This is a genomic window from Kitasatospora sp. NPDC088742, from assembly GCF_055584905.1.
Map to the genome: position 1 here is coordinate 1 of NZ_JBVJLD010000040.1, position 54,662 is coordinate 54,662.

At 74.0% G+C, this 54,662-nt stretch carries 58 protein-coding genes (1 of these 58 running past the window's edge); 41 read left to right on the plus strand and 17 right to left on the minus strand.

The window, feature by feature from the left end; translation table 11 throughout:
• Positions 1-334 precede the first annotated feature (334 nt).
• Complete coding sequence (locus ACZ6ZR_RS26990; protein ID WP_465646513.1) at positions 335-1,105, minus strand: class I SAM-dependent methyltransferase; 771 nt, start codon at positions 1,103-1,105, stop codon at positions 335-337.
• A gap of 374 nt (positions 1,106-1,479) precedes the next feature.
• Between ACZ6ZR_RS26990 and ACZ6ZR_RS26995 the strand changes: the two genes are divergently transcribed.
• The 13 genes from ACZ6ZR_RS26995 (at position 1,480) to ACZ6ZR_RS27055 (ending at position 14,432) form a co-directional block, all read left to right on the plus strand.
• Positions 1,480-2,778 carry a class I adenylate-forming enzyme family protein gene (locus ACZ6ZR_RS26995; protein WP_465646514.1) on the plus strand — a complete coding sequence of 433 codons (1,299 nt, stop codon included), beginning with the start codon at positions 1,480-1,482 and terminating at the stop codon, positions 2,776-2,778.
• Positions 2,779-2,871: 93 nt separating this feature from the next.
• Positions 2,872-3,135, plus strand: a complete 264-nt coding sequence (locus tag ACZ6ZR_RS27000) for an acyl carrier protein (protein WP_465646516.1) — start codon at positions 2,872-2,874, stop codon at positions 3,133-3,135.
• Positions 3,132-3,380, plus strand: a complete 249-nt coding sequence (locus tag ACZ6ZR_RS27005; protein WP_465646518.1) for an acyl carrier protein — start codon at positions 3,132-3,134, stop codon at positions 3,378-3,380. Before ACZ6ZR_RS27000 ends, ACZ6ZR_RS27005 begins: the two co-directional genes overlap by 4 nt.
• Positions 3,377-4,459, plus strand: coding sequence for a beta-ketoacyl-[acyl-carrier-protein] synthase family protein (locus tag ACZ6ZR_RS27010; RefSeq protein ID WP_465646520.1), 1,083 nt, complete (start codon positions 3,377-3,379; stop codon positions 4,457-4,459). Before ACZ6ZR_RS27005 ends, ACZ6ZR_RS27010 begins: the two co-directional genes overlap by 4 nt.
• Positions 4,456-4,935, plus strand: a complete 480-nt coding sequence (locus tag ACZ6ZR_RS27015) for a beta-ketoacyl synthase chain length factor (protein WP_465646522.1) — start codon at positions 4,456-4,458, stop codon at positions 4,933-4,935. The genes ACZ6ZR_RS27010 and ACZ6ZR_RS27015 overlap by 4 nt, the downstream gene beginning before the upstream one ends.
• Positions 4,936-5,047: 112 nt before the next feature.
• Positions 5,048-6,706 carry a class I adenylate-forming enzyme family protein gene (locus ACZ6ZR_RS27020; protein WP_465646524.1) on the plus strand — a complete coding sequence of 553 codons (1,659 nt, stop codon included), beginning with the start codon at positions 5,048-5,050 and terminating at the stop codon, positions 6,704-6,706.
• On the plus strand, positions 6,703-7,965 hold the full coding sequence (locus ACZ6ZR_RS27025; protein WP_465646526.1) for a beta-ketoacyl-[acyl-carrier-protein] synthase family protein: 1,263 nt from the start codon (positions 6,703-6,705) through the stop codon (positions 7,963-7,965). Before ACZ6ZR_RS27020 ends, ACZ6ZR_RS27025 begins: the two co-directional genes overlap by 4 nt.
• Positions 7,962-8,936 (plus strand): 4-hydroxyphenylpyruvate dioxygenase, encoded by a 975-nt coding sequence (hppD, locus tag ACZ6ZR_RS27030; RefSeq protein ID WP_465646528.1) that lies wholly within the window; start codon positions 7,962-7,964, stop codon positions 8,934-8,936. Before ACZ6ZR_RS27025 ends, hppD begins: the two co-directional genes overlap by 4 nt.
• Positions 8,937-8,951: 15 nt before the next feature.
• Positions 8,952-9,884, plus strand: coding sequence for a phytanoyl-CoA dioxygenase family protein (locus tag ACZ6ZR_RS27035; protein ID WP_465646530.1), 933 nt, complete (start codon positions 8,952-8,954; stop codon positions 9,882-9,884).
• Positions 9,881-10,861: a thiamine pyrophosphate-dependent dehydrogenase E1 component subunit alpha gene (locus ACZ6ZR_RS27040; RefSeq protein WP_465646532.1), complete on the plus strand. Its 981-nt coding sequence runs from the start codon at positions 9,881-9,883 to the stop codon at positions 10,859-10,861. The genes ACZ6ZR_RS27035 and ACZ6ZR_RS27040 overlap by 4 nt, the downstream gene beginning before the upstream one ends.
• A complete protein-coding gene (locus tag ACZ6ZR_RS27045; protein ID WP_465646534.1) occupies positions 10,858-11,826 on the plus strand; it encodes an alpha-ketoacid dehydrogenase subunit beta in 969 nt (322 codons plus the stop codon). The genes ACZ6ZR_RS27040 and ACZ6ZR_RS27045 overlap by 4 nt, the downstream gene beginning before the upstream one ends.
• Positions 11,827-11,885: 59 nt before the next feature.
• Positions 11,886-12,680: a DUF3050 domain-containing protein gene (locus ACZ6ZR_RS27050; RefSeq protein WP_465646536.1), complete on the plus strand. Its 795-nt coding sequence runs from the start codon at positions 11,886-11,888 to the stop codon at positions 12,678-12,680.
• 186 nt (positions 12,681-12,866) lie between these two features.
• Positions 12,867-14,432, plus strand: a complete 1,566-nt coding sequence (locus tag ACZ6ZR_RS27055) for a M4 family metallopeptidase (RefSeq protein WP_465646537.1) — start codon at positions 12,867-12,869, stop codon at positions 14,430-14,432.
• Here ACZ6ZR_RS27055 and ACZ6ZR_RS27060 read toward each other — a convergent pair.
• Both ACZ6ZR_RS27060 and ACZ6ZR_RS27065 read right to left on the minus strand, forming a co-directional pair.
• A complete protein-coding gene (locus ACZ6ZR_RS27060) occupies positions 14,366-14,539 on the minus strand; it encodes a hypothetical protein (RefSeq protein ID WP_465646539.1) in 174 nt (57 codons plus the stop codon). The genes ACZ6ZR_RS27055 and ACZ6ZR_RS27060 overlap by 67 nt on opposite strands.
• A 129-nt stretch (positions 14,540-14,668) precedes the next feature.
• The gene (locus ACZ6ZR_RS27065) at positions 14,669-15,079 is read right to left on the minus strand and encodes a pyridoxamine 5'-phosphate oxidase family protein (RefSeq protein ID WP_465646541.1); all 411 of its coding nucleotides are present in this window, start codon (positions 15,077-15,079) and stop codon (positions 14,669-14,671) included.
• A 162-nt stretch (positions 15,080-15,241) separates the two neighbouring features.
• Between ACZ6ZR_RS27065 and ACZ6ZR_RS27070 the strand changes: the two genes are divergently transcribed.
• The 4 genes from ACZ6ZR_RS27070 (at position 15,242) to ACZ6ZR_RS27085 (ending at position 18,727) form a co-directional block, all read left to right on the plus strand.
• Positions 15,242-16,627, plus strand: a complete 1,386-nt coding sequence (locus ACZ6ZR_RS27070; RefSeq protein ID WP_465646542.1) for a DUF2252 domain-containing protein — start codon at positions 15,242-15,244, stop codon at positions 16,625-16,627.
• 172 nt (positions 16,628-16,799) lie between these two features.
• Complete coding sequence (locus ACZ6ZR_RS27075; RefSeq protein WP_465646544.1) at positions 16,800-17,993, plus strand: cytochrome P450; 1,194 nt, start codon at positions 16,800-16,802, stop codon at positions 17,991-17,993.
• Positions 17,990-18,232, plus strand: coding sequence for a ferredoxin (locus tag ACZ6ZR_RS27080; protein WP_465646546.1), 243 nt, complete (start codon positions 17,990-17,992; stop codon positions 18,230-18,232). The genes ACZ6ZR_RS27075 and ACZ6ZR_RS27080 overlap by 4 nt, the downstream gene beginning before the upstream one ends.
• Before the next feature lie 57 nt (positions 18,233-18,289).
• Positions 18,290-18,727: a TIGR03618 family F420-dependent PPOX class oxidoreductase gene (locus ACZ6ZR_RS27085; protein ID WP_465646548.1), complete on the plus strand. Its 438-nt coding sequence runs from the start codon at positions 18,290-18,292 to the stop codon at positions 18,725-18,727.
• Here the strand turns inward: ACZ6ZR_RS27085 and ACZ6ZR_RS27090 are convergent.
• A complete protein-coding gene (locus ACZ6ZR_RS27090) occupies positions 18,724-19,980 on the minus strand; it encodes an FAD-binding protein (RefSeq protein WP_465646655.1) in 1,257 nt (418 codons plus the stop codon). The two genes, ACZ6ZR_RS27085 and ACZ6ZR_RS27090, sit on opposite strands and share 4 nt — an antisense overlap.
• Positions 19,981-20,022: 42 nt before the next feature.
• Positions 20,023-21,279, minus strand: a complete 1,257-nt coding sequence (locus tag ACZ6ZR_RS27095; RefSeq protein ID WP_465646550.1) for an FAD-binding oxidoreductase — start codon at positions 21,277-21,279, stop codon at positions 20,023-20,025.
• A 238-nt stretch (positions 21,280-21,517) separates the two neighbouring features.
• Here ACZ6ZR_RS27095 and ACZ6ZR_RS27100 point away from each other — a divergent pair, with 238 nt between their 5' ends.
• From ACZ6ZR_RS27100 to ACZ6ZR_RS27115, 4 genes are read left to right on the plus strand one after another with little or no spacing between them, the layout of a single operon-like run.
• Positions 21,518-22,258, plus strand: coding sequence for a methyltransferase domain-containing protein (locus tag ACZ6ZR_RS27100; RefSeq protein ID WP_465646657.1), 741 nt, complete (start codon positions 21,518-21,520; stop codon positions 22,256-22,258).
• On the plus strand, positions 22,255-23,145 hold the full coding sequence (locus ACZ6ZR_RS27105) for a 1,4-dihydroxy-2-naphthoate polyprenyltransferase (protein WP_465646552.1): 891 nt from the start codon (positions 22,255-22,257) through the stop codon (positions 23,143-23,145). The genes ACZ6ZR_RS27100 and ACZ6ZR_RS27105 overlap by 4 nt, the downstream gene beginning before the upstream one ends.
• Positions 23,142-24,647: a flavin-containing monooxygenase gene (locus ACZ6ZR_RS27110; protein ID WP_465646554.1), complete on the plus strand. Its 1,506-nt coding sequence runs from the start codon at positions 23,142-23,144 to the stop codon at positions 24,645-24,647. The genes ACZ6ZR_RS27105 and ACZ6ZR_RS27110 overlap by 4 nt, the downstream gene beginning before the upstream one ends.
• Positions 24,648-24,700: 53 nt before the next feature.
• Positions 24,701-25,129 carry a DUF2834 domain-containing protein gene (locus ACZ6ZR_RS27115; RefSeq protein WP_465646556.1) on the plus strand — a complete coding sequence of 143 codons (429 nt, stop codon included), beginning with the start codon at positions 24,701-24,703 and terminating at the stop codon, positions 25,127-25,129.
• Between the two features lie 5 nt (positions 25,130-25,134).
• Here the strand turns inward: ACZ6ZR_RS27115 and ACZ6ZR_RS27120 are convergent, their stop codons facing one another.
• Both ACZ6ZR_RS27120 and ACZ6ZR_RS27125 read right to left on the minus strand, forming a co-directional pair.
• Positions 25,135-25,866 carry an ATP-grasp domain-containing protein gene (locus ACZ6ZR_RS27120; protein ID WP_465646558.1) on the minus strand — a complete coding sequence of 244 codons (732 nt, stop codon included), beginning with the start codon at positions 25,864-25,866 and terminating at the stop codon, positions 25,135-25,137.
• On the minus strand, positions 25,863-26,723 hold the full coding sequence (locus ACZ6ZR_RS27125; RefSeq protein WP_465646560.1) for an ATP-grasp domain-containing protein: 861 nt from the start codon (positions 26,721-26,723) through the stop codon (positions 25,863-25,865). The genes ACZ6ZR_RS27120 and ACZ6ZR_RS27125 overlap by 4 nt, the downstream gene beginning before the upstream one ends.
• Before the next feature lie 273 nt (positions 26,724-26,996).
• Between ACZ6ZR_RS27125 and ACZ6ZR_RS27130 the strand changes: the two genes are divergently transcribed.
• The 4 genes from ACZ6ZR_RS27130 (at position 26,997) to ACZ6ZR_RS27145 (ending at position 29,333) form a co-directional block, all read left to right on the plus strand.
• The gene (locus tag ACZ6ZR_RS27130) at positions 26,997-27,668 is read left to right on the plus strand and encodes an AAA family ATPase (protein WP_465646562.1); all 672 of its coding nucleotides are present in this window, start codon (positions 26,997-26,999) and stop codon (positions 27,666-27,668) included.
• A 128-nt stretch (positions 27,669-27,796) separates the two neighbouring features.
• Positions 27,797-28,576: a hypothetical protein gene (locus ACZ6ZR_RS27135; protein ID WP_465646564.1), complete on the plus strand. Its 780-nt coding sequence runs from the start codon at positions 27,797-27,799 to the stop codon at positions 28,574-28,576.
• 84 nt (positions 28,577-28,660) lie between these two features.
• Complete coding sequence (locus ACZ6ZR_RS27140; protein ID WP_465646566.1) at positions 28,661-28,786, plus strand: hypothetical protein; 126 nt, start codon at positions 28,661-28,663, stop codon at positions 28,784-28,786.
• A gap of 334 nt (positions 28,787-29,120) precedes the next feature.
• A complete protein-coding gene (locus ACZ6ZR_RS27145; RefSeq protein ID WP_465646568.1) occupies positions 29,121-29,333 on the plus strand; it encodes a hypothetical protein in 213 nt (70 codons plus the stop codon).
• 23 nt (positions 29,334-29,356) lie between these two features.
• Here ACZ6ZR_RS27145 and ACZ6ZR_RS27150 read toward each other — a convergent pair whose 3' ends face one another.
• Positions 29,357-30,556 (minus strand): hypothetical protein, encoded by a 1,200-nt coding sequence (locus tag ACZ6ZR_RS27150; RefSeq protein ID WP_465646570.1) that lies wholly within the window; start codon positions 30,554-30,556, stop codon positions 29,357-29,359.
• A 256-nt stretch (positions 30,557-30,812) separates the two neighbouring features.
• Positions 30,813-31,739 carry a polysaccharide deacetylase family protein gene (locus ACZ6ZR_RS27155; RefSeq protein WP_465646572.1) on the minus strand — a complete coding sequence of 309 codons (927 nt, stop codon included), beginning with the start codon at positions 31,737-31,739 and terminating at the stop codon, positions 30,813-30,815.
• A 187-nt stretch (positions 31,740-31,926) separates the two neighbouring features.
• Between ACZ6ZR_RS27155 and ACZ6ZR_RS27160 the strand changes: the two genes are divergently transcribed.
• Together ACZ6ZR_RS27160 and ACZ6ZR_RS27165 are read left to right on the plus strand one after the other, a co-directional pair.
• The gene (locus ACZ6ZR_RS27160; RefSeq protein ID WP_465646574.1) at positions 31,927-33,600 is read left to right on the plus strand and encodes a sensor histidine kinase; all 1,674 of its coding nucleotides are present in this window, start codon (positions 31,927-31,929) and stop codon (positions 33,598-33,600) included.
• A gap of 42 nt (positions 33,601-33,642) precedes the next feature.
• Entirely contained in the window at positions 33,643-34,293 is a 651-nt protein-coding gene (locus ACZ6ZR_RS27165) for a response regulator transcription factor (protein ID WP_465646576.1), read from the plus strand.
• A 36-nt stretch (positions 34,294-34,329) separates the two neighbouring features.
• Here the strand turns inward: ACZ6ZR_RS27165 and ACZ6ZR_RS27170 are convergent, their stop codons facing one another.
• Together ACZ6ZR_RS27170 and ACZ6ZR_RS27175 are read right to left on the minus strand one after the other, a co-directional pair.
• Entirely contained in the window at positions 34,330-34,623 is a 294-nt protein-coding gene (locus tag ACZ6ZR_RS27170) for a hypothetical protein (RefSeq protein WP_465646578.1), read from the minus strand.
• Positions 34,623-34,784, minus strand: coding sequence for a hypothetical protein (locus tag ACZ6ZR_RS27175; protein ID WP_465646580.1), 162 nt, complete (start codon positions 34,782-34,784; stop codon positions 34,623-34,625). Before ACZ6ZR_RS27175 ends, ACZ6ZR_RS27170 begins: the two co-directional genes overlap by 1 nt.
• Before the next feature lie 299 nt (positions 34,785-35,083).
• On the opposite strand from ACZ6ZR_RS27175, the gene ACZ6ZR_RS27180 reads away from it, so the two are divergent.
• Together ACZ6ZR_RS27180 and ACZ6ZR_RS27185 are read left to right on the plus strand one after the other, a co-directional pair.
• Entirely contained in the window at positions 35,084-37,231 is a 2,148-nt protein-coding gene (locus ACZ6ZR_RS27180) for a xanthine dehydrogenase family protein molybdopterin-binding subunit (protein ID WP_465646582.1), read from the plus strand.
• A gap of 29 nt (positions 37,232-37,260) precedes the next feature.
• Positions 37,261-37,719, plus strand: coding sequence for a (2Fe-2S)-binding protein (locus ACZ6ZR_RS27185; RefSeq protein WP_465646584.1), 459 nt, complete (start codon positions 37,261-37,263; stop codon positions 37,717-37,719).
• 32 nt (positions 37,720-37,751) lie between these two features.
• Here ACZ6ZR_RS27185 and ACZ6ZR_RS27190 read toward each other — a convergent pair whose 3' ends face one another.
• Both ACZ6ZR_RS27190 and ACZ6ZR_RS27195 read right to left on the minus strand, forming a co-directional pair.
• Entirely contained in the window at positions 37,752-38,192 is a 441-nt protein-coding gene (locus ACZ6ZR_RS27190) for a DUF2690 domain-containing protein (protein WP_465646586.1), read from the minus strand.
• Positions 38,193-38,295: 103 nt separating this feature from the next.
• Positions 38,296-39,516, minus strand: coding sequence for an outer membrane protein assembly factor BamB family protein (locus tag ACZ6ZR_RS27195; RefSeq protein ID WP_465646588.1), 1,221 nt, complete (start codon positions 39,514-39,516; stop codon positions 38,296-38,298).
• 134 nt (positions 39,517-39,650) lie between these two features.
• Here ACZ6ZR_RS27195 and ACZ6ZR_RS27200 point away from each other — a divergent pair, with 134 nt between their 5' ends.
• A complete protein-coding gene (locus ACZ6ZR_RS27200; protein WP_465646589.1) occupies positions 39,651-40,187 on the plus strand; it encodes an RBBP9/YdeN family alpha/beta hydrolase in 537 nt (178 codons plus the stop codon).
• A gap of 7 nt (positions 40,188-40,194) precedes the next feature.
• Here ACZ6ZR_RS27200 and ACZ6ZR_RS27205 read toward each other — a convergent pair whose 3' ends face one another.
• Positions 40,195-40,440, minus strand: coding sequence for a LysM peptidoglycan-binding domain-containing protein (locus tag ACZ6ZR_RS27205; RefSeq protein ID WP_465646591.1), 246 nt, complete (start codon positions 40,438-40,440; stop codon positions 40,195-40,197).
• A gap of 532 nt (positions 40,441-40,972) precedes the next feature.
• On the opposite strand from ACZ6ZR_RS27205, the gene ACZ6ZR_RS27210 reads away from it, so the two are divergent.
• Both ACZ6ZR_RS27210 and ACZ6ZR_RS27215 read left to right on the plus strand, forming a co-directional pair.
• On the plus strand, positions 40,973-42,622 hold the full coding sequence (locus tag ACZ6ZR_RS27210; protein WP_465646593.1) for a sigma-70 family RNA polymerase sigma factor: 1,650 nt from the start codon (positions 40,973-40,975) through the stop codon (positions 42,620-42,622).
• Between the two features lie 120 nt (positions 42,623-42,742).
• Positions 42,743-43,231, plus strand: coding sequence for a glutathione peroxidase (locus tag ACZ6ZR_RS27215; RefSeq protein WP_465646595.1), 489 nt, complete (start codon positions 42,743-42,745; stop codon positions 43,229-43,231).
• A 66-nt stretch (positions 43,232-43,297) separates the two neighbouring features.
• On the opposite strand, the gene ACZ6ZR_RS27220 is transcribed toward ACZ6ZR_RS27215, so the two are convergent.
• Positions 43,298-44,200: an MBL fold metallo-hydrolase gene (locus ACZ6ZR_RS27220; protein WP_465646597.1), complete on the minus strand. Its 903-nt coding sequence runs from the start codon at positions 44,198-44,200 to the stop codon at positions 43,298-43,300.
• Between the two features lie 81 nt (positions 44,201-44,281).
• Between ACZ6ZR_RS27220 and ACZ6ZR_RS27225 the strand changes: the two genes are divergently transcribed.
• Complete coding sequence (locus tag ACZ6ZR_RS27225) at positions 44,282-45,157, plus strand: LysR family transcriptional regulator (RefSeq protein ID WP_465646599.1); 876 nt, start codon at positions 44,282-44,284, stop codon at positions 45,155-45,157.
• A gap of 77 nt (positions 45,158-45,234) precedes the next feature.
• Positions 45,235-47,205, plus strand: coding sequence for a hypothetical protein (locus ACZ6ZR_RS27230; RefSeq protein WP_465646601.1), 1,971 nt, complete (start codon positions 45,235-45,237; stop codon positions 47,203-47,205).
• Between the two features lie 8 nt (positions 47,206-47,213).
• Here ACZ6ZR_RS27230 and ACZ6ZR_RS27235 read toward each other — a convergent pair whose 3' ends face one another.
• Positions 47,214-47,444, minus strand: coding sequence for a hypothetical protein (locus tag ACZ6ZR_RS27235; protein WP_465646603.1), 231 nt, complete (start codon positions 47,442-47,444; stop codon positions 47,214-47,216).
• Positions 47,445-47,603: 159 nt separating this feature from the next.
• On the opposite strand from ACZ6ZR_RS27235, the gene ACZ6ZR_RS27240 reads away from it, so the two are divergent.
• Complete coding sequence (locus ACZ6ZR_RS27240) at positions 47,604-48,170, plus strand: hypothetical protein (protein ID WP_465646605.1); 567 nt, start codon at positions 47,604-47,606, stop codon at positions 48,168-48,170.
• Between the two features lie 223 nt (positions 48,171-48,393).
• Here ACZ6ZR_RS27240 and ACZ6ZR_RS27245 read toward each other — a convergent pair whose 3' ends face one another.
• On the minus strand, positions 48,394-49,176 hold the full coding sequence (locus tag ACZ6ZR_RS27245) for an IclR family transcriptional regulator (RefSeq protein ID WP_465646607.1): 783 nt from the start codon (positions 49,174-49,176) through the stop codon (positions 48,394-48,396).
• A gap of 319 nt (positions 49,177-49,495) precedes the next feature.
• On the opposite strand from ACZ6ZR_RS27245, the gene ACZ6ZR_RS27250 reads away from it, so the two are divergent.
• The 6 genes in view from ACZ6ZR_RS27250 to ACZ6ZR_RS27275 are tightly spaced (at most 24 nt apart) and all read left to right on the plus strand, a layout consistent with a single transcriptional unit that may run on beyond the window.
• Positions 49,496-50,497, plus strand: a complete 1,002-nt coding sequence (locus tag ACZ6ZR_RS27250; protein WP_465646609.1) for an ABC transporter substrate-binding protein — start codon at positions 49,496-49,498, stop codon at positions 50,495-50,497.
• 24 nt (positions 50,498-50,521) lie between these two features.
• Complete coding sequence (locus ACZ6ZR_RS27255) at positions 50,522-51,538, plus strand: NrtA/SsuA/CpmA family ABC transporter substrate-binding protein (protein ID WP_465646611.1); 1,017 nt, start codon at positions 50,522-50,524, stop codon at positions 51,536-51,538.
• Positions 51,535-52,350, plus strand: coding sequence for an ABC transporter permease (locus ACZ6ZR_RS27260; RefSeq protein WP_465646613.1), 816 nt, complete (start codon positions 51,535-51,537; stop codon positions 52,348-52,350). Before ACZ6ZR_RS27255 ends, ACZ6ZR_RS27260 begins: the two co-directional genes overlap by 4 nt.
• Positions 52,347-53,117: an ABC transporter ATP-binding protein gene (locus ACZ6ZR_RS27265; RefSeq protein WP_465646615.1), complete on the plus strand. Its 771-nt coding sequence runs from the start codon at positions 52,347-52,349 to the stop codon at positions 53,115-53,117. Before ACZ6ZR_RS27260 ends, ACZ6ZR_RS27265 begins: the two co-directional genes overlap by 4 nt.
• Positions 53,118-53,978: an ABC transporter substrate-binding protein gene (locus ACZ6ZR_RS27270; protein WP_465646617.1), complete on the plus strand. Its 861-nt coding sequence runs from the start codon at positions 53,118-53,120 to the stop codon at positions 53,976-53,978. It abuts the gene before it with no gap.
• Positions 53,978-54,662 carry the 5' portion of an LLM class flavin-dependent oxidoreductase gene (locus ACZ6ZR_RS27275; RefSeq protein WP_465646619.1) on the plus strand. Its footprint extends 389 nt past the window's final position, so the window shows 685 of its 1,074 coding nt (coding positions 1-685); its start codon is at positions 53,978-53,980; the stop codon falls past the right edge of the window. Before ACZ6ZR_RS27270 ends, ACZ6ZR_RS27275 begins: the two co-directional genes overlap by 1 nt.

Sequence of the window (54,662 nt, forward strand, 5' to 3'; positions counted from 1 at the left end):
GGGTCGGCCCCCGGGCCGCTGGGCCGGGTGGGGGTCGGCCCGTCGTTTCCGCGGCGGGGGGGCGGGGCGCGGCGCGCCCGCCCCGCCGGGGGGGGGGGCGGGGGGGGGGGCCCCCGGGCCCCCCCCCCCCTCTTCCGTGTGCCTCGGGCCGCCGTCTCCGCCCGGACGAAGGCCGCCAGGTGCCCCGGCCCCGCCCGCGATCCGATCGGCCGTCAGGCCGTCGCCGGCGAGTCTCGGAGGGGGGCACCGGCTTCCCTTTGGCCAACCCCCCTCCGGCAGAAGGAAACTGATGAGGAGTTAGCGGGGATTCGTCAACGAGCCCGCCACTTCTCCGTCAACTCCGGCGCCGCGCCTCGACATAGATCGTCTCGTCACTGCGGAACGCGGTGTCGAGATCCGCGATTTCGGTGTGCAGCCCGACACGGTACGAACACAACCGGATCTCGTCCGGGTCGAATCCCGCCTCGGTGAGCACGTAGGTCAGCTCGGCCTGGTCGTAGATCCACCGGTGGCCGTAGTAGGCGAAGATCTGGTTCACCAGAAAGGCCTTGCGGTCGGGCATCGGCGGGCCGAAGCCGAGCTTGCCCAGCCGGCGCCGGTGCCGGGCCAGGAATCCGTCCTCCTGGACGTAGCCGTTGAGGTACTTGGCCAGGTCAGGGGTGGTGATCCGGATCAGCCCGCCCGGGGCGAGCACCCGGTGGCACTCCTTCAGCCAGCCCATCGCGACGTTCAGCGGGACGTGCTCGACGAGGTGTTCGGCGTAGATCCAGTCGACCGCGCCGTCCTCGAAGGGCAGCGGGCGGGAGACGTCGAGCTGGGTGAAGCAGCGGTCGCCGTCGACCCGGTAGAGGGTGCCGGGCTCGGTCACCGCGACGGCGCTGCGCAGCGGGGTGAGATCGCTGCCGAGGCCGTTCGGGTGGTCGGTGCGGAATGCGGCGAACTCTATTCCGGTGAGGCCGAGCGCCTGGAATTCCGCGCGGGTCCGCGGGATTCCCTCCTCCATCGCCTCGAGTTTCTCGCAGACCGCGACCCCGGCACTGAATTCGTCCATGGTGACGGCGAGGGTCTCGGGGTTTTCCCAGTCCCAGCCGGAGAATCTGTTCACGGTGGTTCGCGCCTTTCCTGTTCTCGACGGCGCCTCGCCGTGCACAAGACAAGCCGTACACGTCTGATCAGAGGCGGTGCGGATGCGGTCGCGCCCGCCTGCGGGGCCCGCTCCAGACTGGGCAGCGTAGGGGCCCCAAGCCACATTGGTATAGACCTTGACCCGGTCAATCGTCCTGTGCCAGGGTCTGGGAACGCGGAATTCGATCCGCCGAAAGTGAACCGCTGCCAATCTCTGTCGCCCCGATTCATGGAGTGGCGTTGCCCGGTTTCCCCACCGATCCCTCCCCGCATTCCGAAGCCCCGGAAGGCTGGGTCGATCGCCTCCTTTTGGCCGGCCCCGGTCAAGAAGTCTGTCTCCGGTTCGAAAGGCCGGTGACCCGCTCCGCCCTGCGTTCCCTGGTGGACGCGCGGCGGGCAAGCCTCGCCGCCGCCGGGCTCTCGGCCGGCGGCACGGTGGCCCTGCGGCTGCCGCCCTCGCTCGGGTACGTCACCGCCCTGCTCGCCGCCTGGCAGCTGGGCGCCCAAGTGGCCCTGCTGGACCACCGGCTGACGGACCACGAGACGGCGGCGGCGCTGGAGCGCCTGGCTCCCCAGGTGCTGGTCGAGGCGGACCGGCCACCGTCCGCGGGACTGCGCGGGTTCAGCGAGGCCGGGCCGGTCGTCACCACGCGACCGGACGGCCGGCCCGCGCGGTCACCGCACGCGCTGGTCCAGTTGAGCTCCGGCTCGACCGGGCCCTCGAAGGTGATCGCCCGCACCGCCGGTGACCTGCTGCGCGAACTCGCCTGCTACCGCTCGCTGCCGGGCTTCCCGGCCACGGGCAGCCGCACCGTGCTGCTCTCCTCCGTGGTCCACGTGCTGGGCCTGGTCGGAGGGCTGCTGCACTCCCTGCACGCCCGGGTCCAACTCACCGTCCCCGAGCGGATGACGGCGGCCGGCATCCTGGCCGCCGTCGCCGAGGAGGACCTGCCGACCACCGTGATCGGCGTCCCCTTCCACGCCGAACTGCTCGCCGGGGTGCGCGCACCCCGACCGCTGCCGCACCTGACCGGGATCGTGGTCGCGGGCGAGCTGACCAGGCCGGGAGTGGCCGAGGCGGTGCGCGAACGGTACGGTGTGCCGCTCGGCACCATGTACGGGATGACCGAACTCGGCGTCATCGCCACCGATCTGACGGGCGCTCTGGCGCCCGCCGTCCGCCCGGTCCCCGGGCTGGAACTGCGGGTCGAGGGCGGCGAGCTGCACATCCGCCGTCCCGACTCCCCCTATCTCGGGCTCACCGATCCGAGCCGCTGGTCCGACGGCTGGCTGCACACCCGGGACGCCGCGGCGTACGACGCGGAGGGCGACCTGCTCACCGTGCACGGCCGCCGCGACTCCCAGGTCTCGATCGGCGGGCTCAAGGTCGACCTCACCGAGGTCGAGCACACGCTGGCCGCACTGCCCGAAGTCCGGGAGGCGGTCGTGGTGTTCGAACGCGGCGCGGTCGAGGCCTACCTGGTCCCCTCCGAGGGAGCCGGGGCCGAACAGATCCGCGCGGGCCTGGAGCAGAGGCTCGCCGGATACAAGCGCCCGCGCAGGCTGGCGCTGCTGCCGGCCCTTCCCCGCACCGCCACCGGCAAGCTGCTGCGCGACCCCGCCGGGCTGCGCGCCGCCGCCGCGGCACTCTGAGACCCCGTCACCGCCCTTCCAGCCGAGGCTGGGCAGTGGCTGGGCATTACCTGTGAACTCCCCCTGTCCCTCCGACCGTTACGGAGCCCCCCGATGCAGGACACCATCCGCGAGTTCGTGCTCGCCACGCTCACCGCGATGAACTACGACGTCTCCGAGGTCACCGGCGACACCGACCTCGGCCCGGCCGGTCTGGACCTGGAGTCCCTCGCGCTGGCCGACCTGGCCGTCCAGGTCGAGGAGGAGTACGGCGTCCGGTTCGAGCTGGACGACATGGAGGGCACCGCGCTGATGACCCTCGACCAGTTCACCGCCGACGTGGCCAAGCGCCTCGCCTCCGCCGGCACCCCGGCGTGAGCGCCGCGCCGCCGCCCGGCCGGGCGGAGGTGCTGGCCGTGCTCGCCGAGTTCGGCGGCCGCGCCCCCGAGGCGGTGGACGAGGAGCTCGGATCGCTCGAACTCACCTGGCTGATCGCCGAGTTCGAGCAGCGCCACGGCGAGCTCCGGTACTCGGACGAGGCCCTGGACCAGGTGCGCACGGTGGCCGACGCGGTGGAACTGCTGCGGACGGCCCTCGCCCCGGCGACGGGCGTGCGGCCGTGACCACCGTCGAGGTGGCGGTCACCGGGCTCGGCGTCCGCTCCGCCTTCGGGCCCGGACTCGACCCGCTGGTCGCCGCCGCCACCCGGGGCCTGCCGGCCTTCGGGCCGGTCGGCCGCTTCGACGTGACGCACCGCCAGGCCCGCCGGGCCGCGCTGGCGCCGGGCACCCCTGTCCTCGGCGAAGCGCTCTCGGCCGTCCTGGAGGAGGCAGTCGCCCAGGCGGGCCTGCGGCCCGACGCGGCCGGACCGCTGCTGCTGGCCCGCCACGGCGACCCCGTGACGGCCGAGGCCTGCCTCCCGGTGCACGAGCGCTGGGGCAGCCGCGGAGGCGGGGGCCGGGTCTACACCGGCGCCTGCACGGCCGCGGGAACGGCGGTGGCCGACGCCGCCGCGCTGATCTCCGCCGGCCGGGCCGAACGGGTCCTGGTCGCGGCCGGGTACCTGGTCGAGCCGGACACCTTCGCGGTCTTCGACGCCGGCCGGGCCCTGGCCCGGGACGGCGTGGCACGGCCGTTCAGCGCCGGGCGCAGCGGGCTGCTGCTCGGCGACGGCGTGGTGGCGATGGTGCTGGAGCCGGCCGGGTCGGCGGTACGCCGCGGCGCCGAGGTGCTGGCCCGGATCGCCGGCTGGGGCCGGGCCGGTGACGGGTACCACGTCTGCCGTCCGGCGCCGGACGGTTCGGGTCTGGCCCGGGCCGTGCGGTCCGCGCTCGACCGGGCCCGGCTGACGCCGGGTCAGGTCGGCTACGTCAACGCCAACGCCACCGGCTCGCCGCTGGCGGACCAGGCCGAGGCCCGGGCCCTGGAGAGCGTCTTCGGCGCCGACGGGCCGCCCGTCAGCTCCAGCAAGTCCGTGCACGGCCACGCCCTGGAGGCCTCCGCCCTGCTCGAACTCGCCGTCACCATCGGCGCGTTGCGGGCCGGGACGCTCCCGGTCAACGCGGGCCTGCTCGGGCCGGACCCGGAGTGCGCGCTGGACCTGGTCACCGAGGGGGCGCCCCGGGCCGCACCGGCCCACGCGCTCACCCTCAACTCCGCCTTCGGCGGCGCGAACACCGCACTCCTGGTGGCCGCCGCGTGAAGCAGCTCGCCGAGGGGCGCTGGCCCGGGCCGGGGGACGAGACCCTCCCACGCCTGCCGGGCTTCGCCGACTCCCCGTTCAACCCCCTGGTGGTCGCCGCCGCCGACCGCTGCCTCCGGCAGCACCAGGCGGCGCCCCGCACCGCCCTGCTCCTCGCCAGCCACAGCGGGGACCTGGGCACCGCCGAGGCCATCGCCCGTGCGGCGGCGGGAGGGCGCCGGGTACCCCCGCTGCTCTTCTTCCAGTCCAACCCCAACGCGGTGCTCGGCCACCTGGCCGCCCGCTGGGGCCTCACCGGCCCGGTGCTCGCGATCAGCCCCACGGGCGCCACCCCGGGCGAAGTACCGCAGGACGCCTACGAGTTGGCGGATCTCCTGCTGCTCGACGGGGACGCCGACGAGGTGCTGCTGATCGCCGCCGAGCAGGCCCACCCGAGCGATCCCGGCCGAGCGGTGGCCGTCCTGCTCGCCCCCTGATCCACCCGATCCATCTCCCGACCCCCCATCAGACGCCGCCCGAGCGGGCGGCGCCGCACCCCGTGCTCTCCCCGTGCGCCCCGGTGCGGCCTCCAGAAGGGAACCCCTACCCGTGAGCATTCGCAGCATCCGCGCCCGGTTGGCCGCCGATCCGGCCCTCGGCGCCGGGAACGTGCTGACCACCCGGATCGCCCTCGGCGAGGGTCTCGACGAGCCGCTGCTCACCTTCGACACCCCGGTGGACGACCACGCCGCCTGGCAGCCCTTCACCCTGCGCGAGCTGGACCTGGCCGTGCGCTCCCGGGCCGCCGCCCTGCACGGGCTCGGGATCGGCCGCCGCGACCCGGTGGTGGTCTGGTCGACCGCCGCCGCCGACCACGTGCTGACCTTCCTGGCCGCCGCCCGCCTCGGCGCGATCCCGGCCCTGCTCAACCCCAACCTGGACGGCGAGAAGGCCGCGCTCTACATCCACCGGCTGCGCGCCACCGGCATCCTGACCGACGCCGAGCACCGCGAGCGCCTGGCCGGCTTCGACCCGGGCGCCCCGCTGCTGCCGGACGTGGCCGCCCTCGGGCTCGGCGACCCGGCCAAGGCGCCGGAGCCGTACCGGCACTGGGGCGGCGACCCGGTGGCCATCACCCACTCCTCCGGCACCACCGGCCTGCCCAAGGCCGTGGTCCACTCGCACGACAGCCTCTACGCGGCGATCCGCTACCGGCTCGCGCTGCCCCGCCCGCAGGGCTCCGAGCGGATGCTCTCCGCCCTGCCCGCCCCGCACGCCGCCACCCTGATCATCTCCAACCTGGTGATGAGCCAGCACGCCCAGCTCGCGGTGCTCTCCAGCCAGACCGGCGCCGGAGTACTGGACGCCGTCGAGCGCTGGCAGCCCGGCGGGGTGATCGGCTTCGCCGCCACCTGGGCCGACCTGGCCCGGCACGACCTGAGCACGCGTCAGCTCGACTCGGTGGCGCTGTGGTGGAACACCGGGGACTGCGCGCACGAGGCGCACATCCGCCGGCTGATCGCGGTCGGCTCCCGGGAGTCGGTCTCCCGCGAGGGCCGGACCCGCACCCCCGGCTCGGTCTTCGTGGACGGCCTGGGCTCCACCGAGATGGGCCACTCGCACTTCTTCATCAGCCACAGCCAGGGCAGCGACCGCTACGGCCGCTGCGTCGGCCGCCCGCACGCCTTCGTGGACTGCGCGGTGCTGGCCCCCGACGGCTCGGAGCTCGGCCCGCACGAGATCGGCGAGCTGGGCACCAAGTCCCCCACCCTGGCGCTCGGTTACTGGAACGACTCGGTCACCACCTACCGGACCCGGGTCCGCGGCTACTTCCTCACCGGCGACCTGATGTACCGGGACGAGGAGGGCTACTACTACCACGTGGACCGCGCGGTGGACTCGGTCGACCTCGGCAACGGGCACCGGCTGCTCACCGCGATGTCCGAGGAGCGGGTGCTCTCCGCCTGCCCGGACGTGCTGGACTGCACCGTGGTCGCGGTCCGCGAGGACGGCGCAGTGGTCACCGACGTGCTGATCCAGCTCGCCCCCGGGGCCGACCACCTGGCCGACCGCACCAAGGAGGTGACGGCCGCGCTGGACGAGTGGACCGCCGCCACCGTGCGCCGGGTCCTGGTGGTGCCGGACGAGCGCATCCCGCTCGGCCCGACCGGCAAGGTCCGAAAGATCCTGCTGCGCGAGCAGCACCTGGCCGAGTCCGCGGCTGCCGCAGCCGCCGCGGCCGCCGCCCTCGCGGGGAGCGCGGAGTGAGCGCCGCGGTCACCGGGATCGGCCTGGTCACCCCGCTCGGCCGCAAGGCGGAGGAGGTCTTCGAGGCGCTCAACTCCGGCCGCTCGGGCATCACTTCCGTCCCGGAGGGCCACCCCGCGCACGGCTGGCTGCCGTTCGCCGGGATCGCCCCGCACATCGACGGCACCGAGGTGCTACCACCCACCGAGACCCGCTGCGTGGACCGCTTCGTCCTGCTGGCCCTGGCCGCCGCCGACGACGCACTGGCCGACGCCGGCCTGGTGGTCGGCCGGGACGTGGCGCCCGAGCGGATCGCGGTGGTGATCGGCACCGGCGGCGGCGGTCTGGAGACCTTCGAGCAGCAGTCGCACCGCCGTCTGGAGCGCGGCCGGCCGGCCGTCAGCCCGTACCTGCTGCCCGGGATGCTCTCCAACATGGCGGCCGCCCGGATCGCCATCAAGTACGGAATGCGGGGCTACAGTTCGGCCCCCGTCACGGCCTGCGCGGCCGGCGCCCAGGCGATCGCCGAAGGGCTGCGGCTGATCCGGGCCGGCGAGGCCGACGTGGTGGTCTGCGGCGGCAGCGAGTCCTCGCTGCACCCGACGATCGCCGCCGCCTTCACCAACGCCCGCGCGCTGGCCCAGGGTTGGGACGACCCGGCACAGGCCAGCCGGCCCTTCGACCTGCGCCGCAACGGCTTCGTGCTGGGCGAGGGCGCCGGGGTGCTGGTGCTGGAGCGGGCCGAGCACGCTGCTGCCCGGGGCGCCACCGTCCGGGCCGAGCTGCTGGGCTGGGGCGGCACCACCGACGCCCACCATCCGACCATGCCCCGCCCGGACGGCGCCGGGGCGGCCGATTCGATGCGCGCCGCCCTGCGCAGCGCCGGCCTGGCCCCGTCCGACATCGGCTACGTGAACGCCCACGGCACCGGCACCAAGCTCGGCGACACGGCCGAATCGGCCGCCCTCAACGCGGTGTTCGGCCCGGACGGACCCGCCGTCAGCTCGACCAAGGGCGCCACCGGGCACCTGCTCGGCGCGGCCGGGGCGGTGGAGGCGATCGTCTCGGTGCTCGCCGTGCAGCGGGGCCAACTGCCGCCCACCGTCAACCTGGAGGAGCCGGACCCGGCCTGTGCGCTGGACCACGTCCGGCAGCTGCGCGGGACCCAGGTGCGGGCCGCGCTCTCCAACTCCTTCGCCTTCGGCGGGCACAACCTGAGCCTGATCTTCGGCCTGCCGTCCACCACCGGCAGACCTCACCAGCCTGGAGAGATCCGTTGACCGTCCAGAGCATCGCCCACGTCGAGTTCCACTGCGCGGACGCGGACCGTCTCGCCGCCGACCTGGCCACCGCCTTCGACTTCACCGTCACCCCGGCCCCGGCCGAGCCGGGGGTGCGCCGGGTCTGGCTGAGCCAGGGCACCATCCGCTTCCTGCTGGCCTCGGCCGAGCAGCTGGACCACCCGATCGCCCGCTACGTGGAGCGGCACGGCGACGGGGTCGCGGTCTTCGCGCTGGCCTGCGCCGACCCCGCCGCCGCGCTGGACCGCGCGCTGCGCGGCGGGGCCCGCCCGCTGGCCCCCGGGCTGGTCGCGGGCTTCGGCGACGTGGCGCTGCGCTTCGTCCCGGAGAGCGAGCAACCCGCCGACGAGCACGGACTGTTGGGCTTCCTGGACCACGCGGCGCTGTGCGTGCCGGCCGGGGAGCTGGACGCGGCGGTGCGGTTCTGCGAGGAGGCGCTGGGCTTCCGCCGGATCTACGAGGAGTACATCGAGGTCGGCCGGCAGGCGATGGACTCCAGCGTGGTGCAGAGCCCCTCGGGCCGGGTGACCTTCACCCTGATCGAGCCGGACGCCGCCCGTGAGCCCGGCCAGATCGACACCTTCCTGCGCAGCCACGAGGGCGCCGGCGTCCAGCACCTGGCCTTCCACACGGCCGACATCGCCACCGCCGTACGGGAGTTCACCGCGCGCGGGGTCACCTTCCTGTCCACCCCGGACGCCTACTACGAGCTGCTCCCCTCCCGGATCGGCCCCACGAGCGTGCCGGTGGAGACGCTGCGCGAGCTGGGGGTGCTGGTGGACCAGGACCACGGCGGCCAGCTGTTCCAGATCTTCACCCGCTCGGTGCACGAGCGGCGGACCTTCTTCCTGGAGCTGATCGAGCGTCAGGGTGCGCAGACCTTCGGCTCCGCCAACATCAAGGCCCTGTACGAGGCCGTCGAACGCCAGCACGCCACCTCGGCCAACTGAGAGGAGCCCCCGACCATGAACGAGGCCATGAACGACATCGTCGCGGACGAGTTCACCCTGACCGAGGCGGAGCGCGCCCTGCTCCCCACCCAGGAGGAGCTGGACCACTACGCCGAGCACGGCTGGTACCTGTCGAAGAAGCTGTTCACCGACGAGGAGTTGGACCTCCTCCAGGACGCCACCGACAAGTACTACGAGGGCCACCGGGACCGTACCCTGCCGGTCCGCCCGCCCAGGCTCGCCTCCTGGCAGCCCTCGGACGGCCCGGTGCAGCGGCACAACGACTACATCCACTACGAGAGCGCGGCGGCCGGGCGGATCCTGCGCAAGCCGCTGCTCGGCGCGGTGGCGGCGCTGCTGGCCCGCACCGAGGAGATCCGGATCTTCCAGGGCACCCTGATCTACAAGCCCCCGGTGGCGGGCGAGCCGAGCAACCTGGTGCCCTGGCACTTCGACAAGCACTACTGGCAGACCAGCACCTCGGACCGGATGCTGACCGCCTTCATCCCCTTCCACGACTGCGGGGTGGAGAACGGCACCATCACCATGGTCGACGGCAGCCACCGCTGGCGGGAGCTGCCGGCCGGCGAGGACTCCAGCCGGCACTTCGCCGAGCGGGACAACTCCGAACTGGACCGACTGCTGGCCGAGAACGCCGCGTTCAACGGCGTCGAGGTGGTCAAGGTCCCGGTCGGGATCCCGCGCGGCCACGTCTCCTTCCACCACTGCCGCACCTACCACGGCAGCGGCCCGAACCTGGCCTCCTCCCCGCGCCGGGCCGTCTCCCTCCACCTCCAGGACGGCGCCAACGAGTACCGCCCCTGGGCGAAGGCCGACGGCACGCCGGTGGTCTACAACCACGACGTGCTGGTCCGCCGCACCCCGGACGGGCGCCCCGACTACGCCGACCCGGAGTTCTGCCCGGCCATCTGGCGGGGGCAGGCGTGACGACCGCTCAGGGGCTCGGCACCCTCCGGGACCGCTACCGGATGGTCCGGCTGATCCGGGGCTTCGAGGAGCTGGCGCTGGAGCTGGTCCGCAGCGGCGACATCGTCGGCGGCACCCACCCGTACATCGGCCAGGAGGCGGTCGCGGTCGGGGTCTGCTCGGCGCTGGAGGCGGGCGACCAGCTCACCTCCACCCACCGCGGTCACGGCCACGTGCTCGCCAAGGGGGCCGACCCGGCCCGCCTGCTGGCCGAACTCCTGGGCCGCACCGGCGGGTTGAACCAGGGGCGGGGCGGCTCGATGCACGCGGCCGACCTCTCCCTGGGCATCCTGGGGGCGAACGGCATCGTCGGCGCGGGCGCCCCGATCGCCGTCGGCGCGGCCTGGGCGGCCCGGCTGGCCGGGCGGCCCCGGGTGGTGGCCAGCTTCTTCGGCGACGGCGCGCTCAACCAGGGCGTGGTGCTGGAGGCCTTCAACCTGGCCGCGATGTGGCAGGTGCCGGTGGTCTTCGTCTGCGAGAACAACGGCTACGCCACCACCCTGCCCGCCTCGGTGGCGGTGGCCGGCAGCGCGCTCGGCCGAGCCGAGGCCTTCGGCATCAAGGCGGTGTCGGTGGACGGCATGGACACCGAGGCGGTCCGGGAGGCCGCACTGGCGGCGGTCGCGCACGCCCGCTCCGGCGAAGGGCCCGTCTTCCTGGAGTGCGTGACCTACCGCTTCGAGGGCCACCACACCATGGAGCGGCGGCTGAAGCCGGTCTACCGCACCGAGGAGGAGGTCGGCGGCTGGCGACTGCGGGATCCCCTGCGCGCCGCCGCAGCGCTGATCGAGGACCCGGCCGAGGTGGACCGCGAGGTGGCCGAACTCCTGGCAGCTGCAAGGGAGTTCGCCATGAGCTCCCCCGCCCCGGAGGTCTCCGGCGCGACCGACCACCTCTACGCGAGCGGCCTGCGGCCGAGGGCGGGGGCGCTGGGATGAGCTGGCTCTCCTACACCAAGGCGCTCAACCGGGCGCTCACCGACGCGATGGCCGAGGACCCGACGGTGGTGGTGCTCGGCGAGGACATCGGCGCCGGGCTGGCCGGGCCGACGCTCGGGCTGCAGAAGCGCTTCGGTGCCGAGCGCGTGGTGGACACCCCGCTCTCCGAGCAGGGCTTCACCGGGATGGCGGTGGGCGCGGCGCTGGCCGGCCTGCGGCCGGTGGTGGAGTTCCAGATCCCCGCGCTGCTCTTCCTGGTCTTCGAGCAACTGACCAACCAGGCCCACAAGTTCTCGCTGATGACGGGCGGTCAGGCGTCCGTCCCGCTGACCTGCCTGGTGCCGGGCTCCGGCTCCCGGGACGGCTGGGCCGGGCAGCACTCGGACCACCCCTACAGCCTGTTCGCCCACATGGGCGTGAAGACGGTGGTGCCCGCCACCCCGACCGACGCCTACGGCCTGCTCCGCTCGGCCGTCGCCGATCCGGACCCGGTGGTGGTCTTCGCCCCGGCCGCCGCGCTGGCCGTCCGGGACGACGTGACGGCCCCGCTGCCGGCGATCCCGCTCGGCCGGGCCCGGATCCACCGCGAGGGCACCGACGTCACGGTGGTGGCCGTCGGCCACCTCGTCCACGAAGCCCTGGCGGTGGCCGAGGAGTTGGCGGAGGAGGGGATCTCGGTGGAGGTCTTCGACCCGCGCACCCTGTACCCCTTCGACTGGGACGCGCTCGGCGCCTCGCTGGAGCGCACCGGCCGGCTGGTGGTGGTCGACGACTCCAACCGCAGCTGCGGCATCGGCGGCGAGGTGCTCGCCACCGCCGCCGAGCAGTTCCGCCTGGTGGCCCCGCCCCGCCGCGTCACCCGCCCGGACGGCACCGTGCTGCCGTTCGCCCGAGATCTGGACCGCGCCCTGCAACCGGGCCGCGACCAGCTGCGCCACGCCGTACGGACCGTGGCCAAGCACTGACCCCAAGCACCGGCCCGAAGCACTGACCCCCTCCCGTTTCCACTTCCTGAGGAGCAGTCATGTCCAACCGTTACCACTGGGACCGTTCGCACCCCGGCCTGACCAGCCTGCAGGCGGCGATCGACCCGCTGCGCCGCGAGGTGGTCGGCCACACCGTCTACGGTGAGCTGAACAGCCACCAGCGGGTCACCACCTTCCTGGAGCGCCACGTCTTCGCGGTCTGGGACTTCATGTCGCTGCTCAAGAGCCTGCAGCGCGAGCTGACCGGCGTGGACGTGCCGTGGGTGCCCTCCGGGCCGACCGCCAGCCGCCGCCTGATCAACGAGATCGTGCTGGTGGAGGAGAGCGACGAGCTCGGCGAGGGCTTCATCAGCCACTTCGAGCTCTACCTCGGCGGCATGGCCCAGGCCGGCGCGGACACCACCGCCGTGGAGGCCTTCCTGGCCGAGCTCGGCCGGGGCACCGCCGTCCCGGAGGCGCTGAAGCTGGCCGGGGTGCCGGCGGCCGCGGTGGACTTCACCTCCACCACCTGGGAGATCATCGAGAACGCGCCGGTGCACTGCCGGGCCGCCGCCTTCGCCTTCGGCCGGGAGGACCTGATCCCGGAGATGTTCGAGCAGGTGGTCCGGATCGAGGACCCGGACGGCAGGCTGACCACCTTCAAGGACTACCTGGCCCGCCACATCGAGGTGGACGGCGAGCAGCACACCCCGATGGCGATGCAGATGCTGATCGACCTCAACGGCGACGACCAGGCCAAGTGGGACGCCTGCGCCGAGACGGTGCGTCAGGCGCTGGCGGCCCGGGTCCGGCTCTGGACGGGAATTCAGGAGGCGTTCCCGGTGACGGTCTGACAGTTGTGGGGGCGGATGTATCCGCACTCTGGACAGCACCTGACCGGTACATGTACAAAAGCTGTCCCGGCAGCGTCCGCCCCCGCATCCCCCACGATCAGCGCGTCCGCTCCGCCGTGTCCTCGCACCGCACCACCGCCGGTCGCCGCCGAAGCCGCATCTGCCCCCGCCCCTCCGAGGAGCATCATGCACTTCCGCACCCGCACCGCCGCCGTCGCCACCGTGGTCGCCCTGGCCGCCGGGACGGTGGCCGCCGCCGCCCCCGCGCCCTCCGCCGCCGCCCCGGACCGCAACGGTACCCGGACCGTCCGCGACGTGGTCACCGACCAGGACGGCAGCCGACACGTCCGCTACGACCGCAGCTACGTCGGACTCCCGGTGCTGGGCGGCGACCTGATCGAGCACCTGACGCCGGGTGGCGCCCTGCGCGCCACCGACCGGGCGGCCGAGGGGCCGGTCTCGGTCGCCTCCACCACGCCGAAGGTCTCCGGCGAGAGCGCCGGCGCGCAGGCCGTCCAGGAGCTCTCCCGGGCGGCGGGCGCCGAGGGCAAGGCCGTCCAACGGGCCCAGGCCAAGCCGCAGTTGGTGATCGACGCGCTGCACGGCGCGCCCCGACTCGCCTGGCAGACCACCGCCACCGGCCAGGACTCGCTGGGCAACCCGGTCTCCCGCACGGTACTGCTGGACGCCCGCACCGGTGCGCAGATCGACGCCTGGGACGCGATCGAGACCGCCACCGGCGACGGCCAGTCGCTCTACGGCGGCACCGTCCCGCTGGAGACCACCGTCTCCGGCTCCACCAACCAGCTCAAGGACCCGACCCGGGGCAACACCTACACCGGTGACGCGGCCAACAAGACCGACCTGTGCTTCGGTTCGATCTGCTTCAGCCGGGCGCCCGCGACGCTGTTCACCGACGCGGACAACCACTGGGGCAACGGCGCCACCACCGACCGGGCCTCGGCCGCGGTGGACGCCCAGTACGGCACCAACGTCACCTGGGACTACTACAAGAACGTCCACGGCCGCAACGGCATCGCCGGCGACGGCAAGGGCGCCTACAACCGGGTGCACTACGGCAGCAACTACAACAACGCCTTCTGGGACGACAGTTGCTTCTGCATGACCTACGGCGACGGGGACGGCAACGTCTTCGGCCCGCTGGTCGCGCTGGACGTGGCCGGGCACGAGATGTCCCACGGCGTCACCTCGCGCACCGCCAAGCTGGTGTACTCCGGCGAGTCCGGCGGCCTCAACGAGGCCACCTCCGACATCATGGGCACCCTGGTGGAGTTCTACGCCGGCAACGCCAACGACCCGGGCGACTACCTGATCGGCGAGGAGATCGTGAAGCCCGGCTTCGGCAAGGCCGCGCTGCGCTTCATGGACAAGCCCTCCAAGGACACCAAGTCGGCCGACTGCTGGAGCTCCTCGGTCGGCAACCTGGACGTGCACTACTCCTCGGGCGTCGCCAACCACTTCGCCTTCCTGCTGGCCGAGGGCAGCGGCGCGCGTGTGGTCAACGGCGTCTCCTACGACAGCCCGACCTGCAACGGCTCGACCGTCACCGGCATCGGCCGGGACAAGCTCGGCAAGATCTGGTACCGCGCGCTGTCGGTCTACATGACCTCCAGCACCAACTACGCGGGCGCCCGCACCGCGGCCCTGAAGGCCGCCACTGACCTCTACGGGGCCGGCAGCACCGAGTACGCGGCGGTGGCCGCCGCCTGGTCTGCGGTCTCGGTCAACTGACCCTGCCTCGGCACCCGATCGGCCCGGACCGGCTCGCGGTCCGGGCCGAAGTGCTGGGACAGGCGGTCCAGCAGACGGTGGAAGTTGGCGGTGTCCTGCTCGTTCAAGGTATCGGTCCGCATTCCTGAGGGTTCGTTCGTTCGACCCTCCGATGCTCTCCCGAACGGCTCAACAGCCGATAAACGACACGCCGTTCGAACCGGAGCCGTTCGAACTGGTGCCGACCCGACGGATCATCAGAACCGTCCGAGCACCCGGTCGACCGCGATCTCGATCGCCACCCGGGCCGGGTTCTCCCGGGGCGCCCGGTACCGCGCGGTGTAGCGGGCCACCGCCTCGGCCACCGCCTCGGGTTCGTCCCGCACCACGGCCCGGCCCTCCAGCGTGCACCAGCGCGCGCCGTCCACCTGGCAGACCGCCACCCGCAGGCCCTCGGGCCCGGCGGCCAGCACGTTGCGCACCTTGCGGCTGGAGCCGCTGCTGATCACCCGGGCAGTGCGGGTCAGCGGGTCGTAGGTGACGCCCACCGGGGCGACGTGCGGGGTGCCGTCGGGGCGCAGCGTGGTGAAGGTGGCGAGGTGCCGCTCGGTCATGAAGGCGTGGAAGGAGTCGCCGAGCGCGGCGAGATCATGAGACATGCTCCGCATGCTACGGGTCCCCGCCCGGCACGGCCGTGACACCCCTGTGGCAGCTCCGTAGCAGCTCAGGGCTGCTCCCCGGGCCCGAAGCGCGGTAGCGTCTGCTCGTCGCCCGCGCGAGGCGGTCGTCACGGGGAGCCGGGTGCGCAAGCGCCACGGGGAGGAGTCACGGTGCGGGAGTTCGCGGTCGAGGGGTTCGCGGCCTGGCCGCCGCAGGGCGGGGCGAAGCGGCGGGGCAGGGAGTTGCGGGAGAAGACGCCGCGCGAGGCGCACGCCTGGTTCGAGCCGCCGGCGGACCGGCCCTCGGTGGTGGAGTCGGTGGAGTCGGCCAACGCCGGGCGGCTGCAGTCCCTGGTGCCGATCCGGGTCGGCCGGATGGCCGCCTCGCCGTTCGCCTTCCTGCGCGGCTCGGCCGGTCTGATGGCGGCGGACCTGGTCACCACCCCGACCAGCGGGCTGACCGCCCAGCTCTGCGGTGACGCGCACGCGGCCAACTTCGGCCTGTACGGCGACGCCAGGGGCCGGCTGGTGATGGACATCAACGACTTCGACGAGACGGTGCCCGGCCCCTGGGAGTGGGACCTCAAGCGCCTGGCCGCCAGCCTGGTGCTGGCGGGCCGTCAGGCCGGGGCCGACGAGGACGCCTGCCGCCGGGCCGCCTTCGACGCGGCCGGCTCCTACCGGCGCACCATGCGCCTGCTGGCGGGGCTGCCGGCCATAGACGCCTGGAACGCGGTGGCCGACGAGCACCTGGTGACCTTCGCCGAGGCGCAGGACCTGCGGGTGGTGATCGAGGGGGTGGCGGAGAAGGCGCTGCGCAACACCAGCGCGCGGTTCGCCTCCAAGTCCACCGTCCAGGAACCGGACGGGCGTTCGCGCTTCGTCCCGGCCCCGCCGGTGCTCCGCGCGGTCCAGGACCGGACCGCCGAGGCGGTAGCCGCCTCGCTCGCCGGCTACCGGGAGACCGTGCCGGTGGAGCTGCACCCGCTGCTCTCCCGCTACAGCGTGCAGGACGTGGCCTTCCGGGTGGTGGGCACCGGCAGTGTCGGCACCCGCTCGTACGTGGTGCTGCTGCTGGACCAGCGCTCGGAGCCGCTGGTGCTCCAGGTGAAGGAGGCCCGCCCCTCCGTGCTGCTGCCCCAACTGGCCCGTGCCGGGTACCCGGTGCGCACCCCCGTGGCGCACGAGGGCCAGCGGGTGGTGCTCGGGCAGAAGCGCATGCAGGTGGTCAGCGACGTGCTGATCGGCTGGACCACGGTGGACGGACTCCCGTACCAGGTGCGGCAGTTCCGCAACCGCAAGGGCAGCGTGGATCCGGCGGCGCTGCAGCCCGCCCAGCTGGACGACTACGGGCGGCTGACCGGCGCGCTGCTGGCCCGGGCGCACGCGCACACCCTGGACGCGGCGGTGGCGGCGGGCTACTGCGGCAAGAACGAGGCGCTGGACGAGGCGGTGGCCGCCTTCGCGGTGGCCTACGCGGACCGGACCGAGGCCGACCACGAGGAGCTGGTGGCCGCCGTCCGCTCCGGCCGTCTCCCGGCCGAGACCGGGGTCTGACGGCCCGTCTCCTCCCCTGCCGCGGACCACCGGGGCGCACCTGTTCGAGGGTGCGCCCCGGTGGCTTGAACCCGGCGCGCGCTTGGCCGGTTCGCCCCCTACCTGACAAGGTCTGCGGGGCCTACGGTCAGTGGTGGCCCGGACCCGCTCCGTATCAGGGAGTACACCCCCCATGACCACTGCCCCCCTCATCCCGCTGCACTGCCTGCGTCAGCTCGAACCGGGGCCGCCCCGCCAGGCCGCCCTGCCGACCGGCACCCCGGTCTGGCTCTGCACCCGGCACGCGGACGTCCGCCAGGCGCTCACCGACCCCCGTCTCGGCCGCGCCACCCTCTACGCCGAGGACGCCCCGCCGGTCACCGTGACGCCCAACATCCTCGACGTGCCGGACACCCTGATCAACCTCGACGGCCCCGAGCACCAGCGGCTGCGCCGCACCGTGCAGCGCGCCTTCACGCCCCGCGCGATCGAGCGCTGGCGGCCGTGGGTGTCCTCGGTCATCGAGGAGCTGCTCGACGAACTCGCCGCCCAGGAAGGCCCGGTGGACGTCATCGGCGCCTTCACCCGCCCGCTCCCGGTCGCGGTGATCAGCCGGCTGATGGGCCTGGACGGCCTGGACATGAGCCGCCTCGGGCACTGGAGCGACCACGCGCTCTCCACCTCGGCCCACTCGGCCCAGGAAGTCCAGACGGCCATGATGGAGTTCGCCGGCTTCTGCCACCAGCTGGTGGTCGACCGGCGGAAGAACCCGGGCGAGGACTTGGTCAGCAGCCTGGTGCAGGCCGCCGACGAGACCGAGGGCGTCACCGACGAGCAGGTCATCATGCTGGTGCTCGGCCTGGTGGTGGCCGGCCACGAGACCACCATGACCACGCTGGGCAACGCGCTGGTCTACCTGCTCGGCGAGGACCGCGCCGCCTGGGCCCGGATAGCCGAGAGCAAGGAGGCGGCGGGCACGGCGGCCGAGCAGGTGCTGCGCACCATCCCGCTGGGCGACCGGGACGCCTTCCCGGGCCTGCTCCGCCGGGCCACCGAGGAGCTCGAGATCGGCGGCGTCACCATCCCGGCCGGGGCCATCGTGGCCGCCGACACCGGCGCGGCCAACAACGACCCGGCGGTCTACCCGGCCCTGGGCGAGGGCGAGTTGCGCGACCTCTTCGCCCCCGTCGGCACCCCGAGTCTCACCTTCGGCGCCGGCCCGCACCACTGCCTCGGCGCCTGGCTGGCCCGGATGGAGCTGGAGGACGGCCTCAACCGCCTGGCCGCCCGCTTCCCCGGGCTCTCGCTGGCCGTCGCCGCCGAGGACATCGACTGGCGCACCGGCCTGCTCACGCGCAGCCCCAACACCCTCCCGGTCACCTGGTGACCGCCGCCACCACCGGCCCCCTGGAGACCCGGGTCGACCGCACCCGCTGCGTCGGCACCGGCGCCTGCGCCGCCACCGCCCCCGACGACCTCACCCTCACCCCCGACGGCCGCGCCCAACCCCTGCGCACCACCCCGAGCTCGCTCGAACTCCTCACCGAGGCAGCCGAGTTGTGCCCCGTCGAGGCCCTCACCATCCACCGCACCGACACCGGCGAACAGATCGCCCCGTCGTACTGAGCACCCGGGCCGCCCGCCCCACCTCGGTGGAGCGGGCGGCCCGCGCCGGAGATCACCATGACTTTCGAAGACGCGGTCCGCGCCCGGCTGCTGGCCCCGAACTTCTGGTACGTCGGCACCGTGAACGCCGACGGCTCCCCCCAGGTCAGCCCGATGTGGGTGGACCTGGAGGGCGACAGCGAACTGACCTTCAACTCCTCGGCGGGGCGCGTCAAGGAGGAGAACCTCCGCCGCGACCCGCGCGTCTACCTCTCCCACGCGGACCCGGCCGACCCCTACGACCGGGTCCAGATCAGCGGCGTGGTCAGCCGCTTCGTCGAGGGCCCGGAGGCCGTCGAGCGGATGGACCGGCTGGCCCGCAAGTACCTCGGCACCGAGCGCTACGAATGGTTGGTCCCCGGCGAGCACCGGGTCGCCGTCGTCGTCCGCCCCGTGAAGGTCCGTCACATCGTCGGCGTGGAGCCCTTCCGCGGGGGACCCCAGGGCCTGGCCTAGGGGCGGGCCCCGCCGAAGCCGCGGCGGCCGAAGTTGCCCAGGGCCAGCTCGGTGCGCAGTTCCTCCAGCCGCGCCAGGGCCGGCCTGCCGTAGAAGGTGTGCAGGAGCTCCCGGTCGAGGGAGTGCGCGCCGTAGAGGTAGGGGCGGCCGCCGGCCTCGGCGCAGGCCTCCAGCAGGCGGCGCTGCGCGTGCCGCGTTCCCGAGACGAGCTCCGCCGCGTCGACGGGGGCCGAGGCGAAGACCCCGATGCCGTACTGGACGGGTGCGTCCAGGACCGGCGCGAGGACGAACGGGGTTGCGGGGGCCGGTCGTTGGATGACCAGGAAGTAGAGGCTGATCAGGCTCTCGGTCAGCGGGGACCCGGCGATCAGCTTCTCCAGCACGGCGGTGAAGCCGGGCAGACCCGCCTCGTCGAGGACGTAGTCGGCCCAGAGGTTCGCGTGGGTGGGCGCCTCGATCAGCGGCGCGAGGTGCCCGGCGACCTCCTGGTGGAGCAGGCCGGTGTAGTCGGGCACGGGCATCACCGGCGTCGCGAGCCCGGTCTCGTCCGCCCCGGGGGCCAGCGAGATCTGCGAGTACCAGGCCTGACGGTCGTACATGCCGAAGTAGCCCCCGGCCCGCGGGTCGGCGGCCACCCGCGGCAAGTGGGCGACCAGGTCGGCCAGACCGGTGTGCTCGACCCGGGTGACCCGGGTGACGGCGGGTCGGGCGACGGTGCGCAGGACCGCCGTGGTGAGGTGGCCGACCTGGCCGACGCCGCCGAGGGCGTACCGGAAGAGTTCGGAGTTCTCCTCGGGCGAGCAGCGCCGGGTACGGCCGCCGCCGTCGACCAGCTCGATCCGCACGACCTGGTCGATCTGGAGTCCGTGGCGCAGCGAGCCGAGGCCGAAGCCGCCGATGGAGAGGGTGCCGCCGACGGTGAGGTCGAGGTAGCTGGGCAGTACCGCGACGGCCCGGCCGTGTCCGGCCAGCCACTCCTCCAGTTCCAACCAGGTGATGCCGGTGGGGACTTCGACGAGGTGTTCCTCGCCGGGCAGGTCCACGAACCGCGGCGCGGTGCCGGGCCGCCGGTTGTCCAGGAGGGTTCCGTCGGTGAGCGTCTGGGTGTTGCAGGAGCGGCCGTTGCCGCGCACGGCGACGTCCTGGCCGGTGGCCGTCGCCTGCCGCATGAGCTCCTCGGCGGTGCCGTCCTCGCCCACCCGCCGGACGGTGTGCGGGACGAGGCGGAGGGAGCGGCCGAAGTCGGTGTCCATGGTCTGCACGGGGTGCCCTTCTAATGGTCGTCGCGGTCGGGACTACAGCCGGAAGTCCCCAAAGGCGCGCCGGCTGAAGTGGGTCAGGGAGAGCTCGGCCCGCAGTTCGCGCAGTCGCTCCAACTCTGCTGCTCCATAGATCTGTTGGAGCAGCTCGGCGTCGAAGTCGTGGGTGCCGTAGAGGTAGGGGCGGCCCCCGGCCTCGGCGCAGGCTTCGAGCAGGTCCCGCAGCACGCGCCTGGTCCCGGCGATGCCCTCGGAGTCGGCCGTCGGTGTGGCGGCGAAGATGCCCACCAGGTACTGCACGGGGGCGTCCACCACGGGGGCCAGCACGAACCGGGTGGCCGCTTCGGGGCGGCGGACGACCAGGAAGTACAGGGCGACCAGGGTGTCGGCGAGCGGCGGGGCGGCCATCGCCTCCTGCACCCTGCGGACGAACGCGGGGAAGTGCTCCTCGTCCAGGACGTGGTCGACCCACAGGTTGGCGTGGGTGTCCTCCTCCAGCAGGTGGTGCAGGACCTTCGCGGTCTCCTGGTGGCTGTAGAGGATGTAGTCGGGCACCGGCATGACCTGGGTGGCCTCGGCCGGGCCAGGGGCGTCCTCGTCCAGGGTCACGAAGGAGTACCACGCCTCGCGCTCGAACATCCCGAAGTAGCTCGAGACGCCCGGGTCCTGGGCTCCGCCGCGCATGAAGGCGACGAGCTCGTCCGCGCCGGTGTGCTCGATCCTGGCGGCGCGGGAGACGGGGCTGTGGGCGACGGTGCGCAGGACGACGGTCTTGATGAAGCCCACCTGCCCGAGGCCGCCGAGGGCGTAGCGGAACAGTTCGCCGTTCTCCCGGCTCGAGCAGCGGCGGGTGCGTCCCGCTCCGTCGACGAGTTCGATCTCCACGACCTGGTCGCTCTGAATTCCGGAGCGCACCGAGGCCAGCCCGAACCCGCCGACGGAGAGGTTCCCGCCGATGGTGATGTCGAGATAGCTGGGCAGGACCGGATTGGCCCGGCCGTGCCGGTTGAGCCATTTCTCCAGTTCGAGCCAGGTGATGCCGCTGTCCACCTCGACGTGATGATCCCCCCCGACGAAGCGGGGCGTCACGTCGGGACGGTAGTTGTCGAGCACCAGGTCGGGGGAGAGCGTCTGGGTGTTGGTGGACCGCCCGGCGCCGCGCACCACCATGTCGCGGCCGTTGGCGGCGGCCTCGCGCATGAGTTCCTCGACGGGCCCGTCCGCGTCCGCCCGGACCACTTTCCGGGGGACGACGACGGAGGTGCGTCCGAAATCCTGACCGAATTCTTTCACTTGCTTCGCCCTTTCCGTGCGGTCGGCCGGTCGATTGCGGGCGCTACGTTAGACCACGATCGGCACCCGGCGCATCAGATCTCGTGAACCTGACAAGGTCCCCCCGCGCCGGGCCGTGGGCCGGGTCCGGGCGCCTAACGTGGTGTCAGGTTCACGTGATCCTTGACCGTAATCGTGCAGGAACGCGAAATTCCGATTACCCCCACCGCCGAATTCCGGAGGAGAAGTCGAATTGGCCGTGCACCAGCAGCCCGAGCCCCGGCCGGCGGCCCCCGGCATCAGGAAGGACTTCATCGCCGACTACGACGGCCTGGCCGGCGAGTGGTGGGACCCGCGCGGGGCGCTCGCACCGCTGGGCTGGATCGCCCGCGCCCGGGCCGAGTTCGTCCCGCCGGCCCGCGACGGGGACGCCCGGCTGCTCGACATCGCCTGCGGTGGCGGCCTGTTCGGCCCGCACGCCGTGGCGAAGGGGTACCGGGCCGTCGGCGTCGACCTGTCGGAGCTGTCGCTGCGCGAGGCGCTGCGGCACGGCTTCGCCGAGGTCTTCCGCGCCGATGTGGCCCAACTGCCGTTCGAGGACGAGCACTTCGACGTGGTCACGGCCGGCCAGTGCCTGGAGCACGTCCCCGACCCCTACGCGGTGGTCGCGGAGGCCTGCCGGGTGCTGCGCCCCGGGGGCACGCTCGTCGTCGACACCATCGCCGACACCGCGCTCGCCCGCTTCGTCTCCATCACCGTGGCCGAGAACATCCCCGTCGCCGGGCATCCGCCGCGCGGCACCCACGACCACCGGCTCTTCGTCAACCGCGAACGGCTGACCCGGGCCGCCCGCGAGCACGGGGTCGAGCTCCGGCTGCTGGGCCTGCGACCGCGGATGGGCCAGCTGCTCCGCTACTCGGCCGGCCTGATCGACGAGGTGCGCATGGTGCGCACCCGGTCCACCTCGATCCTCTACCTGGGCGTGGGAACCAAGAAATGACGCTGCACCTGGATCCGCCCCGCGGTGCCGTGCGCACCTGGGTGCTCGGGGCGCGCCTGAAGACCCTGCCGGTCAGCTACGCGCCCCTGGCGGTGGGCTTCGCCCTCTCCGCCGCCCACGGCCCCTTCGACTGGTCCCGCGCCGTGCTCACCTCGGTCCTGGTCCTCGGCTTCGTGCTGGGCACCAACTTCTTCAACGACTACAGCGACGGCGTCCGCGGCACCGACGCCGGCCGCCTCGGGCCGGGCCGGATGGTCGGATCGGGGCGGGCCACCCCGCGGGAGGTCTTCCGGCACGGCGCGGTCCTGTACGCCGTCGGCGCCGCGGCCGGCCTCGCGCTGGCGGCGACGGTCTCCTGGTGGCTGCTCGCCGTGACGGTGGTGATCGCCCTGGGGGGCTGGTTCTACACCGGGGGTTCGCGCCCCTACGGCTACCACGGGCTGGGCGAGATCAGCATCTTCCTCTACCACGGCCTCGTCTTCGTCTGCCTCCCCGTCTACGTTCAGACCGGCGAGGTCCCCTGGCTCGCCGTGGCCGCCGCCGTCCCCCTGGGCCTGCTCGCCTGCGCCCTGCTGACGACCAACAACCTGCGCGACATCCCCACCGACTCCGCCGCCGGGAAGATCACCCTCCCGGTCCGGTTCGGCGCCCCCTGGGCCCGCGGGCTCTACACCTGGTGCGTGGCCGGCGCCTTCGCCGTCACCGTGCCGCTCGCCCTGGTCCGCCCCTGGGCGCTGCTGGCCCTGCTCGCCGTCCCGGCCGCGCTCCCTCCCCTGCGGCGGGTCCGCGGCGGCGCCGACGGCCGGGACCTGATACCCGCCCTGGAGCACACCTGCCTGCTCCTGCTCGTGTTCGGCACCTTCGAGGCGATCGGACTGGCCCTGTGACCCCACCGCCCGCACCCGAATCCCCCGACCACCTGGTGCTGGTGATCGGAGCCGGCTTCTCCGGCATCGGCACCGCCATCGGACTGCGCCGCGCGGGCATCGACGACTTCCTGATCCTCGACGAGCAGGACGACATCGGCGGCAGCTGGCACGTCAACCGCTACCCCGGCATCGCCGTCGACATCTCCGCCTTCTCCTACTCCTTCGCCTCCGAGCCCTCGCCCTCCTGGTCCCGGCTCTTCCCGCCGGGGCAGGAGCTCAAGGACTACGCCGACCAGGTCGCCGAGACCTACCGGCTGCGCTCCCGACTGCGCCTCAACTCCCGGGTGGTGAGCGCCACTTACCAGGAGGACAGCCACCTCTGGCGGGTCGGGCTCGCCGACGGCGCCGAGCTGTCGGCCCGCTTCGTGGTGTGCGCGACCGGCTGGCTCACCAAGCCCAAGACACCCACCATCCCCGGCCTCGACCGCTTCAAGGGCGACGTGCTGCACACCGCGCGCTGGGACCCCACCGTCGAGCTGGACGGACGGGCGGTGGCCGTCATCGGCACCGGGGCCTCGGGCGTGCAGATCGTCCCGGAGCTGGCCCCCCGGGCGGCGAGCCTCCACGTCTACCAGCGCACCCCCATCTGGCTGCTGCCCAAGCCCGACCTCCCGCTGCCCCCGTCGGTGCGCCGCTTCTTCCGCCGGGCGCCGTGGGCCCCGCGCGCCGTGCGGCGGATGACGGACGCGGTCACCGAGCTCAGCTTCGTCATCAGCATGGTCCACTACCGCCGCTTCCCCTTCCTGGTGCGGGCCGGCGAGGCCGCCTCGAAGTACTACCTGCGCCGCCAGGTGGGCGGCGACCCCGAGTTGATCCGCAAGCTCACCCCCGCCTACCGGGTCGGCTGCAAGCGCCCCTCGCTGGCCAAGGGCTACTGGCGCACCTTCACGCGGGAGGACGTCGAGCTCGTCACCGAGCCCATCGAGGAGATCACCGAGACGGGCATCCGCACCGCCGACGGCCGGGAGGAGCCCTTCGACGCCATCGTCCTCGCCACCGGCTTCCACGTGCTGGACAACCTGCCGCCCTTCCCGCTCCGCGGCAGCGGGGGGCGCGACCTCCAGGAGTTCTGGCGCACCGAGCGGTTCCAGTCCTACGAGGGGACCTCCGTCAAGGGCTACCCCAACCTGTGGTTCATCGTCGGCCCGTACTCCTTCACCGGGGGATCGTGGTTCGGGATGATCGACTATCAGGTGACCCACCTGGTGCGCGTCATCACCGAGGCCCGTCGCCGGGGCGCCACCGAGGCCGTGATCCGCCCCGAGAAGCACGACGCGTCCTTCCGCGAGACCCTGCGCCGGCAGCGCGGCACGGTCTTCCTCGACCCCAGCTGCCGCACCTCCAACACCTACTACCTGGACGAGCACGGCGACGCCCCGGCGGTCCGCCCCGCCTCGACCTTCGAGGCCGCCCGCCGGGCCCGCGGCTTCGACCTGGACGACTACCGCTACATGCCCTGACGGGCCGTCACGGCCCGCCACCGACCGCTCCCAGCACCAGGAGGAACCCCACCATGCGCCTGCGCGATGTCCGGGGCCGCGACCGCGCCCTGTGCGTTCTGTACGGCACCTCCGCCCTGATCGGCGCCGCGGTGATGGGCGCCATGGCCGTCACCTTCGTCGTCCGCAACGCGGACGCCGGCCCCGGCGGCGTCGTCTCCGCCTTCATGCGGGACGCCACCTCCACCTTCGCCTCCCAGTTCATCTACGCCGACCTGGCCCTGACCTGGGCGGCGCTGGGCGCCTACATGATCGTCGAGGGGCGGCGGCTGGGCATCCGCCACGTGTGGGCGTACATCGTCGGCGCGCCCGCCCTCGCCCTGATCGCCAGCTACGGGCTGTTCATGCTGGTGCGCCAGTGGAAGATCGCCGCCGGCGTCGGTCCGGACGACGCGGCCGCCGCCGTCCGGACGGGCGACACGCTGGTCCCGCAGCGGGGGTGAGCCGCTCACGCACTGGTGGGGCCGCCCGTCACCAGCTCCACCAGTGCCCGCGGGGCGCCCGCCTGGCCGCGGATGCCGGGGAAGGCGTTGACGTCCACGATGACCGGCTCGCCCGCCACCTCCAGGACGTCGACGCCGTAGACGGTCAGGCCGAAGGCCTCGCCGCAGCGCAGCGCCAGCTCGGCCCAGCGCGGCGCGTGCGGGACGGACTCCCTCGCCCCGTCCGCCAGTTCGGAGCGGCGGAGCTCGCCGAAGACCTGCTCGCCGACCACCCAGAGCTTGTGGTCCCAGCCGTCCCCGGGCAGGAAGGGCTGGTGCACCAGCGGCTCCCCGGGCCAACGGGCCGTCAGCCCGGCCAGCTCCTCGGCGCTGTGGGCCGCCGCGACCAGGTCCTGCTTCCGGCTGTACCGGCTCTTCACCACCAGCGGGAAGCGCCCCGGCCGCGCCGAGGTCTCCACGAACGGCAGCCCGGCCGCCAGGGCGGTGGCGGCCATCCACTCCCGGTCCTGGCAATTCCCGGTCGCGGCGCCCGAGTTGACCACCACCGCGCCGCGCCGCTCCAGCTCGGCGGCCAGCCCGAGCGCCGCCGGGCTGCGGGCCTTGAGCAGGTAGACCTCGGCCGGGTCGGCCAGGTCGGGCGCGCCCCACTCCACCCGGTGCCCGGCCGCCGTCAGCAGCGCCGCCGCACCGACCAGCAGCGGGTGGCCCTGGTCGCGGCAGATCACCCCGACCCTCACCAGACCGCCCCCGCCACCGGGACGACCGCCCGCGGCGCGGGCACCGAGGAGCCGCGCCGGGCCAGGTTGAGCACCGCCCGGGCCACCCGGGGCACCGCGTCCGGCACCTGACGGAAGCTCGGGAAGTCATTGACGTCCACCACCACCGGACCGTCCGGGCCGAAGACCACGTCCACGCCGAACAGGTCGAGCCCGTACAGCTCGCCGATCCGGTGCACGATGTCGGCGACCTCACCGCTCAGCGGCACCGCCCGCTCCCGCCGCTCCCCCGCCACCAGCGGGGAGGTCCGCTCGGTGGCGAACAGCTCGCCGTCCGCGCTGTAGACCTTGAGGTCCATCCCGGAGTTGCGCACCCAGGGCTGCGCGATCAGCATCCCCTCATCGGCGAACTCCGCCTCCAGCTGGCCGAGTTGGTCGATCGAATCGACCCGGCGGACGGCCCGGCCCCGGCTGCCCTCGGCCGGCTTGACCACCAGCGGGTAGTAGTCGCCGGGGATGCCGGCCAGGTCGGACGCCCGGGCCGCCGCCCAGGTCGGCGGGACCGGCAGGCCCTGTCCGGCGGCCCGGATCGCGGCCGACACCTTGTCCCGCACCACCCGGATCGCCCGGGCGTCGTTCACCGTGGTCAGACCGGCCGCCGAGGCCGCCTCCAGCAGGCCGAGGCCCGGCCCGCCGGAGACCGTCTTGAGCACCCAGACGTCGTGGCTGCCCGCGCGCACCAGCCCGTCCAGGGCCAGCAGCGAGCCGCTGGGCCGCAGCACGTCCACCCGGTGCCCCCAGTCCGCCAGCTGCCGGACCACGTCCCGGGGGATGCCGTCGTTCCGGTACAGCTCCTCCACCAGGAAGCAGATCCTCATCCGCCTTCGCCCCCTACCCGCCAGCCGTCTCGTCGTCAGAGACCGCCCAGCTTGCCATGAATCGGGCACCCCAAGATCATTCGCCTCGTAAGGAATCGGCCACAGACCTGCCACAGTCCGGCCGCCGATGTCACGGCTTCGTCCCGAGCCCGCCGTGGAACCGGCAGGTCAGTGCCCGCTGTCCGCCGGTCCCATTACCCTTTCTTGGTAAAAGGCCCACCCCGGCACCGGCCCGCCGGCCGGGGCGAGGGGGAGGGCCGCGAAGGAGGGGCAGTGCGCGAGACCGTCAGCCCGGGCCCGGTCCGGCCCGAGGAGCACCGCCGCGCGGGCGAGCCCCGGGCCGCCTGCCGCCACACCGGGGCCGGCCCCACCCTGCGCCCGCGTGACCTGCACGACCTGCGCGGCCTGCCCACCCCCGGCACCCTGGCCTACCCGGCCGGAGACCTGCTGGTCGTCTCCGGCCTGCCCGGCAGCGGCAAGTCCACCCTGATGGGCCGCTGTTCGACCGCCCCCGTGATCGACTCCCAGCACAGCCGCGAGCACTGGGCCGCCCGGCTCCCCGCCGCCCTCCCCTACGCGCTCTACCGTCCGCTGGTCCGCGCGCACCACTACCTACGGCTGCGCCGCGCCCTGCTGGCCGGCGGCCCGCTGGTGGTGCACGACTGCGGCACCCTCCCCTGGGTCCGAGCCTGGCTCTCCCGCACCGCAGCCGCCCAGGACCGCCGGCTGCACCTGCTGGTGCTGGACTCCACGCCCCAGCAGGCCCGCCACGGCCAGCTCGCCCGGGGCCGCCGGGTCTCCGCCTACGCCTTCGCCCGCCACCGCCGGGCCACCACCCGCCTGCACGCCGCGCTCTCCGGCGGCCCGCTGCCCGGCTGCGCCAGCACCGTGGTCCTGTCCCGCCCCGGCGCGCTCGACCTGGAGCGGATAGCCTTCACCGGCTGAGCGGCCGCCTCACCGTCCGTCAACTCCCGGCCCGCACACCCGGGGGTGCGGCAGGACGGGTGAGCCCGGCGGCGGGTCGCCCGGCCGGTGCGGCGCCGCCGGCCAGGGCACGGCTTTAGGGTGCGGTCATGACGGACACTGCCATGAGTGACACCGCGCGCGAGGCACGTCTGCGCAGGCTCGCCGAGCGGCTCGGCGCCGAACACCGGACGACGGTCGAGCCGCTCCACGACCCGGAGCGGCGCGTCTGGACGCTCCGCTGGTACGACGGGCCCTCGGTGGCCGAGGTCCGCGCCGCGCTGCGCCGCGAGGACGCCGAACACCAGCAGGTGCTGGCCCGGCGGGACCTGACGGCCCGTGCGGTGGTGCTGGCCGCGATCCGCGGGACCCGCTCCGGCACGCTGCGCCGCTGGGTGGGCAGTTGGGGCCAGCGCTACCACCTGGAGCAGATGATCGGCGACCTCCCCTACCCGGAGCGCACCGCCGGCCCCCGCGAGGAGGCCATGCTCACCCGCCTGCTCACCGCCGCCACCACCGGCGCCACCGGCACCGGCCGCTGGGCCGTCCCCGACGAGCACCGCGCCTTCGAGCTGATCGCCCGCGACGGCATCGCCTGGCTGCTCCCCTCCCACGAACCGGCCCGCCCCGGCGAGAGCGACGGCCTGGCCCTCGACCCGCTGGAGTACCTCACCTCCCGCTACGCCACCGGCGAGCACCGCACCGCCTGGGAGACCACCCTCACCCCGATGCCGCTGCGCGCCGCCGTCACAGCCGTGCACACCGACCCCTCCCCCACCCCCGACGCCGCCCGGGCCGCCCTCGCCCTCCTCCCCACCCTGCGCGCGGACCTCACCGCCCACCTCGACCAGGCCGAGGCCACCCTCCGCCGCGCGGCCGCCCCCCACTGATCCCGGCGTCCGACTTCGGAGTTCCCGCCCCAACTCCACCTGGGCTCTTGACTGTTCGTTGACCACCCCGCTGGGATGGGGCCCGTGAGCGAGAAGCGGAATCCCCGACTTGGCGGCCTCTCCGGCTGCCTGGCCCTCCTGGTGGTGTCGGCCGGCCTGGTCGCCCTCCTGGTCTGGGCCCTCGGCAGCACCAGCGGCACCATGCACTGACCCCTCCGGCGGGAGAACCACCGGGCGGCGCCGTTCGCCGTCCCCGGCAGATCCCACCGCGCCGGAGGGCAGTACCTGCCCGCGGATCGGGTAGGACCGGCTGGGGAGGGGTGGCGGTGGACGACAACCAACTCGTCGGCGCCGCGGTGATGGCGGCCGGCGGCCTCGCGGCGCTCCTGGGCGGCGGGCCCGGCGGCGGGAACATCGGCGACGCCGGCTACGGCCCCGGGGGGCTCCGACCGCCCCGACCTGACGATCCGTCAACTTCTGCTCCGCCGAGGCCTCCAGGCGGATAGCGTGTCCGGACGGGGTAGTTCCACGGCGGGAGGTGCGGATGAACAACGACCGTGCGGTGGGCGCCGCGATGATCGTGCCGGGTGCCCTGGTCTTCTTCGCCGTGCTGGTGTTCGGCGATCCGCTGCCGCCCTTGCAGCGCGCCCTCACCGGGGCGGTCGGGCTCCTCTCGGTGCTCTTCGGCTTCGTGATGTTCCTGGGGAAGAAGGTCGGCGGCAACGACGGGAAGGGTCCCGGGGGCGGAGACCTCTGACCTCCGCCCCCGGGACCGACGGGTCAGCGGCCGCTGGAGACCGCGGTCACCTGCTGCGCCGCCGGGGCGGCGGTCTCGGAGACCGTCCGCTCGACGGGGGCGGTGACGAAGGACTTGCCGCCCTTGCAGTACTTGCTCTTCTCCGCGCTGGTCAGCTTGCGCGAGCCCCAGGTGACCACGCCGGCCTCCTGCGGGACGGGGCCGGTGCCCTTGAAGTTGTTGACGTACCAGACGTAGTGGCCCCAGTGCGGCGAGCTGTAGTGCAGCTCGTACTGGCCGCCCGCGCTCTGCAGGTGGGTGGAGCGGGTCACCCAACCCACCTGGCCCGCCGGGACGGTGAGGTCGGTCTCGTCGGCGAACGCGTCGGTCCACGCCCACTTGTGGCCGTAGCTGGCCTTGAAGCTGACCTCGAACTTCTCCAGGAAGTCGAACCCGGCCGTGACACTGATCTCGGTGGAAACCGAGTTCTCGCCGGTGGTGGAGTCGGTCCAGGTCATCTTCTTCACCTGCGGCACGGTGGAGCAGTTGTAGCCACGCGCCACCTCGTGGGCCCCGGTGTAGGTGTGGTCGGCGTTGCCGCTCGGGTGGAAGTCGCAGCTGCTGGTCGCCTTGCCGCAGTCCTTGAGCAGCTGCTCGATGGTGGGCGTCTCGCCGTAGGTGTACTCGATCGAGCTGGCCCGGTCGTTCAGGTCGCCGATCCAGTCCTGCGCGCCCACCTGGTAGCCGGTGTTGGCGCCCTGCAGGTTGGCGTGCTCCCAGTGCCGGACCTGGCAGTTGTTGAAGGTCTTGTAGGAGCTGATCGAGTCGTTCCAGCTGCCGGTCAGCACGTTGAGGGAGAAGTGGCTGCTCTTGCCGCAGGCCGACTCGGCGGTCACCGAGAGGCTGGCGCCGCCGAAGTTCCCGTGCTCGTACTCGGTGGAGACCACCACGCTCGCGGCGGTCGCCGAGGCGGACTGCGCGCCGGCCCGGTCGATCTCCGCGGCGAAGGCGGGGTCGGCCAGGGCGGCGCGGACGTCCAGCGGGGCGTCGGTGACGAGGCCGTTGGTGGCGGCCGCGATGGCCTGGCGGTAGGTGTCGAAGCAGCGCATGTCACCGCCGCCGACGCTCACCGTGCAGTGCCGGGCGGGCTGTTGGGGGGTGGCGGCCTGGGCGAGCGGGCCGAAGGTGAGCAGGGAACCGGCCGCGGCGAAGATGCCGACGGACTTCAGGTGGCGCGTGCGCATGGAGCTGACCCTCTTCTCGTAGGGACGGCGACGGCATGGCGATGCCGGGGGAATGGCCGGCGCGGTGCGCGGCCAGCTCCAGAACGTAGGACCGCCCGGTGGCCGGCAGGCGGTTCTTGAGCGAAACCTGAGCCTGCCGCGGAGCACTGTGCCCGAAAGGGAAACCGGGTCGTGTGCGGGCAGGAAATCAGCACTGCCGCCTACCGGTAACTCGCCTCCCCGCCACCCAGGTTGGGTGAAATCCGGTCGGCCCGGATCAGCCCAGGTAGTCGTCCAGCCGGGCCAGCGCGAAGCCCTGCTCGGTGGCGCTGCGGATCACCAGGCGGGCCAGGTCGGTCATCGAGCCGCCCCACTCCCCGGGGCCGCGGAAGTGGGTGAGGATGATGTCCCCGGGGTGCAGCCGCTGGTCGAGGTGGCGGTACTCCATCCGGTCGGGGAAGGCCTCCTCGTTCCAGAGCGGCATCGCCGTCACGCCGCACTCCTTGGCCACCCGCACGGTGTCCGCGGTGAACTCCCCGTACGGGGGCCGGAACAGCACCGGCCGCGGGCCCACCTCCCGTACCAGCTCGTCCTGTTGGCCGCAGATCTCCTCGCGCTGGCGCTGGTACCCGAGCCGGCGCAGGTCCTTGTGGTTGAGGGTGTGGTTGTTGACCCGCACCCCCTGCTCGTTCAGCTCCCGGAAGTACCCGTAGTCCTCCCTGGCCAGGTAGCCGGAGACGAACGCGCTGAACGGGACGCCGAGTTCACGCATCATCCGGTTGAACCGGCGGTCCTTCTCCTGCCCGTCGTCGATGGTCAGGAAGACCACCTTGTCGGTGGTCGGCACCCGCCGCACCAGGGGCGGCATCCCCTCCCCCTGCATCCGGACGTGCGGGCCGTCCTCGCGCAGCAGCGGCTTGACGGCGGGCGGCGCGGGCGCGGGCAGCGGCGGCGCGGCCAGGCCCCACTCCCGGGCCACCTCGGCCAGTTCGGGCCCGCGCAGCGGTGCGGCCCGGGGGACGGCCACCTCGTGCTGCTCCTGCTGCTCGGCCCGGCCGGGCAGCACGGCGGGACGGGCGGCGGCCGGGGGCGGGGCCGTGTCGCGGCCGGGCGCGGTGGACGGGGAGCCGCAGCCGGCCGCGGTGACGGCCAGACAGAGACCCACCAGGAGCCGGGCCCGGGGGCGTACTGATCCGAAAGCCATACCAGTACATCTTCCGCACGGAAGGCCCGCCGCCACCTCGCCACGCCACCAGGTCCACCGAATGCCTCGCCGCGCCCCCTCCTTCCGTCCCCGCTCCCCCTCTCTCCGTCCCGCGACTTTCGTCGCGCCCGGGCCGCGACCATCGGCGACTGCCGCCGCACCCGCCGCGTCGTCTAGCCTCGCGTGGGTGAGCGAGCGCAGCACGGAACAGACCGGTGGCACCCCGGAGGACGGCGGCGGCCGAGCGGCGGCCTGGTGGGCCCGGCTGGTGCGGGTGGTCCTGCCCGGCCCCTGGACCCGACGCACCGTCACCCGCGAGAGCGTGGGAGCGGTGCTCTCCGGCCTGCTGGCCGGCCTGCTCGACCTGGTGGCCTCCGGCCCGCCGCTGCGCACCGCGCTGGCCGTCTCCGGCGCGGCCCTGCTCTTCCTGCTGCGGCGCGGCCTGCCCCGCACCGTGCTGGTGCTGGCCGCGGTCGGCTGCGGCCCGGTCGGCGCCTGGCTGCCGACCCTGATCGCGGCCGGGTGGTCGCTCGGCCGGCGGGTCACCCGGGCCCGGGACGCGGTGGTCGCCTCGGTGGTGGCCTTCCTGGCGATGCTCGGCTACGACCTGGTCACCGAGCGGGACAGCCTGCCGCTGCCCGCCCTGCTCGGTGTCACCACCGGCGCCTTCCTGGTGCTCGCCGTGCTGCCCGCGGTCTTCGGCCGCTACCGGGCGCAGCGCCGGGCGCTGCTCACCGCGCTGGAGGAGCGCAACGCCCAGCTGCTCCGCGAGCGGGTGATGATCGCCCGTCAGGCCCGGCTGCGCGAGCGGCACCGGATCGCCCAGGACATGCACGACAGCCTCGGCCACCAGCTGGCGCTGATCTCGGTGCACACCGGCGCGCTGGAGGTGGACCGCACCCTGACCGACCGTCAGCGCGAGGCGGTCGGCGTGCTGCGCCAGGCGGCCGTCGACGCGATGCGGGAGCTGCGCGGCGTGATCGGCCTGCTGCGCGAGGACGAGCGGGCCGAGGAGGAGCAGACCGGCGGCCTGGCGGAGATCCCCCGCCTGGTGGAGACCTCCCGGGCCGCCGGGGCCGAGGTGACGCTCTCCCACCACGAGGGCGCGCGCAGCGCCACCACCGCCACCGGCCACGCCGCCTACCGGATCGTCCAGGAGGGGCTGACCAACGCGCACAAGCACGCGCCGGGCGCCCCGATCACCGTCGCCCTGCGCTTCGAGCCGGACGCCCTGCTGGTCGAGGTGGTCAACACCCCCTGCCCGCCCGCCGCTCCCGGCGCCCCGGCCCACGCCCCGGTCAGCGGCGGCCAGGGCCTGACCGGTCTGCGCGAGCGGGCCCGGCTGCTCGGCGGCATGCTGCACACCGGCGCGACCCCGGACGGCGGCTTCCGGCTGGCCGGGGTGCTCCCGTACGACGGCACCGGCCGCCCGGCCGGGGAGGACCTGGAGGCCGACCTCGGTCTGACCCTGCCCGCCGGGGCCGCCCCGCTCAGGCGCCGCCGCCCGGCGTTCGGCTGCGCGACGGCGGTCGGCGCGGTGCTGCTGGTGCTGGTGGGGCTGCTGGTCTGGGGCGGCGTCAAGTTCGTGGACTCGCTGAACGGCACCACCCTCGGCCAGGACCGCTACGACTCCCTCCAGGTCGGCCAGGCGGAGGACGAGGTCCGCCGTCAACTGCCGCGCGGCAGCGGCTTCCTGACCGAGGGCTTCCGGCACCAGGGCCCGCCGCTGCCGGCCGGGGCCGACTGCTCCTGGTTCCTCTCCGAGAAGCAGCCCGACGGGCTCTCCAAGAGCGAGGTGTCCCGGCTCTGCTTCCGCGAGGGCGTGCTGGTGGAGAAGGTGCAGTACCGTGCGGACGGTTGAGCAGGGTGACCGTCGCCGCGCTCCTGGAGGGAAGACAGCACCGTGATCCGAGTCCTCGTCGCCGACGACGAACCGCTCATCCGCGCCGGGATCAGGATGATCCTGGCCAGCGAGGACGACATCGAGGTGGTGGCGGAGGCCGGGGACGGCCGCGCCGCGCTGGAGCTGGCCCGTGAGCACGCGGTGGACGTGCTGCTGCTGGACATCCGGATGCCGGTGCTGGACGGGCTCGGCGCGCTGGCCGAGCTGCCCCGGTACGCGCCCGCCGCCCGGGCGCTGATCCTGACCACCTTCGGCGAGCGGGAGAACGTCCTACGGGCCGTCACCTCCGGCGGGGCCGGCTTCCTCCTCAAGGACACCGCCCCGGCCGAGCTGATCCAGGCCGTCCGGGCCGCCGCCGTCGGCCACGCCTTCCTCTCCCCGGCCGCCACCCGTCACATCGTCGACAGTCTCGCCGCCACCCCGGCGGCCGACGCCCGGGCCACCACCGCCCGGGCCCGGCTGGCCGCCCTCAGCCCGCGCGAACGCCAGGTCCTCGACCTGCTGGGCGAAGGGCTCTCCAACGCGGACGCCGGCAGCCGCCTCCACATGAGCGAGGCCACGGTGAAGACCTACGTCAGCCGCATCCTGGCCAAGCTCGACTGCGACAACCGCGTCCAGGCCGCCCTGCTGGCCCGCGACGCCCAGGGCTGACGCCCCGTCGGCTCGGGACCAACCGGCGCAGGCGGGTCAGCGCAGGCGGGTCCGCGTGCCCGGGCCGGAGCCCGCACGGGCCGGGCGGCGCGCACGGGTTCGTCGCGCGCCCTCCTCCTCTGCCGACGCGCCCGCCGCGACGGCCGCCGCCCGGGCGGCCCGCAGCGCGAACGCCACCATCAGCGCGGGCTCCCGGATGCCGAGCCCGGCCATCCGCCGCTGGCACGGGGCGCACCAGAGCGGGCTCGCCGCACTGCCGTCCCCGTACCGCAGATCCTCCGGCGGCAGGTAGTGCACCCCGCACTCCTGGCAGACGAAGACCAGCCGCATCAGCCCCACACCTCCCCGGTACCACCGCACCGGCCACAGGGCGAGAGGTACCGGTGCTCGCGCGCGACCTGGTCGCCCCGGCCATCGGTCTCCACCGTGTGCTCGATCTTCTCGGTCACCCGGCCACCGCCGCAGGCGGGGCAGAGCTGCGGCTCGGCCACCTTACCGTCACCTCCCGTGCACGGAACGTACCGACCGTACCGTGCCCCGGACTTGATCGCTGCCGATCCGCCGGAGCGGCGGACTGATCCGCTGTCATATTCCAGTCCACCACCACCTTCCCCGCCCGGCCCCTCGCCATGCGCATGTTGACCGGTTCCCGCCGGCGTCCCTATGCTTCGGCCCTTCCGAGAACACGTTCCACCCCCCGGGAAAGGCACCTCCGATCACCAGCGCAGCGCAGGAGCGGGACACCACCGCTCCCCGGCCGGCCAGCCGCCGCCGTTTCCTCACCTACCTGGTGGCCGCCCCCGCCCTCGCGGTCGGCGCCCAACTGGCGCTGGAGGCCGAGCCGGCCGAGGCGGCGGTCCAGATCGGCGGCATCCCCGGCCTGCCCGCGCTGGCGGACCTCGGGGACGTGCTGATCCTGGCCGGGCTGCCGACCGCGCACCTGCTGGTGCTGGAGGTGACCGAGGCGGGCAAGGCGGTGCTCCAACTCCCGCGCCTGGAGGTCGGCCAGGGCCTCACCACCGCGATGGCGATGCTGGTCGCCGAGGAGCTGGACGCCCGGCTCGCCGACGTCGAGGTGCCACTCTCCCCCGCCCGCCCCGAACTGCTCTTCGCCCAACTCACCGGCGCCTCCAACTCGGTGCGCTCGCTCTACGAGCCGGTGCGGGCCGCCGCCGCGGCCGCCCGGGCCCGGCTGGTCACCGCCGCCGCGCTCCGCTGGCAGCTGCCCGCCGGCACCCTGCGCACCGCCGACGGCCGGGTCACCGCCCCGGACGGCCGCTCGGCCGGTTACGGCGAACTCGCCCTCGCCGCCGCCAAGGTGGTCGTCCCGGCCGTCTCCACCGCGCCCAAGGCGGAGTCGGCCCAGCACCTGGTCGGCACCCCGACCGGCCGGATCGACGCCCGGGACATCGTCACCGGCCGGGCCAGGTACGCCGGCGACCTGGACGTGCCGGGCGCGGTGCCCACCGTGGTGCAGCGCCCGCCGACCATAGGCGGCACCGTCCGCTCGCTGGACGACACCGCCGCCCGGGCGATGCCCGGGGTGCTCGACGTGGTGCGGATCCCCACCGGCGTGGCGGTCCTCGCCGAGACCTTCGACCAGGCCCTCAAGGCCAAGGCCGCGCTGCGGGTGGACTGGCGTCCCGGTCCGCTCGCGGGCGTCTCCGACGCCCAGGTGCGGGCCGGGCTACGGGCGGTCAACAAGCCGTTCCTGGTACCGCCGTTGCTCACCCTCAGCCTGGATGCCGAGTTCGACTTCGGCTTCGTCAGCCACGCCCCGATGGAGGTGCTGACGGCCGTCGCGGACGTCCGCGCCGACCGGGCCGAGATCTGGTTCGCCGCGCAGGCCCCGATCGCCGCCCAGGAGCAGATCGCGCTCGAACTCGGGCTGCCGGTAACGGCGGTGACGGTGCACGTGGTGCGGGCCGGCGGCTCCTTCGGACGGCGGCTGTTCCACGACGCCGCACTGGAGGCGGCCAAGGTCTCCAAGGCGGCCGGACGGCCCGTCAAGCTGATGTGGACCCGCAACGACGACATCCGGCACGGCCGGGTCCGCCCCGCCAGCCACCACCGCATCCGGGCCACCCACGCCCTCGGCCAGGTGCTCACCTACGAACACCGGGTGGCCACCGTGCGGACCGACTTCGGGCACGGCCTGGGCGAGCTGCTCACCGCCGCCGGGGCCAGCCTGCCGGTCGGCGACGCGCTCTTCTCGCAGACCTTCTTCGACCTCACCCAGGAGGTCCCGTACGACCTCGGGATCTCCACCCAGCTGCTCTCCGAACTGCCGCTGGAGATCCCCACCGGCAGCTGGCGCTCCGTCTACTCCGGCATGGTCCGGGTCGCCGACGAGGTGATGCTGGACGAGCTGGCCCGCGCCCTGGGCCGCGACCCGGTGGCCTTCCGCCGCTCCCGGCTGACCGGCGGCACCGGCCGCGCGGTGCTCGACAAGGTGGCCCAGGCCGGGAGTTGGGGCCGCCCGATGCCGCCCGGCTGCGCCCAGGGCGTCGCCTACCACGCCGAGCACCGCTCCGCGGTCGCCTGCCTGATCGAGCTGGACGCCTCCGATCGGGCCAACCCCCGGGTCACCAAGGCCGTGATGGCCGCCGACGTCGGCCGGGTGGTCAACCCGCGCGGCCTGGAGGCCCAGCTGCTGGGCTCCGTGACCGACGGCATCTCGGTCACCCTGCGGGCCGGTGTCCACCTGGACAACGGGGCGATCCGCGAAGGCAGTTACGCCGACTTCAAGTACGCCAGGCAGCGCCACAGCCCGCTCGCCTTCGAGGCGCACTTCCTGCCCCCGAGCGGCCCGCCCGGCGGCGCCGGCGAACTGGGCTTCCCGGCGGCGGCCGCCGCCGTGGCCAACGCCTACGCGCGCGCTACGGGCACCAGCCCGCGCAGCTTCCCGATCGGCTTCTCCTCCCCGCTCACCTTCTGAGCCCCCGAACTCCCCTGAAGGACCTTCACGTGCCCAGCTACCAGTTCGTCCTCAACGGCAGTCCGGTGACGGTCGAGGCCCCCGCCGACATGCCGCTGCTCTGGGTGCTCCGCGACAAGCTCGGCGTCACCGGCCCCAAGTACGGCTGCGGGGTGGGCGTCTGCCGCGCCTGCACCAGCCACCTGGACGGCGCCGAGGTGCAGCCCTGCGTGGTGCCGGTGGCCGACTGCGCCGGACGCACCGTCACCACCATCGAGGGCCTGGCCGACGGCGACCGGCTGCACCCGGTGCAGGAGGCCTGGCTGGAGTGCGACGTGGCCCAGTGCGGCTTCTGCCAGCCCGGCCAGATCATGACCGCCGCCGCCCTGCTGAAGACCAACAGGTGCCCGAGCGACGCCGACATCGACCGGATCGAGAACGTCTGCCGCTGCGGCACCTACGCCCGGATCCGCGAGGCGCTCAAGAAGGCCGCCGCCAACATGCCCTGACGGCGGCCCTCACCTCCCCCCTCGCCGACCCCTCAGTGCAGGCCGGTACAGGTGAGCGCGTCGCTGTTCTGCGGGCCGATGCAGGCCCGGGCGGCTGCCCCGCCGTTGACCATCGCGGTCCAGACGTACCGGCGGGCGCCGTCGGTCTTGCTGATGTGCTTCACCGTGTAGTCACGGTTGGCCACCAGCACCGCGCCGCCGTTCGGCGCGTCCACGCTGCGGGCCCACTTGGCCTTGCAGGCGGCGCTGCCGAACAGCTGCACCTTCACGGACCCGTCGAGGGCCTTGGACTCCAGCAGCTTGCCGTCCTTGGCGCAGCCGGTGGCCTCCGGATCCTTGCCGTTGCAGCCCGCGCCGGTGCAGGCGGCCGCGGCGGCCGGCTGGGCGGGGGCGACGGCGAGACCGCCGGCGGCCAGGGCCAGCGAGGCCGTCAGGACGGCGAGCAGGCGCGAAGGGGTGGTGGCCTTGAACACGGGGGGCTCCGTTCGTGGGGGAAAGTCCGTATCCCGACTACCCCTTGGCCCTGCGCCCCCATGCCCCGCCACGCGCCGTTTCAGCACTTCGGGTGACGGTCGGTCAGGCCAGGGCCAGTCCGTACATCACCTTGTCGTGCCCGAGGAAGAGGAACCGGCCGTCGGTGGCCGCCCGCCAGTACTGGACGCCCGGCTCGCCGTCCCGGAAGGTCCACCGGACCTCGCCGGTGAGCGCGTCCAGCGCGCACACACCCCCGCCCACCGGCCCCGGTACGAAGAGCCAACCCTCCACCGCGACCGGGCGGCAGCGCGCGTCCAGGCGGAACGGCAGCCGGCGGGACCAGAGTTCGCGGCCGTCCGCCGGCTCGTTGCGGCTCACCAGGCCGTTGTCGCGCAGCAGGTAGACGGCATCGGCGGTGGCGCACGGCCGGAGCGGGCGGGTGTCGCCCTGCTCCTCCACGATCCAGTCGACCTTGCCGTCCCACAGCGACAGCGACCGTATCCCGGTGGCGCGGTGGGCCACGTAGAGGTGGTCGTTGCCGACCTCCTGCCAGCTCAGCCCCTGGTCGGCCGGGGCCGACCAGCGTCGGACCCCGGTGAAGGCGTCCAGGGCCACCACCTCGTCCCGGGTGCTGCGCGCCAGCAGGAACAGCCCGCCACCGGTCGTCTGGAAGTCCGTCAGGTAGCCGCCGTCCTGGTCCGTGCCCGGACGGCTCCACAGCAGCGCCCCGGAGACCGTCGAGAGGGCGAACAGCTTCTCGTCCGCGACGTCCCTGGTCCGCCCGTACAGCACCTCCCCCTCGACCGCCAGGAGCTGCCAACTCGGGTTCAGCGAAGCGGGGTTGGCGAACTCGAGGGCGATGCCGTAGCCGTGTGCGGAGAACCGGCCGATCCTGGTCTGGTAGAGCAGGTCGCCGGCCGCCAGCAGGGTGTCCTCCGGGCCGCCGGGCAGCGCCGTCCGCTTGGCCACCGCACCGGTCTCCGGGTTCAGCAGGAAGAGCTCCTCGCCGGTGACCACCATCGGGACCACCGTCCGCCCGCTCACCCGGGCCGGGGCCTGGGCCTCCGGGGCGCGGAAGCGCCAGAGCGGCTCGGGCCCGGTGGCCTCCGCCTGCTGCGGCGGCACCGGCCCTCCGTCGGAGGCGCTCCACCACCAGCCCGCCGTCCCGGCACCGGCCAGTCCGGCCGCCCCGAGCAGCAGTTGACGGCGCGACGGGCCCCGGCGCGCGGGCTCCACCGCCAGCTCCTCGGCCCCGGCCGCGAGCCCCTCGCCCTCCGGCTCGTCGAAGACGATCGACCCGATCCGCTGCTCCCCCTCGGCCACCGACGCCCCCTCGTTCTCCGCCGACCGGTCCAGACCTGGAGGATAGCCTCCACCCGATAGGGTCCCGGCGAGGGGACGGCCGACGACGCTCGTCTCGCGTCCAACACCGTTCCGCAGAGAGGCCGACCGCCACCGTGAGCACCGAACCCACCTACCTCGTCCTGCCCGGCTTCCAGAACTCCGACCACGACCACTGGCAGAGCGTCTGGGAGCGCACCGACCCGGCTCGCTTCCGGCGCGTCCAGCAGGCCGACTGGGACGAGCCGAAGCTCGGCGACTGGGTCGCCACCCTCGACCGCGCGGTACGGGAGGCCGAGGGCCCGGTGGTCCTGGTCGCCCACAGCCTCGGCTGCACCACGGTGGCCCACTGGGCCGCCAACCCGGACGGCAAGGTGATCGGCGCCCTGCTGGTCGCCCCGCCGGACATCGACACCGCCGAGGTCCCCGAACTGGTCAACTTCCGGCCCGTCCCGCTGCGCCCGCTCCCCTTCCCGAGCACCCTGGTCGCCAGCGGGGACGACCCGTGGTGCACCCCCGAGCGCGCCCGCCGGTACGCCGAGGCCTGGGGCTCCCAGCTGGTCGAGGCCGGCGACCACGGCCACCTCAACGCCTCCTCGGGCCTCGGCGACTGGCCCGTCGGCCGCACCCTGCTCGACGGGCTCACGGCCTGACGTCCCCTCAGACGGCGAGGACCTGGCCCGGGTGGATCAGGTCCGGGTCCCCGCCGATCACCTGGGCGTTCGCGGCGCAGAGCGACGCGGTGTCGGTGCCGTTGGCGGCGGCGATCCCGCCCAGGGTGTCGCCGGCGCGCACGGTGCAGCTGCCGCCGTCCGCCGCCGAGGTGCTGGTGTTGCCGGTGCTGGAAGTGGTGCTGGAACGGGCGCACGGAACCAGACTCCTCGGCGGGGGCCAGTTCGACGTCACGCGAATCTCCTGGCAGTGCGGTACGCGTCCGGCGTACCGCCCCCGCCTCGGGATGAACCCGGGAAGTGCTCGTTGCACTGCCTTCGAAGCTAGGAGCGGCCCTCGCCGTTCTCCAAGCACTCCGGAGAGTCCGCAGGTCAGCGCCCCGTTACCGCCGGTTCTGATCACGTCGGCGGCCGTCTCGCGCCCGCTTCCCGGTCGCCGGACGCCCCCGGAGGTGACCCGCGCCACATTTCTCCCCCTGTGAGCCGTGACACACGATCAGCACAGCGCTGCCCCCCGGCCACCCTGCGCCCACAACCGGCACCAGGTCCTCATCTTCCTTTCACAGCCGGGGTGTTCACGGCCACAGCCGTGAGCTGCGCGTTAGCGAGGACCCCCGCCGGGGCCCCGCCGGGCATCCACTACGCTCCCCGACAGCACAGGGGTCCCCCAGGTCCCCGGGCGATTTCCGTTATCGGAGGGCGGCCCCCCGATCTCCCATCACGACAGGGCAGTACGGACGGGTCGACGGAGAAGGTGAACCAGGCGGATGGACAGGCAGCACGCCGAACAGACCGGTCAGACGGTGATTCAGGCACAGGCGGGTGACCAGCGGGCCACGGACGAGCTCATCGGCACCCACCTCCCGCTGGTCTACAACATCGTCGGCCGGGCCCTCGGGGGCCACTCCGACACCGACGACGTGGTGCAGGAGACCATGCTCCGCGCCGTCGACCAGCTCCCCGCCCTCCGGGAGCCGACCAGCTTCCGGTCCTGGCTGGTGGCCATCGCCATGAACCAGATCCGCCGCCGCCACCAGGTGCTCCAGCAGGGGCAGCTCCCCATCGACCCCTCCTGGGACTCGGCCGACCCCGGGGCCGACTTCGTCGACCTCACCATCGTCCGGCTCGGCCTCTCCGGCCAGCGCCGCGAGGTGGCCGACGCCACCCGCTGGCTCGACGAGGGCGACCGCGAGCTGCTCTCGCTCTGGTGGCTGGAGGCCGCCGGCGAGCTCAGCCGCACCGAGCTGGCCGCCGCGATGGAGCTGCCGGCCGCGCACGCGGCGGTCCGGGTGCAGCGGATGAAGGGTCAGCTGGAGACCGCCCGGGTCGTGGTCCGCGCGCTGGCCGCCCAGCCCGGCTGCCCGCCCCTGGCCGAGCTGACCGCCTCCTGGGACGGCGACCCGTCCGCGCTCTGGCGCAAGCGGATAGCCCGGCACGCCCGCGAGTGCGGGTACTGCTCCCAGCAGTGGGAAGGCCTCTTCCCCGCCGAGGGACTGCTCGCCGGCCTCGCCCTGGTGCCCGTGCCGCCCTCGGTCGACCCCTCCGGCCTGTTCGCTGCACACTCCGCCCTCCCCGCTGACGGCACGTCAGCCGGCTCCGGGCTCTCCGGTGCCCCGCGCCCGGGCCGGGCCGAGCTCCGCCGGGCCGCCCCCGGCCATAACGGCAACAGCGCCCCGGCCGGACGCCACGGCCGCCGGGCCAAACCCCGGACCAGGCGGCGGGTGATCACCACCGTGATCGGCACCGCCGTGGTGACGGTCGCCGCCGTCGGGGTGGTCGGTGCCGACCAGGAGCCGCCGGTCACCACCCAGGCCTCCTCCCCCCTCATCGACGCCACCTCCGGGCCCTTCCTCCCCGCCCCCGCCGCCTCCCCCACCGAGCCCCCTTCGCCCTCGCCGAGCCCAGCCGCCCCCACCTCCGCGAGCCCCAGCCCGTCCCCCTCGCCCTCGCCCTCGCGCCCGGCGAGCCCGACCCCCTCCCCCTCCCCTTCGCCGACCCGCACCACGGCCGCCCCCTCGACCACCACCCGCGCCGCCTCCTCCGAGCAGCGGGTGCTCGACCTGGTCAACACCGAGCGCGCGAAGAACAACTGCGGCCCCCTCAAGGCCAACAGCAAGCTCCAGGCCGCGGCCCAGGGCCACTCCGACGACATGGCCGCGCGGAACTTCTTCAGCCACACCAACCCCGACGGCAAGGGCCCGCAGCCCCGCATCGAGGCGGCCGGCTACGAGTGGAGCACCTGGGGCGAGAACATCGCCAAGGGCCAGAAGGACGCCGACTCCGTGATGACCGCCTGGATGAACAGCTCCGGCCACCGCGCCAACATCCTCAACTGCGCCTTCACCGAGATCGGCGTGGGCATCCACACCGGCTCCGGCGGCCCCTGGTGGACCCAGAACTTCGGCGCCCCCGCCTGACGCGCCCCTGCTTGACGCGCCCGCGCCGCCACGGAATACCGTGTGCCGACGACCGGTTCACCGGCTGGGCCCGTTCCCGGCCACCACCCCCGCCGCTCCCGACCCGAAGGACCGACCACCGTGAGCCTCTACGACATCCCGCTGCGCTCCCTCGACGGCACCCCGACCTCCCTCGCCGACCACAAGGGCAAGGCCCTGCTGCTGGTGAACGTCGCCTCCAAGTGCGGCCTCACCCCGCAGTACGCCGGCCTGGAGCGCCTCCAGCAGCGGTACGCCGACCGGGGCTTCACCGTCCTCGGCTTCCCGTGCAACCAGTTCCTCGGCCAGGAGCCCGGCACCTCCGAGGAGATCCAGACCTTCTGCTCCACCACCTACGGCGTCACCTTCCCGCTCCTCGAGAAGATCGACGTCAACGGCGAGGACCAGCACCCCCTCTACGCCGAGCTCACCAAGACCCCGGACGCCGAGGGCATCGCCGGCGAGATCCAGTGGAACTTCGAGAAGTTCGTGATCTCCCCCGACGGCGTCGTCACCGCCCGCCTGCGCCCCCGCACCGAGCCCGAGTCCGCCGAGGTCATCAGCGCCATCGAGGCGCAGCTCCCCGCCTGACCCACCCTCACCACACCCGACGGCCTCCCCGCACCCCCGCCCGGGAGGCCGTCGGCGTACCACCGGTCAGCCGGGCAGCTCCGCGCAGAGGCAGCCCACGCCCCGGTCGATCCACTCCCGGCCGGTCCACTCCGGGTGACGCTCGATCAGCAGTGCCCGCACCTCCGCCGCCGTCTCGGCCTCGCCCAGTCCGGCCCCGCGCCGCCGCCAGGTCTCGTCCCGCAGCTCCCGGAGGTAGTCGCGGACCTCAGCCAGCAGCTGCGGGCCGCCGACCGCGCCGTGGCCCGGGACGACCGTGCGGTGTCCGGCGGCGGCCAGCCGCTCCAGCACCGCCAGCCAGCCCACCCCGGAGACCTCCACGTCGTGCGGCGGGAACCACGGGAAGATCGCGAACTGCCCGTTCTCGGCCAGGTCCCCGGTGAACAGCACACCGGCGTCCGGCACTTCCACCACCTGGTCGCCCCGGGTGTGGCCCCGGCCGGTGGAGCGCAGCCGTACGGTGCGCCCGCCGAGGTCGAGCTCGTACCCGTCCTCGTCCTCGTGCACCTGGTCCGGGGTCGGCAGTACGACGCCCTCCAGCCGGCGGGCGACCGTCTCGCCCAGACCCCGGAACATCTCCAGGTAGCCCGGCCCCCGGGTGCGCAGCTCCTCGGCCTGTGCCCGGTTCACCAGGTAGCCGGCGCCCTGCTCCGCGAACACCTGGGCGCCGAAGGCGTGTTCGGGGTGGAAGTGCGTGGTGGTCAGGTACAGGCGGCGGCCCCGGGCGAACTCGGTGGCCAGGGCCAGCACCTCTTCGGCGTTGGCGGGGCCGAGGCCGGTGTCGACCACCAGGACGGCCCGGGTGCCGCCGATGACGCCGATGTTGGGGACCAGGGGCACGCCGCCGTCCGGGACCAGCAGCAGGTCCGGGGCGATCTCACGGGCGTCGGCCACCCGCACGGCCGGGTCGGGAAGCGGTTCGTGGTTCATGCCCCGATTCCACCGCCGCACCGGTGCGGCCGTCCAAGACCCGTTCCGGAACGGCCGATACCCCACGGGTATCGTCACAGCATGGAGCTGCGCACCCTGCGGTACTTCGTCGCGGTCGCCGAGGAGGGTCACTTCGGCCGGGCCGCCGCCCGCCTGCACCTCAGCCAGCCCCCGCTCAGCCGGGCGATCCGGCAGTTGGAGGCCGAGCTCGGCGCCGTGCTGCTGCAGCGTTCCCCACGGGGCGTCAGCCCGACACCGGCCGGTGCGGTGCTGCTGGTGGAGGCGCGCGGACTGCTGGAGCGGGCGGAGCTGGCCCGCGTCCGGGTGGCGGCCGCGGCCGGCCCGGCCGTCGTCACCGTCGGGCTGCTCGGCGACGGCACCGACCCGGGCGCCGTCCGGCTGGCCGAGACCTTCCGTGCCCGGCATCCGGGGGTCGAGATCCGCGTCCGCGAGGCCGACCTGACCGACCCCACCTGCGGCCTGCGCACCGGCCGGGTCGACTTCGCCCTGACCCGAGGCCCGTTCGACGAGACCGGTCTGACCGTCCGTCGGCTGCGGGCCGACCCGGTCGGGGCGGTGCTCCGTGCCGACGACCCGCTGGCCCACCGCGACCACCTCACCCTCGCCGACCTCGCCGGGCGCCGCTGGTTCCGCTTCCCGGAGGACACCGACGCGCGGTGGGCGGCGTACTGGAGCGGCGGCCGGCCCCGGGAGGGGCCGGTGGTGCGGGCGGTGCAGGAGTGCCGGCAGGCCGTCCTCTGGAACGGCACGGTGGGCCTGACCCCGCTCGGCCACCCGCTGCCGCCCGGCCTGACGGCCGTGCCCCTTCCCGAGGTCGAGCCCAGCCCGGTGGTGGCCGCGTGGAACGCGGACGACCCGAACCCGCTCCTGCGCACCCTGATCCGGATCGCGGCAGCCGCCTACGGGGACGAGGACGCCCCCACGGTCACCGGGTAGTCGTACGGCCTCCCTCCGACACCGCCACGGGTGAAATCAGCTGGTCAGGACGGCCACGCCTCCGGCAGCATGACGGCATGTCCGAACCCGCCGCCCTCGCCCGGTTCCGCCACGTCCTGCCCTCCGCCACCACCCCGGCCGGTGGGCCCGACCTGCTCGCCGCGCTGCGCGAACTGGCGGCGGCCTCGGCGAACGAGCCCTCCACCACGGCCCTGCGGCTGCTGAACGAGCACCCCTTGGCCCTGCTGGAGCTGGACGAGACCGTCCGCGAGGAGCAGTCCCACGGCCGCCCCGGCGCCGATCCGCATCAGGTCCCCCGCAACCCGGCCGGGCTCCTGCTCGCCCTGGCCGACCGGAACGGGAAGCTGCGCGAACGAGCGGTGCACGAGGCCGCCCGGCGCCTGAGCGGCTGTCAGCCCGCCCTGGAGCTGCTCCCCGCCCTGGTGCTCCGCAGCTGCGACTGGGCCGAGCAGGTCCGCCGCCCCGCCCGGGCCGCCCTCGCCCTGGCCCTGCACGACCACCCGACGGGTGCTCTCCCGGCCGTGCTCCGCACCGTCGTCCTGACGGACCGTCGCGAACGCGCCGACTTCGCGCTCCGCCAGACCCGCAGCGCCCTGGCCGAGCTGCCCGACTCGCCACAGCTGACCGCCCTGCTCACCGCTCTGCTCGCCGACCCGGACCTCCGGGTCCGCCGCTCCGTCCTCCGGGCCCGGCTGTCCGGCCCGCACCGCCTGCCGCTGCGCACCCTGGTCGCCCTCGCCGTCCAGGACCAGGACCGGCAGGTCCGGACGCTGGCGGCCGAGGCCGCCGCCCGCGAAGCGCTCTGGACCAACCAGCTCGACCTGCTCCGCAAGGTGGCCGCCGGCCGCCACCCGGAGGTGCGGGCCCTGGCACTCACCGCGCTGGTGCGCAGCGGCCACCCGGCCGAGGCGACGGCCCGCCTGACGGACCCTTCGGGCCAGGTCAGGGCGCTCGCCCGGGACGCCGTCCGCCGCACCGGCGGCGACTTCCTCGCCCACTACCGCGAGGCGGTCCGGGCCGACGACCCGTCAACCGGTGCGATCGCCGGCCTGGTCGAGGGCGGCCTGCAGACGGACGCGGCCCTGCTGCTCCCGCTCCTGACGCACCCGCTCTCCCGCACCCGGGCCGCCGCCGTACGCGGCCTCCGGACCCTGGCGGCTGCCCCGATGGAGCTCCTGCTGCCGCTGCTGCGCGACCCGTCCCCGAAGGTGGTCCGCGAGACCGCCACCACCCTGCAACCCCGGTCCGCCCGGCTCCCCGACGGCCTCGCCCGCGAACTCCTCACCGACCGGGACCACCCCGCCGCCCGCCGCGCCGGCTACCTCCTGCTGCACGAGCCGGACCCCGTCGCCCGCCTCGCCCTCACCCTCCGCCTCACCACCGACGCGGACCCGCGCCTCGCCGCCCGGGCCACCACCGACACCACTCTCCTGGCCGCCGCCCTCTTCCGCCCCCACCGCACCTTCCGGACCGCGACCGCCGAGGACCGGCACGCGCTCCTCCCACCCACCGAGTCCGCCGCCGCCGCTCTCCCGCCCCGCGTCCACCAACTGCTCCGGGAAGCCCTGGCCCCGGCCACCCCGGCCACCGAGCTCCTCCGCGTCCAGCACGGCCCCCACCCGTCCGTGCCGGACCCCCGCCCCGAAGCGGCCTTCCAATTCCACTCCGGCCACCCCGAACTGACGATGTCCCGGATCACCTCCGTCCTGACCACCGTCCTGGCCCACGCGGCCGCCGGGACCTGGCCGGACGACTCCCGGTGGCCCAGCCTCCTCCCCGACTGGTTCGCCGCGTCCTTCCCACCCGCTCCCTCCCTTCCCTCCCCGCTCTCCCTGTCCGCCTGGGCCGCCCTCTTCCGCCCCGACGCCGTGCCGGACCGGGGCTGGCAGTGGTGGAGCGGCCAGGCCCTCTGGCCCCGCACCTGCACGGCGCAACTCGCCCTCGGCCCGGCCGGCATCACCGCCCCCGGCCGGGCGGCCCTGACCCTGCTCGTCACAGCCGCGGGCGGCCACGACCTGACCCTCTGAGCACCTCCTCACGCCTCGCCCGGGTGCCAGGCCGGCCACTCCCACGGGCGGTCGGCCCAGTGCACCCGGATCGGGTCGTGCGGGTCCAGGTCGGGGAAGAGTTGACGGGCCCTCGGCTCGAACTCCTGCGGGTCCAGGGGCTCCCACCCGGTGCCCCGGAAGTGGACCAGGCGGTAACGGCTGTCGGTACGGTACTCGGCCACCTCGACCAGCAGGGTGGCGGCAGTGTCGTTGCTCATGCCCCCACCCTCGGCCGGGCCCGGCCGCCCCGCATCCCCGGCCACCGCCGTACGGCGCAGCGCACCGCCCGGCCCACTCCGTCGTTGATCAGAGCGGCCGCCCATTCGGCGGACCGTCTGGCGGATCGTCAGGGGAGGCGCAGCGGTGGAGGTACAGCGGTGAACGAACAGTGGCAGGCCCCGTGGCAGTACGAGTGGGAGCGACAGCCCCCACCCCCGCCCACCTACCCCTGGCAACCCCCGATCGCCCCCGCGCCCGTCCCCCCACCGCCACCTCCCTCGCACCGCAAGCGCCGCCGCACCGCCGCCTGGGCCGCGGGCGCCGTCGGCGTGGTGGGCCTGCTCGCCCTCCTCCCCACCGCCTGCGACCCCGACCAGACCCCGACCGCCGCCGTCCTCACCTCCCCCGAACCGAGCCCGGCCACCTCCCCGACCCCGGCCCCGCCGCCACCCCCCATCCCGACCTTCGCCCCCTCCCCGTCTCCGTCCCCATCCCCCTCCCCTTCACCGAGCTCCACCCGCCCCACTCCCCCGTCCAAACCCCGCCAGGCCGCCCGCACCCCCAAGCCCTCCGCCTCCCCCAAACCGCCCCCCACCACCCCGAAGACCTCCCCCGGCCCACCCCTCCTCGCCGCCCTCGGCATCTGCTCCCAAGCCGAACAACTCGGCCAGTGGGCCCCCGGCTCCGAAGAGGCCCGCATCTGCCGCGCCCTGTACGGCGGCTGACCACGACAGCTGGTCGAGGTCAGGCCGCCAGTGTCCAACCGCCGGGCCTGGGCGTTGGTGGTGCACCGCCCGGTGACAACGGCGGGCGGCTACAGCGGCAGAAGCAGGCAGAATGCTCCACGCCTTGTCCCGGTCCTCAGCCGGTGATCCGACGTCCCGTCAGGTCCGTTGCCGTCACGAGGTGTTCACGCCGCGTTGACGGTACGACCGGCGGTCGGCGTCGTCAGTCGAAGGTGCGCACCCGGCGCCGGTCCGGCGGCAGCAGCAGTACCTCCAGCGCCTCCGCGCAGGCCCGCACCCGGGCCAGGAAGGAGGGCAGCCGGGCATCGGTGAGCACATCGGGGGTGGAGCGCAGCGCCAGCGCGAAGTGGGCCCGGCCGGCCGAGTCCAGCACCGGGACGCCCAAGGTCCTGATGCCGTAGGCGGATTCACCGTCGTTCAGGGCGTAGCCGGCCGACCGGACCAGGGCCAGTTCGGCGGCCAGCGCGGCCCGGTCGACGATGGTGCGGTCGGTCTGCGCGGTCAGTGGCGGGAGGGCGGTGAGATCGTCCTCGCCGGGGCCGGCCCAGGCCAGCAGGACCTTGCCGAGTGCGGTGGAGTGCAGCGGACGTCGCAGGCCCAGGCCGGTGCTGGGTTGGATGGAGGCGCCGACCAGGATCACCGCGTGGTTGCCGCCCCGGATCGCCAGATCGGCCGCAGCGCCGGTGGCGGCCGACAGAGCGGCCAACTCCGGTGCGGCGCGGTGCAGTCCGCGCTGGTGCAGGGAGAGCTGGCCCAGCTCGGCGACGGCCGGACCGAGCCGGTAGCGGGAGGTGCGGTCGTTCTGCTCCAGGAAACCTGCCGCGACCAGGGTGCGGGCCAGCCGGTGTGCGGTGGAGACGGAGAGCTCCATCTGCCGGGCCAGGTCGGAGGCGCTGAGTTCGCCCGTGTTGTCCCGGAAGCAGTGCAGCAGTCCCAGCGCGCGGGTGACCGCCTGGGCCCCGGTGGGAGCGTCCGTCGTCGTCATGTCCCCAGCATGCGAACGGTGCCACCATCTGGCAACTGTTGCCGCACTGTGAACGCGAGTTGCACCACCTGACGGCTCTGCCAACAGATGGGTTCCCACTATGTGGAAGCCTTGCCCCGGCCGTCCGCCCCGTGCAAACCTCCTGTCACCAGGCCAACGGGACCGGAAAGGAGCAGCACGATGACCACCACTCGCACACTGCTCCCGACCCTGACCCGCTGTTGTCGCTGACCCGCCCGCGACCGCCCCGTACCTCCGCCTTGCCGCGTGGTGAGAACCGCGTGCGGCAACGCGTCACCCCACTCTGGGAGTTCCACGCATGGACCGACTCTGGTTCACCCGTTGCCCGGTGCCCACCGCCACCGGCATCGCCGCCGACCGAGGCCGGCTGGCCGAGGAGTTCGCCCCGGACGGCATCACCGTCCGGTCACTCCAGGAGGTCTCCGCCGCCGAGGCCGCCGACCACCACTTCACCCACGCCCTGGACGGACTGATCCGCGAAGGCGGCAACGTGCCCGCGCTGTGGGCCCGTTCGGGCGGCGAGCAGACCCGGCTGATCGGGCTGACCTGGATCGAGGAGCGGCAGTCGGTACTGGTCCGGGCCGGCAGCGGGATCCGCGAGCCGGCCGGACTGCGCGGGCTGCGACTGGCGGTACCCGTGCACCCGGTCGGGATCGACTTCTGGCGGGCGATGGCGCTGGCCGGCTTCGCCGGTGCGCTGGCCTCGGCCGGACTCACCCTGGCCGACGCCGAGTTGACCGAGGTGCCGGGCTCTCCGGTCGGCCAGTGGGAGGGCGAGCTGGCCGCCCTGCGGGACGGCCGGGTGGATGCCGTCTACGTGAAGGGCGCCTTGGCCGTCGAGGCGGCCGAGCGCTTCGGGGCCGTGGTGGCGATCGACCTGGACGCCCTGCCGGACCGCCGGAACCGGGTCAACAACGGCACCCCGCGCCCGATCACCGTGCACCAACGCCTGCTGGAGCGGCGCCCCGACCTGGTCGCCCGCTTCCTCGCCGTACTGATCGAGTCCGCCGAGTGGGCCCGTGACCGGCCCTCCGAACTGGCCCGGATCCTGAGCGCCGAGACCGGCGCGGGGGCCACCGGGGTGGCCGGCGCCTACCGCCCCGACATCGGGCACTCGCTGCGGATCGACCTGTCCGACGAGCGGTTGGAGCTGCTCGCGCAGCAGGAGCGCTTCCTGTCCGCCCAAGGCTTCCTGCCCGCCCCGGTGAACGTCCGGAGCTGGGCCGACCCGGCGCCACTGGCGCAGGCCCGCGCCCTGCTCGACGCCCGCCGCCACTCCCCCCGCCCCCACGGCAACTGACCCGCTACCAGAATGCGATCCGTCATGAACTCCCGCTGGCTCCCGTCCACCGCACTCCTCACCGCCGCCCTGCTCGGCCTGGCCGCCTGCGGCGCCGCCGGCGGTGGGGGCTCGGCGACCGGCGACATGGCCGCCCGGATCGAGGTCCGGATCCCCGAGGACGGCAACTCCGGCCTGCTCGCGGTCGCCAAGAAGGACGGCTCGCTCGACGCGGCGCTGGCCAAGGTGAACGCCAAGGTCGTCTGGACCGGCACCGCCGGGGCCTTCGCCCCCGCCGCCCAGCAACTCGACGCCGGTGCACTGGACTTCGCCCAGGGATCGATCACCTCCGCGACCGCCGCACTGGCCGCCTCCCCGGGCTTCAAGCTGTTCGCCGCCGTCGCCCCCGACGCGCTCGGCGAGGGCATCCTGGTCAAGAACGACTCCGGCATCAATACCGTCAAGGACCTGGTCGGCAAGAAGGTCGCGGTCTGGCACGGCGGCACCAGCGAGTACCTGCTGCTCAAAGCGCTCCAGCAGAACGGCATTCCGGCCGACCAGGTCGAGCGGGTCTACCTCCAGCCGAACCAGGCCGCCCCGGTCTTCAACTCGGGCCAGGTGCACGCCTGGTCCACCTGGGGCACCTACTCCGTCCCGCAACTCGCCGACCGCAACGCCCACTTCCTGGTCAACGGCGGCCAGGTCGGCTCGGAGAACTACGCGGTCTGGACGGTGCGCACCAAGTTCGCCGACGCCCACCCCGCCGTGGTCAAGGCCCTGTACGAGTACCTGCACGCGTCCGGCTTGAAGCTCCAGGCCGACCCGGGCGCCTACCTCAACGTCAAGACCACCTCCGGGCCGGAGGCCGTCAGCGCCGCCCAGCGCGAGATCCAGATCCCGTTCGACAAGGCCCGGGGCGTCGCCCAGCCGATCACCGAGGCCGATCTGAACCGCTTCCACACGGTGGCGCGGTTCTTCGCCGACCAGCAGATCATCAAGGGCTTCTTCGACGTCAAGCCGTACCTCATCGACGTCAACACCCTTCCCGGGAGCGCCGGATGAGCGCCGGTCAGCTGGTCGCCCCCCGGCCCCGCACCGCCCGGCCGCGCCGCCCCGCCACCGCACTCGCCCTGCGCACCCTCGGCCCGCTGGTGGTCCTGCTCGCCTGGTACGTCAGCTCGGCCACCGGTCTGCTCACCGACGACCTGCTGGCCTCACCCGGCGCCGTGCTCCAGGCGCTGGGCGAGCTCTGGTCCTCCGGCCAGCTCGGCGAGGCCCTCACCGTCTCGCTGGGCCGGGCCGGCAGCGGTCTGCTGATCGGCGCGAGCACCGGCCTCGCGCTCGGCGTGCTGACCGGCTTCTCCCGGCTCGGCGAGGAACTCGTCGACTCCTCCGTCCAGTTGCTGCGCACGATCCCGTTCCTCTCACTGGTCCCGCTGTTCATGGTCTGGTTCGGCATCGGCGAGACCGCCCGGGTGGTGCTGATCGCGGTGGCCACCAGCTTCCCGATGTACGTCTCCGCCTCGGGCGGGGTGCGCAACACCGACCGCAAGCTGGTCGAGGCGATGCGCAGCTTCGGCATGGGCCGGGCCGCCCTGGTCCGGGAGGTGGTGCTGCCGGGCGCGCTGCCCGCACTGCTCTCCGGCCTGCGGCTCTCCATGACGCTCAGCGTGATCGCGCTGATCGCCGCCGAGGAGATCAACTCCACTGCCGGGATCGGCTACCTGATGTCCACCGCGCAGGAGTACTCGCGCACCGACGTCCTGACCGTCTGCATCCTGGTGTACGCCCTGATCGGGCTGATCGCGGACGGTCTGGTCCGCCTGCTGGAGCGGTTGCTGATGCCGTGGCGCACCCAGGGAGCCCAACGATGACCACCCTTCCCGACGACACCGCCGTCCACCTGCGCGGCCTGCGCCGCACCTTCGGCGACCGGCACGTCCTCGACGGCCTCGACCTCGACCTGGCCCGGGGCGAGTTCCTGGCCCTGCTCGGCGCCAGCGGCACCGGCAAGACCACGCTCCTGCGGATCCTCGGCGCGCTGGACCACCACGACGCGGGGACGGTGCTGGTGCCCGAGGCCCGCACCGTCGTCTTCCAGGAGCCCCGGCTGGTGCCCTCCAAGAAGGTGCTGGCCAATGTGCTGGTCGGCCTGCCCCGGGGCGCGGCCGCCCGGGAGACCGCCCTGCGCGCGCTGACCGAGGTCGGGCTGGAACGTCACGCCGACGCCTGGCCCGGCACGCTGTCCGGCGGCGAGGCCCAGCGGGTCGCGCTGGCCCGGGCCCTGGTCCGGGAGCCCGAACTGCTGCTGCTCGACGAGCCGTTCGCCGCACTGGACGCGCTGACCCGGCTGCGGATGCAGGACCTGGTCGGCGAGCTCTGCCGGGCCCACCGTCCGGCCGTGCTGCTGGTCACCCACGACGTCGAGGAGGCCGTCCGGCTGGCCGACCGGGTGGCCGTGCTGCGCGACGGCAAGCTGATCACCGACGAGCGGATCCCGTTCGACCACCCGCGCGACCCGGCCGCCCCGGCCTTCGCCGACCTCCGCCGCCGCCTGCTCGCCGACCTCGGCGTGCACTCCCCGCTCGCCACCCCGTCTGCCACCCCCTCGATCACCCCCTCGATCACCGGAGCGCACTGAATGACCGTCAACATCGGGGTCCACAACGCGAACCCGTCGCTCTACCACCTGTCCCGCCTCGGCCTGCTGGAGGCCGCCCTCGCCCCGCTCGGCGAGACCGTGGCCTGGCACCAGGTCGGCGGCCTCGACACCGCCGCCGCGCTGGCCGACGGCACCATCGACTTCGGCGGCACCGGCTCCACCCCGCCGCTCTCCGCCCAGGCCGCCGGACACGACCTGGTGTACGCCGCCGTCTCCGCACCCCGGCCCGGCCACGGCGCGCTGCTGGTCGCGGCCGACAGCCCGATCCGGACCGTCGCCGAACTCCGGGGCCGGACGGTCGCGTTGGCGATCGGATCGTGGCAGACCCACTTCACCGCCAAGGCGCTGGCCGGCGCCGGGCTCGGCTACGGCGCCGACATCGCCGCCCGGCGCTCCGACGCCGGCTCGTACGACGACCTGCTGGCCGGCCGGATCGACGCCTGGGTGGCCCAGGGCGCCGAGCTGACCGCCGCCCGCCGGGCCGGCACGGTCCGTACCCTGGCCGAGGCCGGGGACGTGATCACCGACCGGTCCGTCTTCTTCACCCGCCGGGACTTCGCGACCGCCCGCCCCGAGCTGGTCGAGGTGATCGTCACCGCCCTGGCCGACGCCGACGCCTGGGCCGCGAGCCACCTGGACGAGGCCGCAGCGATCGCCGCCACCGACCAGGGCGGCAGCGCGGCCGACTGGCGCGAGGCGCTCGCCGCCCTGCCCTGGACCCTGGAGCCGGTCTCCGCCGCCTTCCTGGCCGAGCAGCAGGAGGCCGCCGACATCCTCACCGCCGCCGGCTTCCTGCCCACCTCGATCACCGTCGCCGACGCCGTCCTCGGAGCCCGCTGATGCCCACCCCCGAAATCCTCTGGTACGTCATCCCGCGCGAAGGCGCCTTCCCCTGGGAGCCGGCCGGCCGCCGCCCCGTCGATCTGGCCTACCTCCAGCAACTCGGCATCGCCGCGGACCGCCTGGGCTACGACGGCGCGCTGTTCGCCACCGACCTGTACGACGTCTGGCCGCTGGCCAGCGCGCTGGCCGCCGTCACCCGGCCGAGCTTCAAGCCGCTGCTGGCCGTGCACCCCGGGCTGATCTCGCCGACCCTGCTGGCGAAGATGGCGCTGAGCTTCAGTCAGCTGTTCGGCCCGGACCGGCTCCGCTTCAACGTGGTGAACGGCTCCACCGAGCAGCTCCGCCAGTCCGGACTGCACCTGGAGCACGACGAGCGGTACGAGCTGAGCGCCGAGTACTGGTCGATCGTCAAGCGGCTGACGGCCGGTGAGGTCTTCGACCACAAGGGCCGGTTCTACGACCTGCCGGGCGCGGGCGCTTCCCTGCGCGAGCTCGCACCCGTCCAGGGCGGCCTGCACACCCCGCTCTGGTTCGGCGGCTCCTCGGCACCCGGCATCGAGATGGCCGCCGAGCACGTCGACGTCTACCTCACCTGGGGCGAGCCGCTGGAGCAGCTCCGGCAGAAGCTCGACCTGGTCCGCGAGCGGGCCGCCGCCCACGGCCGCACCCTGCGGCTCGGCC

What these genes read in the sequence shown, in the direction of transcription:
- ACZ6ZR_RS27235 (WP_465646603.1), bottom strand. Translation starts at nt 47,444, where the DNA reads ATGAGCAACGACACTGCCGCCACCCTGCTGGTCGAGGTGGCCGAGTAC.
- ACZ6ZR_RS27250 (WP_465646609.1), top strand. Translation starts at nt 49,496, where the DNA reads ATGGACCGACTCTGGTTCACCCGTTGCCCGGTGCCCACCGCCACCGGC.
- ACZ6ZR_RS27000 (WP_465646516.1), top strand. Translation starts at nt 2,872, where the DNA reads ATGCAGGACACCATCCGCGAGTTCGTGCTCGCCACGCTCACCGCGATG.
- ACZ6ZR_RS27035 (WP_465646530.1), top strand. Translation starts at nt 8,952, where the DNA reads ATGAACGAGGCCATGAACGACATCGTCGCGGACGAGTTCACCCTGACC.
- ACZ6ZR_RS27055 (WP_465646537.1), top strand. Translation starts at nt 12,867, where the DNA reads ATGCACTTCCGCACCCGCACCGCCGCCGTCGCCACCGTGGTCGCCCTG.
- ACZ6ZR_RS27245 (WP_465646607.1), bottom strand. Translation starts at nt 49,176, where the DNA reads ATGACGACGACGGACGCTCCCACCGGGGCCCAGGCGGTCACCCGCGCG.
- ACZ6ZR_RS27155 (WP_465646572.1), bottom strand. Translation starts at nt 31,739, where the DNA reads ATGGCTTTCGGATCAGTACGCCCCCGGGCCCGGCTCCTGGTGGGTCTC.
- ACZ6ZR_RS27105 (WP_465646552.1), top strand. Translation starts at nt 22,255, where the DNA reads ATGACGCTGCACCTGGATCCGCCCCGCGGTGCCGTGCGCACCTGGGTG.
- ACZ6ZR_RS27270 (WP_465646617.1), top strand. Translation starts at nt 53,118, where the DNA reads ATGACCGTCAACATCGGGGTCCACAACGCGAACCCGTCGCTCTACCAC.
- ACZ6ZR_RS27145 (WP_465646568.1), top strand. Translation starts at nt 29,121, where the DNA reads ATGAACAACGACCGTGCGGTGGGCGCCGCGATGATCGTGCCGGGTGCC.
- ACZ6ZR_RS27255 (WP_465646611.1), top strand. Translation starts at nt 50,522, where the DNA reads ATGAACTCCCGCTGGCTCCCGTCCACCGCACTCCTCACCGCCGCCCTG.
- ACZ6ZR_RS27115 (WP_465646556.1), top strand. Translation starts at nt 24,701, where the DNA reads ATGCGCCTGCGCGATGTCCGGGGCCGCGACCGCGCCCTGTGCGTTCTG.
- ACZ6ZR_RS27045 (WP_465646534.1), top strand. Translation starts at nt 10,858, where the DNA reads ATGAGCTGGCTCTCCTACACCAAGGCGCTCAACCGGGCGCTCACCGAC.
- ACZ6ZR_RS27220 (WP_465646597.1), bottom strand. Translation starts at nt 44,200, where the DNA reads ATGAACCACGAACCGCTTCCCGACCCGGCCGTGCGGGTGGCCGACGCC.
- ACZ6ZR_RS27225 (WP_465646599.1), top strand. Translation starts at nt 44,282, where the DNA reads ATGGAGCTGCGCACCCTGCGGTACTTCGTCGCGGTCGCCGAGGAGGGT.
- ACZ6ZR_RS27210 (WP_465646593.1), top strand. Translation starts at nt 40,973, where the DNA reads ATGGACAGGCAGCACGCCGAACAGACCGGTCAGACGGTGATTCAGGCA.
- ACZ6ZR_RS27050 (WP_465646536.1), top strand. Translation starts at nt 11,886, where the DNA reads ATGTCCAACCGTTACCACTGGGACCGTTCGCACCCCGGCCTGACCAGC.
- ACZ6ZR_RS27260 (WP_465646613.1), top strand. Translation starts at nt 51,535, where the DNA reads ATGAGCGCCGGTCAGCTGGTCGCCCCCCGGCCCCGCACCGCCCGGCCG.
- ACZ6ZR_RS27085 (WP_465646548.1), top strand. Translation starts at nt 18,290, where the DNA reads ATGACTTTCGAAGACGCGGTCCGCGCCCGGCTGCTGGCCCCGAACTTC.
- ACZ6ZR_RS27075 (WP_465646544.1), top strand. Translation starts at nt 16,800, where the DNA reads ATGACCACTGCCCCCCTCATCCCGCTGCACTGCCTGCGTCAGCTCGAA.
- ACZ6ZR_RS27065 (WP_465646541.1), bottom strand. Translation starts at nt 15,079, where the DNA reads ATGCGGAGCATGTCTCATGATCTCGCCGCGCTCGGCGACTCCTTCCAC.
- ACZ6ZR_RS27125 (WP_465646560.1), bottom strand. Translation starts at nt 26,723, where the DNA reads ATGAGGATCTGCTTCCTGGTGGAGGAGCTGTACCGGAACGACGGCATC.
- ACZ6ZR_RS27265 (WP_465646615.1), top strand. Translation starts at nt 52,347, where the DNA reads ATGACCACCCTTCCCGACGACACCGCCGTCCACCTGCGCGGCCTGCGC.
- ACZ6ZR_RS27090 (WP_465646655.1), bottom strand. Translation starts at nt 19,980, where the DNA reads ATGGACACCGACTTCGGCCGCTCCCTCCGCCTCGTCCCGCACACCGTC.
- ACZ6ZR_RS27230 (WP_465646601.1), top strand. Translation starts at nt 45,235, where the DNA reads ATGTCCGAACCCGCCGCCCTCGCCCGGTTCCGCCACGTCCTGCCCTCC.
- ACZ6ZR_RS27170 (WP_465646578.1), bottom strand. Translation starts at nt 34,623, where the DNA reads ATGCGGCTGGTCTTCGTCTGCCAGGAGTGCGGGGTGCACTACCTGCCG.
- ACZ6ZR_RS27150 (WP_465646570.1), bottom strand. Translation starts at nt 30,556, where the DNA reads ATGCGCACGCGCCACCTGAAGTCCGTCGGCATCTTCGCCGCGGCCGGT.
- ACZ6ZR_RS27135 (WP_465646564.1), top strand. Translation starts at nt 27,797, where the DNA reads ATGACGGACACTGCCATGAGTGACACCGCGCGCGAGGCACGTCTGCGC.